The organism is Streptococcus infantis, assembly GCF_021497965.1.
GTDB classification, from domain to species: domain Bacteria; phylum Bacillota; class Bacilli; order Lactobacillales; family Streptococcaceae; genus Streptococcus; species Streptococcus infantis_B.
Window position 1 is genome coordinate 1 of sequence record NZ_CP046525.1, and the last position, 57,671, is coordinate 57,671.

Sequence of the window (57,671 nt, forward strand, 5' to 3'; positions counted from 1 at the left end):
TTGAAAGAAAAACAATTTTGGAATCAGATTTTAGAATTAGCTAAAGAGCGATTAACACGATCAATGTTTGATTTCTACGCAACACCTGCTGAATTAATAAAGGTCGAGGGAAATGTAGCTACCATATTTTTGCCAAGATCTGAAATGGAAATGGTTTGGAGTACAAAACTCAATGATATTATTGTAGCTGTCGGTTTCCAAATTTATGATACTGAGATAAAAGCGCAATATGTATTGACTAAGGAATATTCTGACTCCTCCAATACAACAACAACTGTTGAAAACAGTAGTCATCAAGAAGAACAAACTATAAAATCTATCCCTTATTCAGAAACAGGATTAAGAGATATCTATACATTTGATAATTTTATCCAAGGTGATGGAAATATTTGGGCTAAATCCGCTGCTTTAGCTGTATCAGAAGATCCTGGACTAACTTATAATCCACTGTTTATATATGGGGGACCTGGTTTAGGAAAAACGCACTTACTCAATGCTTTAGGGAATGAAATTCTCAAAAAAAATCCTAATGCGCGTGTAAAATACATCCCTGCTGAAACTTTTATTAATGAATTTTTAGATCATCTAAGACTTAATGATATGGATAATTTTAAAAAAACATATCGAAGTATAGATCTCCTTCTTATTGATGACATTCAATCTCTTAGTGGAAATAAAGTGCAAACTCAGGAAGAGTTTTTCAACACATTTAACAACCTTCATAGTAATAATAAACAGATCGTTTTAACAAGTGACCGTAGGCCAGAACAACTAGAAAATCTACCTGAACGACTTGTCACGCGCTTCTCATGGGGATTAACAACGGATATTACTCCACCTGATTTCGAAACTCGTATCGCTATCTTAAACAGTAAAACAGAGGATTTAGATTATCATTTTCAACCTGACACAATCGAATATTTGGCTGGCCAGTTTGATTCAAATGTACGTGAATTAGAAGGTGCCCTCAAAGACATTAGTCTCATGGCTAAAGTCAAACAAATCAACACTATAACTGTGGATATTGCATCTGAGGCTATACGTGCTAGAAAACAAAGCGTCAGCACCATGATTGTCATTCCGATTGAAAAAATCCAAGAGGAAGTCGGAAAATTTTATGATGTGAGCGTTAAGGAGATGAAGGGAACTAGACGTGTTCAGAATATTGTTCTAGCTCGCCAAGTTGCTATGTACCTAGCTAGAGAATTAACTGATAACAGTCTTCCAAAAATCGGAAAAGAATTTGGTGGTAAAGATCATACAACCGTCATTCATGCTCATGCAAAAATCAAATCTATGATTGAAACTGATGATAAATTACGTATAGAAATCGAAACCATCAAAAAGAAAATAAAATAACTTGTGGATAAGTGTTTAAAATTTTACTGATTTATTAACAAATTTTAAACAAGTATAACTTCTTGATTTTTCTAAACTAAACTTGGTTTTCCACAGATTTCACACAGCCTACTATTACTATTAACCTTCTAATAATAAAAATAAATAAAGGAGATTCCATGATTCATTTTTCTATTAATAAAAATTTATTCCTGCAATCATTAAATATTACTAAACGTGCTATTAGTTCAAAAAATGCTATTCCTGTTTTATCAACTATTAAAATTGATGTGACTAACGAAGGAATTACATTAATTGGATCGAATGGTCAAATTTCAATTGAAAACTTCATTTCTCAAAAAGATGAAAATGCAGGTCTTTTGATTAACTCTTTAGGTTCTATCCTTCTAGAAGCTTCATTCTTTATCAATGTTGTTTCTAGTCTTCCAGATGTGACTCTTGATTTTAAAGAAATTGAACAACATCAAATTGTATTAACAAGTGGGAAATCAGAGATTACCCTTAAAGGAAAAGACAGCGAGCAGTATCCACGTATCCAGGAAATTGCAGCAAGTAATCCTCTAGTTCTTGAAACAAAACTTCTTAAGAAAATTATCAATGAAACTGCCTTTGCTGCTAGTGTACAAGAAAGCCGTCCAATCTTGACTGGTGTACACTTTGTTTTAAGTAATCATCAAGAATTGAAAACAGTTGCGACAGATTCTCACCGTCTTAGTCAGAAGAAATTGACACTTGAAAAGAATAGTGATAATTTTGATGTTGTCATCCCAAGTCGCTCTCTACGCGAATTTTCAGCTGTTTTTACTGACGATATTGAAACAGTAGAGATTTTCTTTGCAAATAACCAAATTCTCTTTAGAAGCGAAAATATCAGCTTCTATACACGCCTCTTAGAAGGTAATTATCCTGATACAGATCGCTTAATTCCAACAGACTTTAATACGACAGTGACTTTTGATGTTGTGAATCTACGTCAATCTATGGAACGTGCACGTCTTTTATCAAGTGCTACTCAAAATGGAACTGTAAAATTAGAAATCAAACAAGGAGTAGTTACAGCTCATGTAAATTCTCCAGAAGTTGGTAAAGTAGATGAAGAAATCGATACAATTGCTGTATCTGGTGAAGATTTAACCATTAGCTTTAACCCAACCTACTTGATTGAAGCACTAAAAGCCTTGAATAGTGAAAAGGTAACAATCAGCTTCATTTCAGCAGTTCGTCCCTTTACCTTGGTACCAGCTGATACAGATGAAGATTTCATGCAGCTGATTACACCAGTTCGTACAAATTAATGGAAAGAGGTTGAGCTTAGCTCGCCTCTTTTATGATATAATCGAAAATAGAAAAGGAGACTAGCTATGTATCAAGTTGGAAATTTTGTTGAAATGAAAAAACCACACGCTTGTACAATCAAATCAACTGGTAAAAAAGCTAATCGTTGGGAGATTACACGTGTAGGGGCAGATATCAAAATCAAATGTAGCAATTGTGATCATGTGGTCATGATGAGTCGCTATGATTTTGAAAGAAAAATGAACAAAATCATTGATTAGAAACACTCACTTGGAGGGTTAGCAAGTTTTCCCTTTTTGTGTTATAATATTGAAGATTGAAATGTGAACGGAGAATGAGAAACTATGGCTTTAACAGCAGGTATCGTGGGTTTGCCAAACGTTGGTAAATCAACCCTATTTAACGCAATTACAAAAGCAGGAGCAGAGGCTGCAAACTATCCATTTGCGACGATTGATCCTAATGTCGGGATGGTAGAAGTTCCAGATGAACGACTTCAAAAATTAACTGAAATGATCACTCCTAAGAAGACAGTTCCAACAACCTTTGAATTTACAGATATTGCAGGGATTGTAAAAGGTGCGTCAAAAGGAGAAGGTCTCGGTAATAAATTCTTGGCCAATATCCGTGAAGTTGATGCCATTGTCCATGTGGTTCGTGCCTTTGATGATGAAAATGTCATGCGTGAGCAAGGTCGTGAAGATGCTTTTGTAGATCCACTTGCAGATATTGATACAATTAATCTAGAGTTGATATTAGCTGACTTAGAATCTGTGAATAAACGCTATGCGCGTGTAGAAAAGATGGCACGTACGCAAAAAGATAAGGAATCAGTTGCAGAATTTAACGTTCTCCAAAAGATAAAACCTGTCCTTGAAGACGGTAAATCAGCACGTACCATTGAATTTACAGATGAAGAGCAAAAGGTTGTCAAAGGTCTTTTCCTCTTAACCACTAAACCAGTTCTTTATGTAGCGAATGTGGATGAGGATGTTGTTGGAGACCCAGAATCTATCGATTATGTGAAGCAAATTCGTGAATTCGCAGCAACAGAAAATGCAGAAGTAGTAGTGATTTCTGCGCGTGCGGAGGAAGAAATTTCTGAGTTAGATGATGAAGATAAAAAAGAGTTTCTTGAAGCCATTGGTTTGACAGAATCAGGTGTGGATAAGTTGACGCGTGCAGCTTATCACTTGCTCGGACTTGGTACTTATTTTACAGCTGGGGAAAAAGAAGTTCGCGCTTGGACCTTTAAACGTGGTATGAAAGCTCCTCAAGCAGCTGGTATCATTCACTCTGATTTCGAAAAAGGATTTATTCGTGCTGTGACCATGTCTTATGATGATTTGATTAAATATGGATCTGAAAAGGCGGTAAAAGAAGCTGGACGCTTGCGTGAAGAAGGAAAAGAATATGTCGTTCAAGATGGCGATATCATGGAATTCCGCTTTAACGTATAATCAACATTTTTAATAGTGTCAATTAGGTTGGAAAAAAATTCCAACCCTTTTGGCTTTTGAAAGGAAATTTTAATGACAAAATTACTTGTAGGATTGGGAAATCCAGGAGATAAATATTTTGAGACAAAGCACAATGTTGGTTTTATGTTGATTGACCAACTAGCAAAAAAACAGAATGTATCCTTTACTCATGATAAAATATTCCAAGCTGAATTAGCTTCATTTTTCCTTAATGGTGAAAAAATTTATCTAGTGAAACCAACAACTTTTATGAATGAAAGTGGGAAGGCAGTTCATGCTTTATTAACCTACTATGGTTTAGATATCGAAGATTTACTGATTATTTACGATGATCTTGACATGGAAGTAGGAAAAATTCGACTTCGCGCTAAAGGATCAGCTGGCGGTCATAATGGTATCAAGTCAATTATCCAACATATTGGTACACAGGTTTTTAATCGTGTAAAGATTGGTATCGGTAGACCTAAAAAAGGAATGTCAGTAGTTCATCATGTTTTGAGTAAATTTGATCAAGAAGATTATATTGGTATTTTACAGTCAATTGACAAGGTTGACGATGCTGTAAAGTACTATTTACAAGAGAAAAACTTTGAAAAGACAATGCAGAAATATAATGGGTAAGAAAATGTCATTAATCGATTTCTTTTTAGAGAATAAGCAGATACAATCATGGAATGAGCATTTATCTCTCAAACAGAGGGAATTACTACTAGGTCTTTCTGGTTCAGCAAAGTCTTTAGCTATTGCAAGTAGTGTTAAAAATCAGAACAAGATTTTAGTAATGACCTCTACATATGGAGAAGCTGAACGTCTAGTGAATGATTTAATTTCTATTTTGGGATCTGATATGGTCTATCCATTCTTGGTAGATGATTCACCTATGGTAGAATTTTTAGTATCATCTCAAGAAAAGATTTTTTCCAGAGTAGAAGCTTTACGATTTCTAAGAGATAAAACTCAAAGAGGAATTTTAGTTTGTAACGTCGCAGCAAGTCGTTTATTTTTACCAGATCCTCAAGTTTTTGATGATAGTATGTTAAAACTTGAAATTGGTCAAGAATGTGAACAAAACGAACTAAAAAATCAGTTGATTTCCTTAGGTTATAAGAAAGTTACTCAAGTTCAAAGTCAAGGTGAATTTAGTCTTCGAGGGGATATTTTAGATATCTTTGAAACTTCACAACTATCTCCTTACCGAATAGAATTTTTTGGTGATGAGATTGATGGTATTAGAGAATTCGATGCAGATACACAGTTATCAAAGGAAAGTCTTTCTGAAATTTCTATATATCCAGCTAGTGATATTTTACTGAGTATTGAAGATTACCATCGTGGCCAACAGTTCTTAGAACATGAGATTGATAAAACTATCTCACCTACATTAAAGTCATATCTAGAAGAAGTTTTTAGTTGTGTAAAAGAGCAAGTTCTTCATACTGATATTCGTAATTTTTTGTCTGTTTTTATAGAAACAATGGACACTGTTAGATTATTTTACAACTAAGTACCTCTGATCTTTGATGATTTCAGGAAAAAATCATGAATCATGTATGATGTTCTTTGATACAAGAAACAGCTAGCTAACTTTACAGAGGATTTACATAATCGTAAAGCTGTATCAAGTTTTGACATATTTTGGCTGATTAGAAAGGTCAGTATTAAAAAAATATTTACCAGCTAGCTTCTTTTCTAATTTCAAAAGGACTTGGAAATCTAAATTTGATCATCTTTATTTTATCGATTTAATCAATAGTCGCGTGTGTTGCTGTAAGAAGTGTCTTTCAATCAGTTTTCTTTCTGAAAGGAAGAATTGAGCGTTATAAAAATTAAATATAACAATTGTTCTTCATCAAGTACGAGAATTGAACTAAAAAATTGTCACGTATTTTATAGAGAATATGACATAAAAGTTGATAATATTAGTGCAATAAAGCTCTGTAAAGAGCTGTCAACATTGTTGGGGAATTTCGTCACGGTTTCATTTTGTAGATGAAAAAACCTAGTATTCATCACTGAATATGAAAATTTTCAAAAAGAATATAAAAACGTAAATATAGTAAGACAAAATATTAGTAATGCTGAGCGAATTAAAGGACTATAATGAACTCCAAAAAGGAGAATATCTGTTCACCAATTCATGGTATTGGCCAATTATTTAGGAATCGAACGATTGAAATCAAAGGGATTCACCGAGATTATGGAGTGTCCAATATCAAAATGTGAGATCGGATTTCTATCCTGTGAGCAGATACAGACTCTTTCTAGTATGTTTCTAGTGATTGGTAAGGCTCCAAGTTAAATAAGTTAAAACGATGGACGGTTAAAAAAGCTAAGCAAAAAAGTAAAAAATCAATTTGACGACACTGCAGATGATTAATTAAAAACCTTTTGCTGAGAGGAGCCAACTGAAAGGATAGCATTTTTCAAAAATGACAAGACCAGGTTGCTTTGATGAGGCTTTCCTTAGTGAAACAGAAGATCAACTTCGAAAGCATAGATGAAATTAAAAGGGCTATTGCAAATTCTAAACAATGGACGACTTTTAGTTGGAATGTTGGATTTGGTAAAACAGAGGAAGTTGCTATGAGGGTGCTTTTAAGGCTGTCAATAATCAGAAACAGGTTGTTGTGTTAGTACCTAGCTACAGTTTGGCGCCAGCAACACTACAGTAATTTCATGAAAGATTTGAACATTTTGCTGTCAATGTTGATGTTTTGAGTCTTTTTTAGAAGTAAAAAAGAACAGACTGAAACACTTGAGTAATGACAAAAAGGCAAGTTGATATCCTGAAGGAACCCATTCGAGTTTTTGTCCTAAAGATGTTGAATTTTTTTTTTTTTTATTTTTTTTTTTTTTTTTTGTTTTTTTTTTTTTTTTTTTGCAGATTTAGGATTGATCATCATCGATGAGGAACACGTTTTGGTGTTAAACATAAGGAACGTTTGAAGGAATTAAAAAAGAGGTTGATGTTTTACTTTGCAGCTACACCAATTCCTCGAAACTCTAACATATGTCCTATGCTAGGTTTCGAGATTTATCATTTCATAGAAAACACCCCCAACCAATCGATTATCCTGTACAAACCTAGGTATCTTGACCGAATGATCGTGTCATTCGAGATGTCTGTATTGAGAGAATGGATCGTGGTGGTCAGGTTTTTATCTTTACATAAGTTGACCAATTGAAAAGAAGGTTTCAGAGTTACAAAGAATTGATTCCCTAAAGCTTCTATATGTTTTTGGTTCATGGTCAAAATGAGTGAAATTGCCTTGGAGAATACCTACTTGATTTTCATTGAAGGAGAATATGATATTTTAAGTAACTACGACAATCATAAGACAGGAGTAGACATCCAAATGCCAATCCTTGTTTAGCGAAACGCAGATCACATGGGTCTGTCAACTTGTAATCAATTAAGAGGTCGAGTTGGTCGTGTATCGGAATCACTTTGCTTATCCTCATGTAGCGACCAGACAAATCTTTGACAGAATTTCAGAAAAAGATTAGAAGCTATCAAAGGTTTTAAAACCCGATTAGGTTCTGGTTTCTAAATTGATATACGTGATTTATTTATCCATTCGTGTGCAGGCAATCTTTTAGGGAGTTCGCAGTCTGGTTTTATCGATCCGTTGGTTTTGAATTGTCATTCTCATTTTACTTGAGAGCACTTGCTAAGAAAAATGGAACTGACAAGAACGTTAAAAAGGAAATGACTGAGTTAATTCTACAAATTGATGCCTATCTTCTCCCAAATGAGTACTTATCAGATGACTCCATAAATTGAAATTTACAAGAGAATTCGTCAATTGACAACTCGTGTCAACTATGAGAATTACGATGAGTTGATGACACGATTTGGAGAATATCCAGATGTGGTTGCTTATCTTTTAGAATTGGTTAGCCAAAGCATATCTTTGACAAGTATTGGGTCAATCGTGTAGAAAGAAAGAATAATATAGCTTGTTCATTCATTTGAAAAAATATCGCAACAACTATTTTAACACAAGATTATTTCCAGGCTCTTCTCAGACAAATTTGAAGGCCAATATTTCAAGAAAATACAAGTTTAATAGACTTTGTTTTTGATATTCCGAAATAAAAAAGATTATGAGATTTTTAGATGGTATTTTAACTTTCGAGATCGGTGCAAAGATAAAAGAATCAAAAGATCACATTAGGAATTACCTTTTTCTCTATAAAAGGGATAAAAATGGTAAAAATAATATTTGAGGTATTAAGATGAGATTAGATAAATATTTAAAGTATCACGAATTATTACGCCGTACGGTAGCTAAGGAAGTTTTGCCAGATAAAGGGCGAATCAAGGTTGAAATGGCATCCTTGCCTAAAAGTTTCAACAGATTTAAAACTCAAATGATCAGGTTGAAATTCGCTTTGGGAATACTTGTTACTTGTAAAGTGCTGGAAATGAAGAGAGCACTAAAAAGAGATGCAGCTGGAATGTATGAATTATTAGTGAAACAAGGGGTAGAAGGCGAGTATAAAAAAATAGTCAAATGAATAACTACTTTTTATTTCAAATGAACACCACGACGTAAATACATGATGGAAGAACGTCAAAACGTAATCGTTTTATGGGTTGGGTTTTGATTTTGATTATGTTATTATTTATTCTTGCCAACTTATAATTTAAGCACAAAGTTACAACAATTACTAACACTTTCGTCAGCATTAACGGATTTGAAAAAAACAATACGCAGGATTTGAGCGATGAAAAGGATAAAGAAGCTAGTTTAGCAACTACTAAAAGACGAATCCTTATGCCGCTAAATATCCCGTGCAAAATATTAGTTATTCGAAATCCATGTGGAGGGAGTTTATACATTCGTACTTGCTTCCTAGGTAATGTGAAATGGAAATTTATTAAAGATTGTTGCAGCACTTTTTTAGTCATCAAGATGAAAAATTAGAGAATTATCTCAAAAATCCATCTGTTACGACTGCAAGAAGAAGAGGGAAAAAGAATGCGTAAATTTTTAGTGATATATGGCTACTGTCCAATTTTCTAAAAAGTGTTCAGTTAGTCCGACTGAGACTCCAGTTATCATTCCAAACAAGAAGTGTTATTTCCTTACCCACGCTTCGTATCATTTTTTATTATCAAGATGTTATAGAATCTCCAAATTTTATGTGAACGCCTGTTTTATTCTACATAAGCTTAATTAAGAGATCAGGAAAAGTCAAATGCAGATACAAATTTCTATTTAGGACAATGGCGATTAAATGAACAAGGACATCCTGTCTTAAAATTGTCTAATAATCCATTTGTGATTGTGATAAAACTACTTTTATACATAGTTCAATACGTCAAATTTCTCTAAAACGAGTGTGGTTAGAACCTGGATTTGTTTGTCTAGGTAATATTCCTTATGATAAACAAGAATTAAAATCTACTTTGCACCTTATAAAGAGGTTGAAGCATACATGGTCTATTTTTGCTGAAGGTCGTGAATTCTTACATCTCAACAAGCTGGTTTGGATTTTGACGGATATAGTTCTAATGAATGATAATAGAATCCAGACAGTACAGATTTACTATCTGCAAATTATCAAAATGAACAGTTTTTCTTGTTATGTTAAACAATTGAGTACAGGCAGGAGCTGGGATTAACGAAGAGCAAAAAATGTACGCTGCTAGTGTTATGAAATTACATTTATCTTTATTATGTTTTCAGGCAAGAACAATCAAGTGATTATCAACTTGACACGAAAAAATTAAAGTATGTGTTCTGAAGTTACTCGATTTCCCTGTTCTTAGAAACCGGAAGAAGTGGAAGTCTCTCTAAAACACTGATATAAAGAATACACTATTAAAATTTAATTACAAAACAGCGAAAGAATCTGACAATGTGGCTCATAATATTCCTTTGGTTATTATATTACGAATAAATCAGATGACAGTCTTCAAAAAAGAGATGACTAGGGTTGCTGGTAATGAATGGATGTAAATGATAAGTTTAGCTTCAGCTAAAATGGCTGGGCACGTTATTGAATCTATTTTATAATCAACTGGTTTTGTTTTAGAATCGCTAATCGCAGACTTCTTGTGATAATCAACGTATTGCTAACAATATTATCTTCTCTTCTGCTAAGGTAGCCCATAAAAATTGGGGATCGATGATTTAAACTGATGGTGGCGGTCGTCTATACGATTCTCCTTTCGTTTATTTCGTTTACTACTAAAAATTTCTGATTATGAACCTTTTTCAAATTTTCTCAAATTGCTAAGGATGTCTCGAAGGTCCTAAAATGAGAGACCGAGACTTTTAAATCATTTTTTTAGAAAATGTTATTTTAGCATCATTCAAGAGTCCTAACTAGCCTTTGGCTGGTGGGTATGGATTCGATGTTTCGTCCTTCTCTCCTTTCAACGCTATCAAGAAGAACTTGGGTTGATTATTGTTTAGCTCATGTGAATCATAAACAACGACGCCTAATCAGTATATTGAAGAAATGACTTAAGAAAACTGGCAGAACAAGTTGGAAGTTCCAATTTCTGTAGCTTGTTTCACTGAAATTTTTTCCGAAGCAATGCTCGTCATTTCGCTATGAATTTTTTTTGGAGATGTAATTGGCGAAACGTCTCTCGCTCTTGTGACACTCATCATGCAGGATGATCAGGCTGAGACGATTTTTTATGAGAATAATTAGGGGTGTTAATTACAACACTATCTGCCATCAAAGAAAATACAAGAGTTTGATAGGGAGAGTTGATTCGTCCTTTGGCTATCTTTTTATAAGGGATTTTCCCTGAATTGAGCATTTTGAAGATGCAACGAATAAGAAAATCATCTATCTTCGCATCGGTTCGCAACCTTCTATCTGCCACCGTTAGAAAAAGAAAATGTTCAGGTAAAAAAAGCAATTTTAGAGTTTGGAAAAGAGTTTCTGATTATCAAATTGCTCTGACTGTTATCTCAAGCGGTTGTGTAGAAGATTTAACTCAGTTTTTTTTCTTTTAGTGGAAGCAAACGCAAACGAGTTTTACTACACAATCCTTATTCGTTTTGGCTGATTTAAATGTAACAAGAGAACATTTCAAGAAATTCATCATATTTTAAAACTAAGAGGTCAATATCGCCATAGTATAAAAATGGTTATGAACTTATAAAAGATACCAGCACTTTCAAATTGGTAAAATCAGACCAAAAGTCCTGATGAAAAAAGTAGTGAGTGTGTGTTAACTATCAAAATCAAGTTATTATGAAGGTTGTTCTTTTCATTTGGAATTCCCTCTGAAAGGGGCGTAAATGTTCAACAAATAAATGTTTCCCGTAAACATCATTGATTTTAGCATCGACGTCAGGTGATTAATTTGATAATAAATGGTCCATCGAAAACAAGTACAGCGACTTTTTATTGATTTAAAAATTCCTGTCAGAAACACGAAAAATGCGATTATGTTTAGCATTCCGGAAAGATTTTTTCAATTTATTAGGAATTGAACTCAGTGATTTGAGTATAAAAATGAAAAATGATATAATGAACACTGTACTTTATATAGAAAAAATAGATAGGTAAATCCTGTTAGAACAAGATTATCAGAAGATTTTGATTTCACAGATGAAATTACAGAAGCGCTAGAAATTAGGTGCTCAATTAACAAAATATTATGAAGGGAAAAATCCAATTTTAGTTGGATTTTAATGGGATCTATTCCTTTCATGCAGAATTAGTTAAAATATATCGACACTCTCTTGAATGGATTTTAATGAATGGTTTCTAGGCTACCTGGTGGTACTGTAAGTACGGTGTTGATCAATAAATCAAACAAGAATGTAGAACTCAAGATATTAAAGGTAGACTTTGTTTTTGTGGAAGATATTATCGACACTGGCAAACCGTGAAAAGTTTGGAGAATAATGTTTACTGCTAGAGAAAGGGCATCTGTTAAGATTGTAACTATGTTAGATAACAGAAGGCCGTACTGTTGAAATCGAAGCAGATATACATGTTTTTTACAATTCCAAATGATTGTTGTAGGCTATGGTTTAGACTATAAGTGAAAATTATCGTAACCTTCCTTATGTAGGTGTATTGACAGAGGAGGGGGGTTTTTTACTCAAAAGAAGGGTAAGTATTGAATGCCAAAACAAAATAATGGTTTTAGAAAATCCTTTCTTTATTGTTGATGATTTTCTTGCTAGTGACGGGATTCCATACTTTCTTTGCCGGAAGGGCTCAGGGCTAGTCAACAATTAATTACTCAGATTGGTGCAAGGAAAATCACTACTGGACAATGTACAGAAATGACCTACCAACCAAGTGTAGTGTTATCGAAGTGTCCTGGTGTTTATCAAACTGCTAAACGAAAAACCGGAAACATGGGAGTATTGCAGTTTTTCACACCATCGGCAACAAAGTAGAAACTTTACAAGTATTATTCTTCCATCGGATACTACTGTAGCAGATTTTTGCAAAAATTAGCTGGGGAACACCAAACCAAATTTGAAGTGAAACACGAAAGCTCATTGGTATGTGGATTAATATCCTATTCTCAGTAATACCATTTGCATTTATTCTTCTTCCTATTTTTCTATGATGGGCAATATGGGAGGAAATGCGGACGTAATCCGATGAGCTTTGGACGTAATAAAAGCTAAGGCTGCTATAGGAAGATATCAGTACGCTTTTCAGATGTGCAGGAGCTGCAGAAGAAAAAACAATAACTTGTTGAAGTTGTTGAATTTTGAAAGATCAAACGATTTACCAAATTGGGTGCGGGTCAGTCGTATTCCCGCTGGTGTTCTTTAGAAGGACCTCCGGGGACTGGTAAGACATTACTTGCCAAGCGGTTGCGGGAGAAGCTGGTGTACCATTCTTTAGTATTTCAGTTCCGACTTCGTGAAGATGTTCGTCGGTGTCCGTGCCAGTCGTGTACGTTCTCTAGTTGAGGACGCTAAAAAATCAAGCACCCAGCTATTACTCATTGATGAATTGTGCCTTTGTTCGCCCACGTGGTGTTGGTCTTGTGGTGGTAACGATGCACGTGAATCAACTTTGAACCAACTTTTGATTGAGATGGATGGTTTTGAAGGAAAATGAGATTATCGTTATTGCGGCACAAACGTTCAGAATGTTCTTGATCCAGCCCTTCTCCGTCCGACGATTTGACAGAAAAGTGTTAGTAGGTCGTCCAGATGTTTAGGGACGCGAAGGCAATTCTGAAAGTACAATGCTAGACATAACCTTTAGTCAGAAGACGTGATTTGAAATTATTGGCACAACAACTCCAGGTTTGTTGGTGCTGATTGGAAATGTGTTAAACGAAGCAGCCTTAGTTGCAGCTCGTCGCAAATAAATCATTGTTGATTGTCTTCTGAATTGATGAAGCTGAGGATCGCGTTATTGCTGGACCATCTAAAAAAGATAAACATTTTCTCAAAAAGAACGTGAAATGGTTGCTTACCCACGAGCATGACACACTATTGTGTTTGGTCTTATCAACGCACGTGTAGTGCATAATAAGTGACAATTGTTCCTCGTGGTCGTGCGGGTGGTTACATGATTGCTCTTCCAAGAAGATCAATGTTATATCATAAAGAAGATATGAAAGAACACTTAGCTGTTTGATGTGTGGAGACGTGTCGCTGAAGAATCATCTTTACCGTCAAACAACTGGAGCTTCAACAACTTTGAACAAGCTACACAGATGGCGCGTGCTATGGTTTACTGAGTATGGTTGAGTGAAAACTTGGACCTGTTCAATATGGGGCAATCATGCAATGTTTGGTGCTCAAACTCCACAAAAAATCGTTTCGAGCGTACAGCTTATGAAATTGATGAGAAGTCCGAGCGTTACTGAAATGAAGCACGTAATAAGGCAGCTGAATTATTCCAATCAAATCGCGAAAGCATAAATGATGCGGAAGCCTTGTTGAATATGAAACTTGGATAGTACAACAAATCAAAATCTCTTTATGAAACCAGGAAAATGCTGAGAAGTCGGAAGAAGAATCACGTGCGCTAATCTATGAATGAAGTCAAAATCAAAATGGCTGAAGAAAACTAAATATTAGTGGCGGCTCAGATACAGAGTGGATAACATCATATCTCTCTTCTTGTTTAAAAATACATATGAAAAAAATAGAAAAAAATTTCAGAAAAATAAACCCAAATATCTTGAAAAGCGTCCAAAAGTAGTATACTACGAAAAGAGTTAGAAAAAGCTCAGGGGCCGTTTGGTCAGGGGTTTAAGACACCGCCTTTTCCCACGGCGGTAACACGGGTTAGACTCCCGTACGGACTATGGTGTAGCGCGGTTAATGTTGATAGGATTTTAAAAAAGTTAAAAACACCTGTTTGACAAGAGAAAAACGACTGTGTATACTAATATAGTTTGTCCGCAAGCGCGACAAGACCTTTGAAACTTAACACGCGAAACAATGTGCATGCACTATAACTAAGGTATAGTATCTGAACAATGAAAACAATAATCTGTCATGACCAGAAATGATTGATAACTCAACTTTTAATGAGAGTTTGATCCTGCTCGGATGAACGCTGGCGGCCGGGGGGGGGTGCCTAATCATGCAAGTAGAACGCGAGCTTGGTGCTTGCCACCGAGCGGATGAGTTGCGAAACGGGTGGTAACGCGTAGGGTAACCTGCCTGGTAGCGGGGGATAACTATTTGAAACGATAGCTAATCACCGCATGACAACAGTTATTGCATGATATCTGTTTAAAGGGGCAATTGCTTCCACTCCAGATGGACCTGCGTTATGTATTAGCTAGTTGGTGAGGTAACGGCTCACCAAGGCTACGATACATGCGCCTACCTGAGAGGTGATCGGCCACACTGGGACTGAGACACGGCCGTCAGACTCCTACAGGGAGGCAGCAGTAGGGAATCTTCGGCATGACGGAAAGTCTGACCGGCAACGCCGCGTGAGTGAGAAAGGTTTTCGGGATCGTACAAGCTCTGGTGTAATAGAAAGAACCGAGTGTGAGAGTGGAAAGTTTCACACTGTGACTGTATCTTACAAGAAGGGACGCTAACTACGTGCAGCAGCCAGCGTAATGACGTAGGTCCTCGAGCGTTTTAATCCCGGATTTTATTGGGCGTAAAGCGAGCCGCAGGCGGTTAGATAAGTCTGAGTTAAAGGCCTGTGGCCTTAACCATAGTACGCTTGGAAACTGTTTACTTGAGTGCAGAGGGAGAGTGGAATTCATGTGTCAGTCGGTGAAATGCTAGATATTATGGAGGAACACCTGGCGAAGCGGCTCTCTGGCTTGTAACTGACGCTGGGCTCGAAAAGCGTGGGGAGCAAAAGGTTCGATACCCTGGTAGTCCACGCCGTAACGATGAGTGCTATGTGTTAGACCCTTTCCGGGGTTTAGTGTCGTAGCTAACGCATTAAGCAACGCCGCCTGGGAGTACACCGCAAGGTTGAAACTCAAAGGAATTGACGGGCCCGCACAAGCGGTGAGCAGTGTGGTTTAATTCGAGCAACGCGAAGAACCTTACCAGTCTTGACATCCCTCTGACGCTCTAGAGATAGGTTTTCCTTTCGGACAGAGTGACAGGGGTGCATGGTTGTCGTCAGCTCGTGTCGTGAGATGTTGGTTTAAGTCCCGCAACGAGCGCAAACCCTATTGTTAGTTGCCATCATTTCAGTTGGGCACTCTAGCGAGACTGCCGTCATAAACCGGAGGAAGGTGGGATGACGTCAAATCATCATGCCCCTTCTGACCTGGCCTACACACGTGCTACAATGGCTGGTACAGTACGAGTCGCAAGTCGGTGACGGGCAAGGCTAATCTCTTAAAGCCAGTTCTCATTCGGATTGTAGGCTGCAACTCGCCTACATGGAAGTCGGAATCGCTAGTAATCGCGGATCAGCACGCCGAGGTGAATACTTCCGGGCCTTGTACACACCGCCCGTCCAACCACGAGAGTTTGTACACCCGAAGTCGGTGAGGTAGCCATTTGGAGCCAGCCGCCTAAGGTGGGATAGATGATTGTGGGAGAGTCGTACAAGGTAGCCTATCGGAAGGTGCGAGCTGGATCACCTCCTTCTAGGATAAGGAACACATTGGTCTTGTTAGTCTTGAGAGGTCTGTGGGGCCTTGAGCTCAGGCTGTGGAGCGTCTGCTTTGCAGCAGGGTCGCGGTTCGATCGCCCCCGCCCCAAAAAAAAAAAACAGCCCCGCTAGGCTCCATTGGTGAGAGATTCACCAAGTAATGCACATTGAAAATTGAATACTATATCAAATAGTACAAGAACATAAACCAAAAGCTGTAGGTATTAATAAGAGTTTATGCTGAAAGGTCAAAAAGTAAGGTTAAGTTAATAAAGGGCGCACGGTGATGCCTTGGCACTAGGAGCCGAAGAAGGACGTGACCACGCGCTATGACCCTGTGTAGCTGAAGTAAGCATGATCCGGGAGTTTCCGAATGTGGAACCCAACAGGTACTACCTGTACCCATAATACGTTAAGATATGAGGAGGAAAGACACCGCCCCCCCCAGTGAAACTGAAACATCTAGTAAAGCTGCAGAAGAGAAAGCAAAGCGGATGCTTAGTAGCTGCGAGCGAAACGGCAGGAGGGCAACCGAAAGTTTACTCTTCGGGTGTACGGGACTGCAATGTGGATCAAAGATTATATGAAGAAATGATATGGAAGGATCACCAAGGAGTGAGGCCTCGTATTTTTAAATAGTCTTTGTACCTAGCATTATCCTGAGTACGGCCGGGAACAGCGTGAGATCCGTCGGAATCTGGAGGACCTCATCTCCTCCCACCCTATAATCTCCCTAGTGACCGATAGTGAACCAGTACCGTGGAGGGAAAGGTGAAAAGCACCCCGGGAGGGAGTGAAATATAACCTAAACCGTGTGCCTACAACAGTTCGAGCCCGTTAATGGGTGAGAGCGTGCCTTTGTAGAATGAACCGGCGAGTTACGATATTATGCGAGGTTAGTTGAAGAGACGGAGCCGTAGGGAAACCGGAGTCTGAATAGGGCGCATTAGTATCATGTCGTAGACCCAAACATGTGACCTACCCATGATCAGGTTTGAATGTGCGTAAGACGCACTGGAGACCGAACCAGGGCACGTTGAAAAGTGCTTGGATGACTTTGTGGGTAGCGAGAAATTCCAACGAACTTGGAGATAGCGGGTTCTCTCCGACATAGCTTTAGGGCTACGTCGGGATGAAGATTTTGGGTAGAGCACTGTTTGGTGGGGGGTCCATCCGGCATTACAATCTCAGCTAAACTCCGAATGCCAATGATTATGGTTCGGCAGTCAGACTGCGAGTGCGAGAATCCGTAGTCGAAAGGGAACAGGCCCTCCCACGCAGCTAAGTTCCCAAATAATTGTTAAGTGGAAAAGGATGTGTGGTTGCACAGACAACTAGGATGTTAGCTTAGAAGCAGCTATTATTTCAGGAGTGCGTAAGAGCTCACTAGTCCGAGTGACCCTGCGCCGAAAATGTCCGGGGCTAAAACACAATTTACCAGAAGCTGTTGATACCTTTATAGGTATGGTTAGGAGAGCGTTTCTATGTGTGGCGAAGTGTACCGTGAGGAGCGCTGAACGCATAGAGTGAGAATGGCAGGTATGAGTAGCGAAAGACAGGTGAGCTACCGGTCCACCGTAAGACTAAGGTTTCCTCGGGGAAGGCTCGTCCGCCCTGGGTTAGTCGGGACCTAAGGAGAGCCGAAAGGTGTATCCGATGGACAACAGGTTGATATTCCTGTACTAGGAGTATGTAGTGATGGAGGGACGCAGTAGGCTGAACTAAATGCAGACGATTGGAAGTGTCTGTCCTACGCAGTGAGAGTGGGAACTGCGTCCAAATGCTTAGTTCTATAACATTGAGCCACTGTGATGGGGAGCGAAGTTTGTAGGCGAAGTTAGTGACGTCACGCTGCCAAGAAAAGCTTCTAGCGTTAAAAACATACTCTACCCGTACCGCAAACCCGACACAGGTATTCGGCGAGTAGCCTCAGGCTGAGCGAGAGACTCTCGTTACAGGGGAACTCGGCAAAATGACCCCGTACTTCGGGAGAAGGGGTGCTGACTTAGGTCAGCCGCAGTGAATAGGCCCAAGCAACTGTTTATCAAAACCCACAGCTCCTCTGCTAAATCGTAAGAATGAATGTATAGGGGTGACGCCTGCCCGGTCTGGAAGGGTAAGAGGAGTGGCTTGAGGTAACTCGAAGGTATGAATTGAAGCCCCAGTAAACGCTGGCCGTAACTTAACGGTCCTAAGGTACGAAATTCCTTGTCGTTAAGGTTCCGACCCACACGAAAGGCGTAACTGATTTGGGCACTGTCTCAACGAGAGACTCGTGAAATTTTAGTACATGTGAAATTCAGGTTACCCGCGACAGGACGAAAGACCCATGAGAGCTTTACTGCAGTTTGATATTGAGTTGGGGGGGGGTGGGGTCTTACACATGTACAGGAGAGTGTATTGGAGTCGTTGAGATCGGGACGCCAGTTTCGAAGGGAGACCGTTGTTGGGATAACTACCCTTAGTGTTTATGGCCACTCTAACCCGGATAGTGATCCCTATCGAGACAGTGTCGACGGGCAGTTTGACTTGGGCGGTCGCCTCCTAAAAGGTAACGGATGCGCCCAAAGGTTCTCAGAATGGTTGGAAATCATTCGCAGAGTGTCAAGGTATAAGGGGCTGACTGCGAGAGCTACAACTCGAGCGGGACGAACAGTCGTTGCTAGTGATCCGTGGTTCCGTATGAAGGGCCATCGCTCAACGGATAAAAGCTACCCTGGGGATTAACATGCTTATCTCCCCCAAGAGTTCACATCGACGGGGAGGTTTGGCACCTCGATGGTCGGCTCGTCGCATCCTGGGGCTGTATCGTCCCAAGGGTTGGCTGTTCGCCCATTAAAGCGGCGACGCGAGCTGGGTTCGAACGTCGTGAGACGTTCGGATCCTATCCGTCGCGTTCGTATGAAATTTTGAGAGGATCTGCTCCTAGTACGAGAGGACCAGAGTGGACTTACCGCTGGTGTACGCATTTGTCTTGCCAAAGGCATCGCTGGGTAGCTATGTAGGGAAGGGAATAACGCTGAAGCATCTAAGTGTGAAACCCACCTCAAGATGAGCTCTCATTCCCCTGATTTTTATATCAGGTAAGAGCCCTGATAAATGATCAGGTAGTAGGTTAGAAGTGGAAATTTGTAGGCGAACATGTACGGACTAATACTAATAGCTCGAGGCTTATCCAAAGTAACTGATAATGCGAAAGCGAAGTTTTTTCCTAAGTAGTTGATAGATTTCAATTTTGAGTAGGTCTTACTCAGAGTTCGTGACGATAGCCTAGGAGATAACACCTGTCCCCTGCCGAACACAGAGTTAAGCCCATAGAACCGCGGAAGTAGTTGGGGTTTGCCCCCTGTGAGATATGGAAGTCGCTTAGCTGTTATCCGCCATAGCTCAGTTGGTAGTAGCGCAAATGACTGTTAATCATGATGTCGTAGGTTTGCGAGTCCTACTGGCTGGATAGTAAACGTTCTAACGAACGTTTTTTTATTTATTTTGTTTATATAAATTTAATATTTTTGTATCATTTTTCTGATCTGTTTTTACTTATTTTTTGTTTTAAGTTCGTTTAGCTTAAAATTTTAACTTTACAGAGATATTTTTCTTTTTAGTTAACCTTTCTGATAAACTTATTTTATCAATAAGAAAGGTTTTTAATATGCTCCAAAAGTATTATGATTATTGTTTTCTTTTTCTAAAACAAGTTGAAAAAGAATATTCATTTTTAGTTCAATCTAGTGATGATTGGGAGTCGCTTCATTTAAGATTTTTACTTTATTACTTAGTTCGTTTTAGGATAAAAGATGAGAAGGATTTTCTTCTCTGTCATTTTAGGGCTGCTTATCGTATCTATCTTAATCATTTACTTGGACAAACATTCAATTATTGTTCGTAGATATAGTCATTTTCATTTATTACGAACGTTATTTTGTTGTTAATAAAGAATATATAGAATAATCTTAAATTTTTCTTTTTTTATTTTAAAATCTAGCGAAAACCCTAATCTTTTCTAGTGTTTATCCTTGATTAAATAGTTTTTTTTTCTTATAATGAATTGTAAGATATAATTGTGGGTGAGATTCCCACCATGTATATGAGAAAGGACGAGCCCTTAGGCTCAGACGAAAATTTATTATGACTTCAGTTGTTGTTGTAGGTACCCAATGGGGTGATGAAGGTAAAGGAAAAATTACAGATTTTCTTTCAGCTAATGCAGAGGTGATTGCTCGTTACCAAGGTGGTGACAATGCAGGTCACACGATTGTGATTGATGGAAAAAAATTTAAGTTACACTTGATTCCTTCTGGAATTTTCTTCCCAGAAAAAATCTCTGTAATTGGAAACGGAATGGTTGTAAATCCAAAATCTCTTGTAAAAGAATTGTCTTATCTCCACGAAGAAGGAGTTACAACAGACAATTTACGTATTTCTGATCGTGCGCACGTTATTTTGCCTTATCACATTGAGTTAGACCGTCTTCAAGAAGTAGCTAAGGGTGATAACAAGATTGGGACGACAATTAAAGGGATTGGTCCAGCCTATATGGACAAGGCAGCTCGTGTGGGTATCCGTATCGCAGATCTTTTGGATAAAGAAATTTTCCGTGAACGTTTAGAACGCAATCTTGCTGAGAAAAATCGTCAATTTGTAAAATTATATGATAGTGAACCTATTTCATTTGATGATATTTTTGAAGAATATTATGAATACGGGCAACAAATCAAACAATATGTGACAGATACTTCTGTTATTTTGAACGAAGCGCTTGATAATGGTAAACGTGTTCTCTTTGAAGGGGCTCAAGGAGTTATGCTTGATATTGACCAAGGAACTTATCCATTTGTTACTTCCTCAAATCCTGTTGCTGGTGGTGTGACAATTGGTTCTGGAGTAGGTCCAAGCAAGATTGACAAGGTTGTAGGTGTATGTAAAGCTTACACAAGTCGTGTTGGTGATGGTCCTTTCCCAACTGAGCTATTTGATGAAGTTGGAAATCGTATCCGTGAAGTGGGGCATGAGTATGGAACAACTACTGGTCGTCCACGTCGTGTAGGTTGGTTTGACTCAGTTGTGATGCGTCATAGCCGTCGTGTTTCTGGTATCACAAATCTCTCTTTGAACTCTATCGATGTTTTGAGTGGTTTGGATACAGTTAAAATCTGTGTGGCTTATGATCTTGATGGTCAACGCATTGATTACTATCCTGCTAGTCTTGAACAATTAAAACGTTGCAAGCCAATCTATGAAGAATTGCCAGGTTGGTCTGAAGATATTACTGGAGTACGTACTTTGGAAGATCTTCCTGAGAATGCACGCAACTATGTTCGCCGTGTTAGTGAATTGGTGGGTGTTCGTATTTCTACATTCTCTGTAGGTCCTGGTCGTGAACAAACAAATATTTTAGAAAGTGTTTGGTCATAGGAGATTTTTTAAGATTTGTTTAAGACAGGTCGGATATACTATAGACAGTTACAAGAAGACCTCCTAACTTGTTGTAACAAATTTCCTAAACTTTTCTTTTTCATAATAATCTCCCTATAAAGTCACCGCATTCGGTGGCTTTTTTTGTCTTCAAAAACGTGATATAATGATAGAATTGATAGCTAGGAAGAGAGAAGAGATGGATTATACACTTGAAGAAAAAGAAGCTTTTATGAGAGAGGCCTTAAAGGAGGCAGAACTCGCCTTAGAGCATGATGAAATCCCGATTGGTTGTGTGATTGTCAAGGACGGGAAAATCGTAGGGAGAGGCCATAATGCGCGCGAGGAATTGCAACGTGCAGTCATGCATGCAGAAATTATGGCTATAGAGAATGCTAATCTGAGCGAAGAGAGTTGGCGTTTGCTCGATTGTACGCTTTTTGTGACCATTGAGCCTTGTGTTATGTGTAGTGGGGCAATTGGTCTCGCACGGATTCCAAACGTGGTCTACGGGGCTAAAAACCAGAAATTTGGCGCCGCTGGGAGCTTGTACGATATTTTAACAGATGAGAGGCTCAATCACCGTGTGAACGTTGAAACAGGTGTTTTAGAGAATGAGTGCGCAGAGATTATGCAAGACTTTTTCCGAAATCGACGTAAAAAATAATTTCTCTTTAAAAATAGAGGAGAATGTGGTATAATAACTAACGGAGCAACAGTTCTGCGTGAAGCGGGTCAGGGGAGGAATCCAGCAGCCCTAAGCGAGTGTGAATTGTGTGCTCTTTTTTCGTGCTTTTTTCGAATAAATAAGATAAAATAGCCTAGAATATAAGATTTAAAAAGAGGGAAAATATGAAAATTCGTGGTTTTGAATTAGTTTCTAGTTTTACAGATGAAAATTTGCTACCCAAGCGTGAGACAGCACATGCAGCTGGTTACGATCTAAAAGTTGCAGAACGTACGGTTATCGCTCCAGGAGAAATTGTTCTCGTCCCAACGGGTGTTAAGGCCTATATGCAGCCGACTGAAGTGCTCTATCTTTATGACCGTTCATCAAATCCTCGTAAAAAAGGTTTGGTCTTGATTAACTCTGTTGGTGTTATTGATGGAGACTATTATGGTAATCCGGGAAATGAAGGCCATATCTTCGCTCAGATGAAAAATATTACGGACCAAGAAGTCGTTCTTGAAGTGGGAGAACGTGTGGTTCAGGCTGTCTTTGCTCCATTTTTAATCGCAGACGGAGATGAGGCAGACGGCGTGCGGACTGGTGGGTTTGGAAGTACAGGGAAATAGAGGAATAAAATGGCAGACTATTTATTAGTTGTAGACATGCAGTCAGATTACGTTGCTGTAGGAAAAGCATATCATGAAGAACTGACTGCAGCTGTAAATGACAAAATTGCTACCTATCCTAGCGACCGAGTTATCTATATTCTCAATCGTTTTTTCTGGGAGAGAAAAGATAGAAAGAAGAAATTTGCGAACGGCTTGTTGGTTGTATCTTCTCGTATTTTTGAGAAGCGCCGGGCTTCTTGCTTTACTAATCCAGATTTAAAAGATTTTTTAGAGGGAAACGATGCTAAAAGCATAGAGTTTATAGGGGTAGATGGGAATGGCTGTGTCAAGGCTTCCGTTTTGGCAGCTGTCAAGGAGAATTATCAGGTTTCTGTCGATTTGTCTGCTGTCGGAGTTGCCAACCAGAAGAAATTCTCTAAAACACTGAAGCAGTGGCAAGATTGCGGAATCAAGATTGGATAGTTTTATGGGGATCTTAATATGAAGATTATCTTTGTCCGTCATGGGGAGCCAGATTATAGTATGCTTGATAAACTTGAAAATCCGCAACTCTATAGTGGTTTTGGTCGTGATTTAGCACCATTGACAGGAAAAGGTCGCAGTCTGGCAAAAGAAGTTGCTAAAACTGCATGTTTTGGAAAGGCAGAGATTATTATTTCATCGTCTGTGACGAGGGCTTTAGAAACAGCACATTATATAGCAGTTGAAACAGGATTGGACTTATTTGTAGAGCCGTTTTTTCATGAGTGGCGTCCAGACTTAGATGGCACTAACTCTGATTTAACTAGTGTATTGGTAGCTCATGAATATTATCTAGAACATCAAGGATCTTTATCTGAAGATTCTCCTTATCGCTATGAAACTGATCTAGAGATGCGTCATCGTTTTTTAAGAGCTTTGGAAAAATATAAAAATTATAAAACTATTATCATTGTAACTCACGGAATGCTCATGCGCCAGTTTTTACCAAATGAGAAGATTGATTTTTGCCAAGTGATTGAATGTGAGATAGAGATATAGAAAGAGGTACAATGAAATGAGCTATAAGGATTTTCAAGCTTTTACCGCCGAGAATTGTCAAGGATATAAGAAAATTTATGAGATCAGTATTGGAGGTTTTCTTTACCTAGCATTTATCCCTGAGGCCTATCATCAAATTCTTTGCATTTCTTCAGATTACATGTCCATCATTGATAGTGAAAATGGGCAAGTCATTCCAATAGATGGCGATTACGATGAAATGGAATTAGTGGCCATGTGTGAGGGTTATGATTCACCTATTCCTATCGCTGGTCAATACGGTGGAAATCTCCCTCTGGATAATGGCAAAGACATCAGAGTGACAATGGATAAAGACCAATCTGAAGATTATCCGATTTTAACTATTTATTGGGAAAAGGATAAGGAAAATAGAAGTCAAATCTATAAAAGTTATTTACCCTATATTTTTGGATTTAGCCCTGATGGTCAGTATTATGTCCATGCGGATGATGGCGGGCTCACTGTTTTGAAAAGAAATAGTCATTAATATAAAAATTAATAAGAGATTTTAAAATGAGAGGATTAGAATCATAGCAAAGAAAAAAGCGACATTTGTATGTCAAAATTGTGAATATAATTCACCCAAGTATTTAGGACGCTGTCCAAACTGTGGAGCCTGGTCTTCTTTTGTGGAGGAAGTTGAGGTTGCAGAAGTCAAAAATGCGCGTGTGTCCTTGACAGGTGAGAAAACCAAGCCCATGAAATTGGCTGAGGTGACTTCTATCAATGTCAATCGAACTAAGACTGAGATGGAGGAATTTAACCGAGTGCTTGGTGGCGGTGTGGTGCCAGGAAGTCTTGTCCTCATTGGTGGGGATCCAGGGATTGGGAAATCAACCCTTCTCTTACAAGTATCAACCCAGTTGTCTCAAGTAGGAACAGTTCTCTATGTTAGTGGGGAGGAGTCTGCTCAACAGATCAAACTCCGTGCAGAGCGCTTGGGTGATATCGACAGTGAGTTTTATCTCTATGCTGAGACCAATATGCAGAGCGTTCGTGCAGAAGTCGAACGTATCCAGCCGGATTTCCTTATCATCGATTCGATTCAGACCATTATGTCTCCTGAGATTTCAGGGGTGCAGGGGTCAGTTTCCCAGGTACGTGAAGTAACCGCTGAACTCATGCAGCTGGCTAAGACCAATAACATTGCTATCTTTATCGTAGGGCATGTTACAAAGGAAGGAACCTTGGCTGGACCTCGTATGTTGGAACATATGGTGGATACAGTGCTTTACTTTGAAGGGGAACGACACCATACCTTCCGTATCTTGAGAGCAGTCAAAAATCGTTTTGGCTCGACAAATGAGATTGGAATCTTTGAGATGCAGTCAGGTGGATTGGTTGAGGTTCTCAATCCAAGTGAGGTCTTTCTAGAAGAACGTTTGGACGATGCTACTGGTTCATCAATTGTTGTGACTATGGAAGGGACACGTCCGATTTTGGCGGAGGTTCAGGCTCTGGTGACACCGACCATGTTTGGAAATGCTAAGCGTACGACGACAGGGCTTGATTTCAATCGCGCTAGTCTGATTATGGCTGTTTTGGAAAAACGTGCAGGGCTTCTCTTGCAAAATCAGGATGCCTATCTTAAATCAGCTGGTGGTGTCAAATTAGATGAGCCTGCTATTGACCTGGCTGTTGCAGTTGCTATTGCTTCGAGTTACAAGGACAAACCAACCAATCCTCAGGAATGTTTTGTAGGAGAGTTGGGCTTGACGGGAGAGATTCGGCGCGTAAATCGTATCGAACAACGAATCAACGAAGCTGCTAAGCTTGGATTCACAAAAATCTATGTACCAAAAAATTCCCTAACAGGTATTAAGCCACCTAAGGAAATTCAGGTGATTGGGGTGACGACTATTCAGGAAGTCTTGAAAAAAGTATTCTCCTAATCGTTTTACTCAGGTTTAGATTACTAATTATTTTATTGCTAACAATTATTAAAACAAGGAGGAATTTCTGATGAAATTTTCTATGGACAGTCAAATGCAATTTCCTTTGGTAGAGTTGTCACTCAATCAAGGAGAAACCGTCTATATCCAGCGAGGTAGCATGGTCTACCATACACCCAATGTAAGTCTCAATACCCAGCTCAATGCTAGCGGATCTGGTTTAGGCCGTTTTGTCAAAGCTGTAGGGCGTTCAATGGTTTCTGGTGAAAGTACCTTTATCACTCAAGCTGTTGCAGAGTCTGACAACGGGAACCTTGCTTTAGCACCAGATACTCCTGGTCAAGTGATTGCTCTTGAGCTAGGTGAAAAGCAATATCGATTGAATGATGGAGCCTTTCTAGCTCTTGATGGTACAGCTTTCTATACAATGGAGCGCCAGTCTATTGGTAAAGCTCTGTTTGGAGGGCAAGGCGGTCTCTTTGTGATGACTACTCAAGGTCAAGGAACTCTTTTGGCCAATGCTTTTGGTTCGATTAAAAAAATTGAACTGCAAAACCAAGAAGTAACGATTGATAATGCTCATGTGGTGGCTTGGAGCCAGTCTTTGGACTATGATATTCACCTAGAAAATGGCTTCTGGCAATCTATCGGTACAGGTGAAGGAGTGGTGAACACCTTCCGAGGGACTGGTGAGGTCTATGTACAAAGTCTCAATCTTCAAAGCTTTGCAGGTTCTCTTAACAAGTATATCCAAAAAGGTTCATAATAATAAAAAAACTAGGACAGAAACCCAAGCTAGTTGCTGGATATCTCTGTCCCAGTTTTTTTATATGAAAGTTGACAGCTGACAAGACAAAGAAAAGATGGTAAGATAGGAGATAAATAATTTGGTGTTCAAATTATCTGGCAGACTAGAAAGTGAGTTGTCATGTCCTATTTTGAAAATTTTTTAAAAGCCAATCAAGCTTATGTAGAACTACATGGAGATTTGCATTTATCCATTAAACCTAAGACCAAGGTTGCAATCGTAACTTGTATGGATTCGCGTCTACACGTTGCGCCAGCTCTGGGCTTGGCTCTGGGAGATGCTCATATCTTGCGGAATGCGGGAGGTCGAGTGACGGAGGATATGATTCGCTCATTGGTCATTTCCCAGCAGCAGATGGGGACAAGAGAGATTGTAGTTCTTCACCATACTGACTGCGGGGCCCAAACCTTTAATAACGAGGACTTCCAAGAACACTTGAAATGTGAATTGGGAGTTGATGTATCTGGGCAGGATTTCTTACCGTTTCAAGACGTCGATGAGAGTGTCCGAGAGGATATGAAGTTGTTGCGAGAATGTCCCTTAATTCCAGATGATGTCATAATTTCAGGAGCTGTTTATGATGTAGATACAGGTAGTATGAGAGAGATATACTAACTTTCTATTGAAAAGCTTCTAGAGTAGCATGAAATAGGATGCTAAAATAGATAAATTTTTGCTTTACTATCACTAATATAAAATAGTATAAGACAAGAGGATAAATGTCTACTCTTGTCTTATTTTTTATTGAAAAATCAAGAAAAAAGCGCTACAATGGTAGATGGAAAATATTGTAAAAAAACACAAGTGATACATAAATACTGGAGGAAATCATGTCTTTTTCTGATTTAAAGCTGTTTGCCCTTTCTTCAAATAAAGAATTGGCAGAACGTGTGGCACAAGAGATTGGGATAGAATTGGGAAAATCGACTGTTCGTCAATTTTCAGATGGAGAAATTCAAGTTAACATCGAAGAATCTATCCGTGGGAAACATGTCTTTATCTTACAATCAACTAGCTCACCTGTAAATGACAATCTACTAGAGATTTTGATTATGGTTGATGCTTTGAAACGTGCCAGTGCAGAATCTGTCAACGTTGTAATGCCTTACTATGGTTATGCGCGTCAGGATAGAAAAGCGAGAGCACGTGAACCAATCACTGCAAAACTCGTGGCAAATATGCTTGAAGTAGCTGGAGTGGATCGTTTGTTGACGATTGATTTGCACGCTGCGCAGATTCAAGGATTCTTTGATATTCCTGTTGATCACTTGATGGGTGCTCCTTTGATTGCGGATTACTTTGAGCGTCGTGGTATGGTTGGTTCTGACTATGTCGTTGTCAGTCCAGACCACGGTGGTGTCACTCGTGCTCGTAAATTAGCAGAGTTCTTGAAAACTCCAATTGCCATTATCGATAAACGCCGTAGCGTAGACAAAATGAACACTAGCGAAGTGATGAATATCATTGGTAAGGTTGAAGGTAAAACTTGTATCTTGATTGACGATATGATTGATACAGCTGGAACTATTTGTCACGCAGCAGATGCCCTTGCTGAGGCAGGAGCTGTTGAAGTTTACGCAAGCTGTACGCACCCAGTTCTTTCAGGGCCAGCTATGGACAACATCCAGAAATCAGCTATTAAAAAATTGGTTGTTTTGGATACTATCTACCTACCAGAGGAACGTTTAATTGATAAGATTGAGCAAATCTCTATCGCTCATCTGTTAGGCGATGCAATCATCCGTATCCACGAAAAACGTCCTCTTTCTCCATTGTTTAGTATTGAAAAGACTATTTAAATTTACAGTTGAGGAAATAAAAAACGCTTATAAATTCAGAACCCTATCGAACACAGAAGTCTGTATTGTTCGGAGTTTAAATATTTTTGTATCAATTGTTTCAAGAATATTATTTGATTTTTTAAACTAGAGTGAATTTTACTTATTTTTTACCAGAAAAAATAAATTTATTTTAAAAAAAGCTTGACAACTTAGATTTATATGATATAATTTGATGTAATAAGGGTTGTCCTTATAAATTAAATTTTAAAATTAAAGAGGAGATAAAACAATGAAGAAAGTTTTATTATCATCAGTAGTAGCTCTTGCAGTATTTTCTGCAGCAGCTCCAGTTTTTGCACAAGGAGAAAATCCAGCTTCTTCTAACCAATTGATCCAAAAGAAATATGTTTCATGGCGTGATGCAGCTGACGAAGCTGAAAACCTATTAAATGCTCATGATGCTGAAATCAAAGCAGAAGCTGCACAACAACCTGCAGTAGTTGCTGCACAACAAGCTCTTGATGCATATGGTTCAGGTCACCTTTACGGTGAATATGTAGCTAAACGTGATGCTGCTTTCAACGAAGCTTACAACGTGGTACGTAACATGTACCGTCAAAAATATGAAGAACAATACATCAAAGATGCTATGGCTCAAGGTAACTACTACAACGAAAATGGTGTAGAAGCTAACCGTACAAATGAACAACGTATCGCTGACGACCAAGCAGCACAAACTGGTAAAGCTCCTGTAGCATCAGCTAATCAAGCATCAGCTGACCAAGCATCAGCTGACCAAGCAGCAACTCAACCAGAAGGTGGCAAACCAGGTGCTGTAGACCAAGCTAAAAAAGCTGATGCAGCAGCTAAAAAAGCTGGTGCTTCTGCAAAAGCAGGTCAAAAAGCCCTTCCAAAAACACACGCTGTTAAATAATTTATTTATTTGGTGAAGTATACTATCACTGAAACTTTGTTTCAGTGATTTTTTTAGTAAATAACGAGGTAGAAAAATGAGTGGACACTCTAGAACAAAGAAAACACCAATTACTAAAATAATTGCTTCTATCGCAGCAGTAGCTATCGTTGCTTTGGGAGGCTTGTTTATATATAATAACAGCTTCTCAGCATCAAGTGAGAATAAGACGACTGAAACTACCGTTACCCAGGAAGCGTCAAAGCAAACTTATACTGCTAGTAAGGAAGAAAAGGAATATCTCTCTAATAAATTTAAAGGTTTACTTGCAACAAACTCTGAAACTGTGGGGTATGTATATATTCCGGGTACACAGTTAGATGAACCAGTCGTTCAAACAACGGATAATGCGACTTATTTAGATAAGCGCTTTGATGGGGTTAACGAGCCTTTAATGGGGACAGTCTTTATGGACGCTGATAACAAAAAGGACTTTAGCGATCGATTAACTTGGTTATTTGGTCATGCCCGTGGTAGTAAAGTGGCTGACCACCGTATGTTTAAAGATGTGAACTATTTCAGTCGCCAAGATTATTTTGATGAGCATCCTTATGTAGTTATTGAAACTCCAGAGAGAAAGTACTATTATGAAGCTGTTGCCATGATTATTGTTCCAGAAGAAACAGCATTTTACCGTACTTCTTTTGATGATGATGCAGATTTTGAGAAACAGCTAACTACTATTTATGATACTGCAGAAGTTAAGAAACCAAATGTTAAGATATCAGCTAAGGATAAATATCTTGTGCTTTCTACTTGTCGTGAAGAAGATGATACGATTCGTGCCAATCTCTACCTTCGACAAATTCCTGATTCAGAGATGAGTGACTTTGTCAAACAACACGGAGAAAGCCTTCAGTATAAACCAACAAGAGAATAATCTTTAAATAAAATCTTTATAAATCCTCTTAAAATTAAATGAATAGTTTAATTTTGGGAGGATTTTTTGATTTTTGTTTTTATAGTAAATTTCTGCAAACCCTTTCAAAATATGCTATAATGATGAAAAAGGAGGATTTTTATGACTCAAGAATTTATCAATCCAAGTGATGGCGTAGTACGTCAGTATTTAACAACTAGCAAAACGGTAGCTGTAGTAGGTCTGTCGGATCGCGAGGAAACAACTAGTAATCGTGTATCTAAGGAGATGCAGTCTCGAGGATATAGAATCATTCCAGTCAATCCGAAATTAGCAGGCCAGGAAATTCTTGGAGAAAAGGCTTATGCAAGTCTTGCTGAGATTCCTTTTCATGTAGATATTGTGGATGTTTTCCGTCGCAGTGAGTTTTTACCAGATGTCGCACGTGACTTTCTACAAGCAGATGCACAGATTTTCTGGGCTCAACTTGGTCTTGAAAATCAAGAGGCAGAAGAAATTCTCCGAGCTGGCGGATGTGAAGATATTGTGATGAATCGTTGTATTAAGAAAGAACATACACGATTGATTCTTGAACAATAAAAAGGTAGCCTTTAGGCTACCTTTTGTCTTAGATAATACCGATGAGTATTTGCATGCCAAGACTAGTCAGGATAATGGCAATCCAGCAGAGGGCTCCAAGGAGAATAGATTTACCGCTGGATTTGATCATGGTGATGAGATTGGTTTTGAGACCGATAGCGCTCATGGCCATGATAATGAGGAATTTAGAGAGTTGTTTGAGAGGTGCAAAAAAGCTGTTGCTGACACCGAATGAAGTGAGAATAGTAGTTAGCAGAGAAGCTAGGATAAAGTAGAGAATGAAAACGGGGAAGATTTTTTTAAGCTTCACTCCTTGTTTGTTACCTTGTTGACGGCTCTGCCAGTAGGAGAGGAAGAGAGTAATAGGGATAATAGCCAGGGTACGGGTCAGTTTGACAATGGTTGCTGACTCAAGAGTGTTGGTGTGATAAAGACTATCCCAGGCGCTAGCTGTAGCTGTTACAGAGGAAGTATCGTTGACTGCTGTCCCTGCAAAAAGAGAAAAACCTTCGTTTGATAGGTGAAGCCAGCCTCCTAGGGTTGGGAAGATAAGCGCAGCTATGACATTGAAGAAAAAGATAACAGATATGGCTTGAGCGACTTCTTTTTCCTTAGCATGGATGACAGGAGCAGTTGCCGCAATGGCAGAGCCTCCACAGATAGAAGAACCTACTCCAATTAAGGTAGCCAGCTTTGTATCGAGGTCAAAAAAGCGTTGGAAGAGATAGGCTACAATTAAAGCTATAGAAATAGTAGAAAGAATGACAGGGAGGGAAGATTTTCCAACTGCGAAAACTTGAGAGATATTGAGTCCAAATCCAAGCAAGATGACAGCGTACTGGAGTAATTTTTTAGAGCTATAAGTCAAACCAGCATCCAGTTGTTTATAGGAAGTGAGAAAGGGGTGGAGAATCATTCCGATAAAGATAGCAAAAACTGGCGCTCCTACAACAGGTAAGAAGCCTCCTAAAACCCAAGAGATGATAGAAATGATAAGACAGACTAGAAGTCCGGTCCCATTTTTTGATAGAAATGACATAAAAACCTCCGAAAATAAGCACTTCTTATTATAAGCTTGTCTATCAAAAAAGTAAAATAGAAAGTGGGAAATAGGCTGTGACTAAATGGATTTTTGCGGTCAAGGAGCTTTTGTAGTATAATAGATATATGTTCTTTAATCAAGGAGGATATCTATGGACCTAACCAAACGATTTAATAAACAATTAGATAAGATTCAAGTTTCCTTGATTCGTCAGTTTGACCAGGCTATTTCAGAGATTCCTGGAGTGTTACGTCTGACATTGGGAGAACCGGATTTTACAACACCAGATCATGTCAAGGAGGCTGCAAAGCGAGCCATTGACCAGAACCAATCCTATTATACAGGGATGAGCGGTTTACTGACCTTGCGTCAGGCGGCTAGTGATTTTGTAAAAGAAAAATACCAGCTAGACTATAATCCTGAAAATGAAATCTTGGTCACAATTGGTGCGACAGAGGCTTTGTCAGCTACCCTAACAGCTATCCTAGAAGAGGGAGACAAGGTTCTCTTGCCAGCTCCTGCCTATCCTGGCTATGAGCCGATTGTCAATCTAGTTGGGGCAGAGATTGTCGAGATTGATACAACTGAAAATGGCTTTGTCTTGACTCCTGAAATGCTGGAGAAGACCATTCTAGAGCAAGGTGACAAGCTTAAGGCTGTCATTCTCAACTATCCAGCTAATCCAACTGGTATCACTTATAGTCGCGAGCAATTAGAAGCCTTGGCAGATGTTTTACGCAAGTATGATATTTTCGTCGTCTGTGATGAGGTCTACTCAGAATTGACCTATACAGGGGGAAATCATGTCTCTTTGGGAACGATGCTGAGAGATCAAGCTATTATCATTAACGGCCTTTCTAAATCCCATGCCATGACAGGATGGCGTTTAGGTTTTATCTTTGCACCAGCAAACTTCACAGCTCAACTCATCAAGAGTCACCAATACTTGGTTACTGCTGCAAATACCATGGCGCAACATGCTGCAGTGGAAGCTTTGACAGCTGGTAAAGATGATGCAGAACCGATGAAGAAGGAGTATATCAAGCGTCGAGACTACATTATCGAGAAGATGACGGACCTTGGCTTTGAGATTATCAAACCAGATGGTGCTTTTTACATTTTTGCTAAGATTCCTGCAGGTTACAATCAAGATTCTTTTGCTTTTCTAAAAGATTTCGCTCATAAGAAGGCTGTTGCCTTTATCCCAGGTGCTGCCTTTGGTCAGTTCGGAGAAGGGTATGTTCGCCTATCTTATGCAGCCAGCATGGAAACGATTAAAGAAGCCATGAAACGACTTGAGGAGTATATGAAGGAAGCATGATTCAGTCTATTACGAGTCAAGGCCTGGTACTCTACAATCGTAACTTTCGTGAGGATGATAAGCTGGTCAAAATCTTTACAGAGCAGGCTGGGAAACGGATGTTTTTTGTGAAACATGCTAGCAAATCTAAACTTGCTCCAGTCATTCAACCCTTGGTGCTGGCTCGTTTTCTCTTAAAGGTTAACGATGATGGACTCAGCTATATCGAGGATTACCATGAGGTAAAGACTTTTCCGAAAATCAATAGCGACCTTTTTGTTATGGCATATGCAACCTATGTTGCAGCCTTGGCAGATGCGAGTTTGCAGGATAATCAGCAGGACGCACCCTTATTTGCTTTTTTGCAAAAAACTTTGGAGTTGATGGAAGAGGGCTTAGACTATCAGGTTTTGACCAATATTTTTGAAATTCAAATTTTGACACGTTTTGGGATTAGTCTGAATTTTAATGAGTGTACATTTTGCCACCGTGTGGGACAAGCCTTTGATTTTTCTTTCAAGTACGGTGCCTGCCTTTGCCCAGATCATTATCATGAAGATGAAAAACGATGCCATTTGAATCCCAATATTCCTTATCTACTTAATCAATTTCAAGCCATTGATTTTGAGATTTTGGAGACTATCTCGCTCAAGTCTGAAATCAAGCAGGACTTGCGTAAGTTTATAGATCAAATCTACGAGGAATATGTCGGTATTCACCTAAAATCAAAGAAATTTATTGATTCCCTAGCCGACTGGGGACAATTACTAAAAGAGGAAGACAAATGAAAAAAATCGCAGTAGACGCAATGGGTGGCGATTATGCACCACAAGCTATTGTAGAGGGTGTCAATCAAGCCCTTGCTGACTTTTCAGATATTGAGATTCAACTTTACGGAGACGAAAGTAAAATCAAGCAATATCTAACAGCTACAGACCGCGTCAGCATTATCCATACAGATGAGAAAATTGACTCTGACGATGAGCCTACAAAAGCTATCCGCAAAAAGAAAAATGCTAGTATGGTCTTGGCGGCTAAGGCAGTTAAGGACGGAGAAGCAGATGCTGTTCTCTCGGCAGGAAATACAGGAGCTTTGTTAGCAGCAGGATTTTTCATCGTTGGTCGTATCAAAAATATCGACCGACCTGGGCTTATGTCAACATTGCCAACGATTGATGGTAAGGGGTTTGATATGCTGGATCTCGGAGCTAATGCCGAAAATACAGCTCATCATCTGCATCAATACGCTATCCTAGGTTCCTTCTATGCCAAGAATGTTCGTGGTATTGCAAATCCCCGTATTGGCCTTCTTAACAACGGTACAGAAAGCAGTAAGGGAGATCCACTACGCAAGGAAGCCTATGACTTATTAGCAGCTGACGAGAGTTTGAATTTTGTCGGGAATGTGGAAGCACGTGACTTGATGGATGGTGTTGCAGATGTAGTCGTAACCGATGGTTTCACGGGAAACGCTGTTCTCAAAGCTATTGAAGGTACTGCTATGGGGATCATGGGATTACTTAAGAATGCCATTGTAGGTGGTGGACTTAGAGCCAAGCTCGGCGCATTCCTCCTAAAGGATAATCTCAGAGGTTTGAAAAAACAGCTCAACTATTCAGATGTTGGTGGTGCCGTCTTGTTTGGCGTTAAGGCGCCTGTTGTTAAGACTCATGGATCAAGTGACGCTAAGGCTGTATACAGTACACTTCGTCAGATTCGTACCATGCTTGAGACAGATGTAGTTGCACAGACTGCGCGTGAATTTTCAGGAGAATAATATGACAGATAAAGAAATTTTTGACCGTGTTGTTACGATTATCCAAGAACGTCAAGGGGAAGACTTTGTCGTAACCGAAAACTTGAGTTTGAAGGATGATTTGGATGCTGACTCTGTGGATTTGATGGAATTCATCTTAACAATCGAAGACGAATTTGGAATCGAAATCGGTGATGAAGAAATCGACAACCTCAATAGCGTCGCAGATGTATTAGCAATTATTAAAAATAGAACATAAGAAAAAGCAACATGCTAGGCATGTTGCTTTTTCTAATTGGTGTATTTAGGAGACTACACTTCAAATTCATAAAGTGCTGTGGATAGGTAACGTTCTCCGTTATCTGGTGCAAGTGCAAGGACTTTTTTACCTGCTCCAAGTTTTTTAGCGACTTCAATTGCTGCATAGATAGCTGCAGCAGAAGAAATACCTACTAAGAACCCTTCTTTTCCACCGATTTCACGACCAAGTGCAAGAGCATTGTCTGATGTTACGCGAACGATACCATCGTAAGCTTTTGTGTCAAGTGTTTCTGGGATGAATCCAGCAGAGATACCTTGAATTTTATGAGGCCCAGGTTTTTCACCTGATAAGATAGCTGATTCGTCTGCCTCAACTGCAAAAACTTGAATGTTTGAATTCGCAGCTTTAAGAGCATGAGAAACACCTGAAATAGTTCCTCCAGTACCAACACCGGCAACAAAGGCATCTAAACCGTCAGCTCCGAAATCAGCTAGAATTTCAGCTCCTGTTGTTCTTTCGTGAACTTCTGGGTTAGCTTGGTTGATAAATTGCAAAGGTAGGAAACCATCACGTTCAGCAGCGATTTCTTCAGCTTTAGCAATAGCGCCTTTCATACCTTCACTTCCTGGAGTTAGAACGAGTTCAGCACCATATGCTTGGATGATTTTACGACGTTCCACACTCATTGTCTCAGGCATAACGATGACAACTTTGTAGCCTCTAGCAGCACCAACCCATGAAAGACCGATACCAGTGTTTCCGCTTGTTGCCTCTACAATAGTAGAACCAGGTTTAAGTTTGCCTTCTTGTTCAGCTTTTTCAATCATGCTTAGAGCAATGCGGTCTTTAACGGATGACCCTGGGTTAAATGCTTCTAGTTTTACGTAAACATCTGCTGCACCCTCAGGTACGATGTTGTTCAATTTAACAATCGGTGTTCTACCGACAAGTTCAGTGATATTGTTATAAATCGCCATATTAGCACCTCTATATATAAGATGCTACTAGTATAACGCTATCTTTTCCTTTTGTAAAATATAGAAATCCTATCGAAGTGATAGGATTTTTTTATACCGGATATAAAAGAGTAAGGTTAGATAAATAAGGCAGTATTTCCGTTATTTTATCCTAAGTTTATAGGAACCTCGACTTCTCGTAAACCTTGATCTGTTAAGGTGACTTTCCCATTGAAAAATTCTATAAGCGAAGATTTAATATCTTCTTTATCTTCCTTATCAACAAAGATGATTGTCTCAACTTGATCTGTAAAATTGGTTTCAAGTTCCATAAGATTATGTTCTTTAAGAAAGTTTCCATATTCTTGATATTGGGCATAACTCATTTGAATTTGAATCCCTGCTTGTTCTTTAATTTCTACAATTCCAATTTCTTTAACAGCTAAAGCGACACTACCAGCATAAGCGCGAATGAGCCCCCCAGCACCTAGCTTAATACCACCGAAATAACGGGTAACAACTACACAGACATTGGTTAAATTATGATTTTCTAACACTCCAAGCATTGGTACTCCAGCAGTTCCGCTTGGTTCTCCATCGTCACTAGTTCGTTTAATTTCACTGCGCTCACCAATAATAAAAGCAGAGCAGTTGTGGGTCGCTTTATAGTGTTCTTTCTTAATAGCAGTGATGAAGGCACGGGCTTCCTCCTCGCTATAGACACGCTTTGCATGGCAAATAAAGCGGGATTTTTTGATTTCTTCTTGGACTTGTCCGTCCTCTTTAATTGTTCTACATTCCATAATGTTATTGTACTAAAAATTAGGATAAAGTTCTAGATTTTACGAATAAAGAAGTATGAAAATAAACCCAAATTATCTAGGTCGACTTTTTACTGAAGATGAATTAAGTATGGAAGAACATCAGTTAGCAGTGAAACTCCCAAGTATGCGAAAAGAGAAGGGAAAACTAGTTTGTCAACGATGTGATAGTGTGATTCAAGAAGAATGGTTATTGCCCATTGATGCATACTACTGTCGAGAATGTCTGTTGATGAAGCGAGTTAGGAGTGATCAAGGTTTATATTATTTCCCTCAGGAAGAATTTCCAAAACAAGAGGTTCTTAAATGGCAGGGACAATTGACTCCATTTCAAGAGAAAGTATCAAAAGGATTACTTAAAGCTGTAGAAAGTCAGCAGCCAACTTTAGTTCATGCCGTGACTGGCGCTGGGAAAACAGAGATGATTTATGAAGTTGTGGCAAAAGTCATTAATGATGGTGGGGCAGTTTGTTTAGCGAGCCCCCGGATAGATGTTTGTTTGGAGTTATATAAACGACTACAAAATGATTTTGCCTGTAAAATCGCGTTGTTACATGGGGAATCTGAACCATATTTTCGGACACCTCTAGTTGTTGCAACGACTCACCAGTTATTAAAATTCTATCAAGCTTTTGATTTACTAATAGTTGATGAAGTTGATGCTTTTCCCTATGTTGACAACAAGATGCTTTACAAAGCTGTAAAGAATTGTGTAAAGGAAAACGGACTCAGCATTTTCCTTACAGCTACCTCTACAGATGAATTGGATAAAAAGGTTCGCTTAGGAGAGTTGAAAAGGTTAAGTTTACCAAGGCGGTTTCATGGTAACCCCTTAATAATTCCCAAACCAGTCTGGCTATCTGAATTGGACAATTACTTAGACAAACATCGTCTACCACCCAAATTAAAAAGCTATATAGAAAAACAACGAAAATCAGGCTATCCATTACTCATTTTCGCTTCAGAGATTAAAAAAGGAGAGAAGTTAAAGGAAATCTTGCAGCTGCAGTTTCCAAATGAGAAAATAGGCTTCGTATCGTCTGTTACAGAAGATCGATTAGAACAAGTTCAAGCATTTAGAGATAGAGAATTAACCATCTTGATAAGTACAACAATATTGGAACGTGGAGTTACCTTTCCATGTGTAGACGTAATGGTTGTCGAAGCAAATCATCGCCTCTTTACAAAATCGAGTTTAATTCAAATTGGAGGACGAGTTGGACGCAGCATGGATAGACCAACTGGAGATTTAATTTTCTTTCATAATGGATTAAATCGTTCGATTAAAAATGCCATAAAAGAAATTAAGTTGATGAATAAGGAGGCAGGTTTATGACTTGCTTACTATGTGGACAACACTTGGGAAGTAATTTAACCTTTAGAAATCTTCTTTTTTTAAAAAAGGAGGCAGGTTCGCTCTGTTTTACGTGCTCCTCAAGTTTCGAAAAAATAGGAGAAGAACATTGTCCAACCTGCTATAAAGCAGGAGTGTCAACCTCGTGTCAAGATTGTCAACTTTGGTGTAAAGAAGGGATTGATGTCAGTCATGAAGCGATTTTTACTTATAATCAAGCAATGAAGGATTACTTTAGCCGCTACAAGTTTGATGGAGATTATATTCTTAGAAAGATTTTTGCTTCAATTTTAAAAGATAAACTGCGAAAGTATAAAGAGTTTCAAATCCTTCTCATTCCCTTGAGTCCAGAGAGATTCTCTAAAAGGGGATTTAATCAGGTTGAGGGCTTAATAGAAACTACAGGTTTATCCTATCTGGATTTATTAGGAAAAAGTGAAGTGAAAGCAAGCTCTTCAAAAAATCGTTCAGAACGTTTAGCCACAGAACTCCCATTTTTTATTAAAAACGGCGTTACGATCCCAAAGAAAATTTTATTAATTGATGATATTTATACGACAGGTGCGACTGTTAATCGTGTCAAGAGTATGCTAGAGAATGCAGGAGCAGAAGAGGTTAGAACATTTTCCCTCGTAAGATGAGGAAAAAGATTGCAATAATTTTTTGAAAGCGTTATAATAAATATAGAAAAACAAATATGTTTAGAAAGAAGGTACTTATATGATTAAATATAGTATCCGTGGTGAAAACCTAGAAGTAACAGAAGCAATTCGTGATTATGTAGTTTCTAAACTCGAAAAGATCGAAAAATACTTCCAAGCAGATCAAGAACTAGATGCACGTGTAAATTTGAAAGTGTATCGTGAAAAGACTGCTAAGGTAGAAGTAACAATTCCACTTGGATCTATTACTCTTCGTGCAGAAGATGTTTCTCAAGATATGTATGGATCCATTGATTTGGTAACAGATAAGATTGAACGTCAAATTCGTAAAAATAAAACAAAAATTGAACGTAAGAACAGAAACAAAGTTTCTACTAGCCAATTATTTACAGATGCTTTAGTTGAAGATTCAGATGTTGCTCAAGCTAAAGTTGTTCGTTCAAAACATATTGATTTAAAACCAATGGACCTTGAAGAAGCACTTCTTCAAATGGATTTATTGGGTCATGACTTCTTCATTTACATCGATGTTGAGGACGAAACAACTAATGTAATTTACCGTCGTGAAGATGGAGACATTGGCCTTCTTGAAGCAAAAGAATCATAAGATATTGTCGTTTAATATATAAGTGGGCTGTTGAAAACAGCTCACTTATTTGATTTTACAAAGATATAAGTTGGAGTATTAACTCAACTTATAGGGCTATTTACTTTAATTAAGTAGACAAAAGAAAGCGCTTTAAGTTAAAATAGTCATGTCAACAAATATTGAGCGTAAAAATGTAAGCGCTCTAAAATTAATTTATTACAAAGGAGTCCACAGATGGCAACTAAAGAAGAAATCTTGCGCGAATTATATCCAGAGGATCTATTCCACTATGCAGATGGTTTAACATTGGGAGAAGCAGAAGTTTTACAAGAAACTCGTCGTTTGATTGAAAAACACCTTCGTCCTGTAATTAATGAATATTGGGAAGCACCTGATTTCCCATTCGAACAATTTTACGCTGTAGCAAAAGGCGCACAAATCATGAACAACCCTAAATTGTTCGAAGGACGAGAAGGAAACTACAAACCATCAGAACTTTACATCGCATTCTTGTACCTTGAATTAGGTCGTTTCGATGCTTCTATGGCAACATTCTTCACAGTACATGGTGGACTTTGCTACAACACAATCTTGCTTGGTGGTGATGAGCGTCAACAAAAAGAATTCCTTCCTAAATTGGCTGCATTTGACTGGCAAGGATGTTTCGCTTTGACTGAGCCATTGTCAGGTTCTGACATCGCTGGTGGTCTTGCTACAACAGCTGAGCGCGTTGGAGACAAATGGATCTTGAACGGTGAAAAACGTTGGATCGGTGGATCAGACACAGCTGACGTTGTTCCAGTATTCGCTCGCGACGTTGAAGATGGACGCGTGAAATGTTTCATCGTTCGTAAAGGTGCTCCAGGATACCACGCTGAGCCAATCCCTCACAAAGTTTCTCTTCGTTGCGTACGTAATGGTCACATTACTATGAAGAATGTTGAAGTTCCAGATTCAGACCGTTTGGTAAACATCAACGGATTTGGCGACGTAGCTCGTATCTTGACATTTACTCGTGCTGACGTTGCTCACATTGCAACTGCAATCACTTGTGGTTCATTTGTTGCAGCTCTTAAATACGCTAAAGACCGTCAACAATTCAAACGTCCAATTGCTTCATTCCAGATCGTTCAAGAAAAATTGGCTAGAATGCAAGCTAACGCAGTAGCAGCACTTTCTTACTCAGCTCGTATCGCAGAAATGCAAGAAGCTGGTAACGAATTGATGCTTAACTCTGCACTTGCTAAATTGCATAACTCATTGGTAATGCGTGAAACAGTTGCCCTTGCACGTGAAACATGTGGTGGTAACGGAATCACTCTTGAAACTGACGTAGCTCGCTTCTTTGCAGATGCTGAAGCAATCTACACTTACGAAGGTTCTCACGAAGTGAACGCATTGATCGTTGGTCGTGAACTCACTGGTGTCGGTGCATTCGTATAATTCGTATAATAATGAATTTGGAACGGTTGCTTAGCATTTGCTGAAAGACCGTTCCGATTCTTTCTTTATAAACTTTATATATTAAAATGAATAGGAGAAAAAAATGAGTATTTCTAAAGTAATGATCATTGGTTCTGGTCAAATGGGTAGCGGAATCGCGCAAGTATTCGCTCAATCTGGTTTTACAGTATACCTTAATGACATTAAAGAAGAATTTGTACAAAGAGGGATTGATAATATCACTAAACAATTGGCTCGTTCAGTAGAAAAAGGACGTATGTCAGAAGAAGAAAAAGGAAAAATCTTGGGTAACTTGATTCCTTCAACTTCTTACGAAGATGCTAAAAACGTTCAATTGGTTATTGAAGCAGCTACAGAAAACAGAGATATCAAACTCAGCATCTTTAAACAATTGGATGAAATTACTGCTCCTGAAACAATTTTGGCTTCTAACACATCATCTCTTTCTATTACGGATATTGCTGCGGCTACAGTTCATCAAGAACGTGTAATTGGTATGCACTTCTTCAACCCAGCACCAGTTATGAAGTTAGTTGAAGTGATTCGTGCTCTTCAAACTTCAGATGAAGTTGTAAAAGCAGTTCGCGAATTGACTGAAAAAATTGGAAAAACTGCAGTTGACGTTAAAGACTCTTATGGATTTGTTGTTAACCGTGTGTTGATCCCAATGATTAACGAAGCTATCTTTATCCTGGGTGAAGGTGTTGCTTCTGCAGAAGAAATTGATGAAGCTATGAAATTGGGTGCAAACCATCCAATTGGCCCATTGGCACTTGCTGACTTGATCGGATTGGATGTATGTTTGGCAATCATGGGAGTATTGAATAACGGCTTCGGTGATCCTAAATACCGTCCAGCACCACTATTGAAGAAAATGGTTGAAGCTGGTAAACTAGGTCGTAAGACTAAAGAAGGATTCTTTAAATACTAAGATTATAAGGAGCAAATAATGAAAGAAGCAGTTATTGTTGCAGCGGTTCGTACACCTCTAGGTGCCTTCGGTGGAAGCTTGAAAGATGTTCCTGCTGTTGATTTGGGAAGTTTAGTTATCAAGAGCGCTATCGAAAGAGCAAACTTGAAACCAGAACAAGTTGATGAAGTTATCATGGGTAACGTCCTTGGTGCAGGCCTTGGACAAAACGTTGCACGTCAAATGAGTGTTAACGCGGGTATCCCAGTTGCTTCTCCAGCATTCACTATTAACAAAGTTTGTGGATCTGGTTTGAAAGCAGTTCAATTGGCAGCTCAAGCAGTATTGTGTGGAGATGCTGATATCGTTGTAGCCGGTGGGGCTGAAAACATGAGCCAAGCTCCTTATGTCCTTCCAAACCAACGTTGGGGCGCCCGTATGGGAGACTCCCAAGTAGTAGACACTATGCTTCGTGATGGCTTGACAGATGCCTTTGGATCCTTCCATATGGGAATTACAGCTGAAAACGTTGCTGAACAATATGGCATTACACGTGAAGACCAAGATAACTTTGCTGTGCAATCTCAAAAACGTGCAGTTGCAGCTATTGAAGCTGGTCGTTTTAAAGAAGAAATCGTTCCTGTTGAAATTCCGCAACGTAAAGGCGATCCTATCGTATTTGATACAGATGAATTCCCAAGAAAAGATGCTTCATTTGAAGGACTTTCTAAACTTCGTCCAGTATTCAAAAAAGATGGTACTGTAACAGCTGGTAATGCTTCAGGTATCAACGATGGTGCTGCAGCAGTTGTAGTTATGAGTGCTGAAAAAGCTAAAGAATTGGGAGTTCCAGTTTTGGCAACTATCAAATCTTACGCAAGCGCTGGTCTTGATCCAAAAGTGATGGGTTGCGGTCCAATCTACGCATCTCGTAAAGCACTTGAAAAAGGTGGATTTACAGTTGCAGATCTTGACTTGGTAGAATCAAACGAAGCATTTGCGGCTCAAGCGTGTGCAGTTGGTAAAGAACTAGGTCTTGACCCAGAAAAAGTTAACGTTAACGGTGGAGCTATTGCCCTTGGACACCCAATTGGTGCTTCAGGATGCCGTATCTTGGTTACTCTTCTTCATGAAATGGAAAAACGTGATGCAAAACGTGGTCTTGCTACACTTTGTATCGGTGGAGGAATGGGTACTGCAGTTATCGTAGAACGTTAATTCATACTTTATTCTATTGACTAAAATTTATTATATCTTACCTGAAATCTCTTCGGAGAATTTTGGGTAAGATATTTTTTATTATAAATAATTAGAAGACTAAAGTATCAAAATAAAAGCGCTTTCCTATAAGTTAAACTTATAGGCATAAGCATAAATATTAAGTGGACGGTGGTTAATAAATAAGGTATTATTATAATGTAAGCACTTACATTACTATCGGTACTTGTTGACGCAGTACTCTATACTCAAAATAACTTAAAGTAGGAGGAGAATAATGAGTAATACAGTTTTATTAGAGGTTAAAGATGGTATCGGTTATATCACCATTAACCGCCCAGCAGCTTTGAACGCGTTGAGTTCAGAGGTTTTGACGGATTTAAATCTTGTTTTAGATGAAGTAGAAAAACATGAAGATATCCGTGTTGTTATTGTTAGTGGTCAAGGTGATAAGGCTTTTGTTGCAGGGGCTGATATTAAGGAAATGGACCAAATGTCTCCAATTCAAGCCTTCGAATACATGACATATGCCAATGATACATTTACCCGTCTGTCTGATCTTACTCAACCGACTATTGCAGTTCTTAATGGATATGCTTTGGGAGGCGGTTTGGAGCTTGCACTCTCAACGGATATTAGAATTGGCTTTGAAAAGACGATGGTAGGATTCCCTGAAGTTGGCTTGGGTATCATTCCTGGTTTCGCAGGTACACAAAGAATGTCTCGTTTGATCGGTACTAGCAAGACAAAAGAATTGATCTACACTGCTAGAATCGTCAAAGGAAATGAAGCCTATGACCTAGGAATTTTGAACAAACTTGTTCCAGCTGAGGAATTATTGTCATCTGCTGAAGAACTAGCTAAAAGCATCATGAAAAATGCTCCGTTGGCTGTTGAAAAAGCTAAGCATGTCATTCAAGTTGGTTCAGAACTTCCTCTTAAGAATGCAATTCGTTTAGAGACAGAAGCTGAAGCTCTTCTCTTCTCTACTGAAGACAAAGTTGAAGGAATGCGTGCTTTTGTTGAAAAACGTAAAGCCGTGTTCAACCGTAAATAATAATTGAGGTGTTAGTATGAAAGCTGTTTTATCATTACAAGAAGCTATTTCTAAAGTAAAACCTGGTAATGTCGTAGGGATTTCAGGATTCCTTGCTGTTGGTGAACCTTTGGAGTTGATCGAAGAGTTGGTTAGACAAAATCAACAAGATTTGACTTTGGTTTCAGTTGTTACTTCACATCCAGGTAAAGAAGTGGGTGTTGGCCGCCTTTGTGAAAACCACCAAGTTAAAAAATATGTTGCTGCCCACATTGGTACATCTCCTGCTGCTCAAAAAGCATACTTTAGTGGAGAAATGGAAGTAGAATTCACTCCAATGGGTACTGTTGTTGAACGTCTTCACGCTGCTGGAGCAGGTCTTGGAGGAGTTTTGACACCGACAGGAGTTGGTACTATTTTAGAAAATGAACATGAAAAAGTAGTTCGCAATGGTCGCGAGTACCTCATTTATGACCCGCTAAAACTTGACGTAGCATTGATTAAAGCTACAAAAGCTGATAAGTACGGAAACTTGTACATTGATGGTACAACTAAGAACATTTCATTGCAACTAGCTCTTGCAGCAGATACAGTTATCGTTGAAACAAATGAAATTGTTGAAGTTGGTGAAATTAAACCGGATGACATCTATATTCCAGGTATCCTTGTTGACTATGTAGTCCAAGGCTTAACTCCAGAAGAACACCACAAGATGATGGGTGACCTCTGGACAGAGACTAATAAATTAGCGGGGGTAAAATAATATGAAACCAAAAGAAATTATTGCAAGACGTGTTGCTCTTGAATTTAAAGATGGTGATGTTGTAAACCTTGGATTTGGTATTCCAAATGCTTCTGCAGACTTCATCCCAGAAGGTGTTAACGTAATCCTTCAAGCAGAAAATGGTGCCCTTCGCTTTGGTGAAACACCAACTAAAGATAATTACAATCCAAACCTAGCAAACTCAGGTGGTGCACCAATTACTCTCCTTCCAGGAGCAGCTTTGTTTGATTTGCAAACATCATTTGCAATTATTCGTGGTGGTCACGTTGATGCGACTGTTCTTGGAGCTCTTGAAGTAAGCCAAGACGGAAGCATTGCAAACTGGATTATCCCAGGAAAATTTGCACCAGGTATGGGTGGAGCGATGGACCTTTTGGTAGGTGCTAAACGCGTTATTGGAGCAATCCAACATACTACAGGTGGCGAATCTAAACTTTTGAAAGAGTGCACATTGCCTCTATCTGCTAAAGGAGTTTTAGATCTTGTCATTACAGAACTAGCTGTTTTTGGATTCAAAGATGGTAAATTCTTGTTGAAAGAAGTTGCACCAGGTGTAACTGTAGAAGAAGTTCTCGAAAAAACAGCCGGTGACGTTATTGTTGCAGAAGATGTGAAGACAATGCCTATCTAGGCTAATATTGGCTATTTTCTTCTGAACATGATATTATATATGTAAACGATACTATCGCCTTTTTAGGCGGTAGTATCAATTGGTATCTAAATGAAAAAATAAATGGAAGTAAGGTGATAGCTAAGTGGATATTATACAAATGAACTATTTCATTAATATAGTCGAATGTGGTTGCAATCTTTCGATTGCAGCAAAGAAAATCCATATTAGTCAGTCAGCCTTAAGTCAATTTGTAACAAATTTTGAAGCAGCTGAGGGAATCCAATTATTCAATCGAAAGAATGGTAGATTGGAAAGTTTGACTGAGGCAGGACGAAAGATTTATCGTTTTGCCACAGAAATTGTTAATCGTCACGAAGAGATGCTTTCAATGATTCATATTGAATCACAAAAGCAGAGAGGGACTATTAATCTTGGTATTCCTTCTTTGATATTAAGAACGTTCTTCTCAAACACTCTACCGCATTTTTTGAGAAATAACCCTCACATCTATATTCAAGTTATAGAGGGTGGAGGGAAAGAAATTCACCAAAAAATGAGTGACGGTGATTTAAACCTAGCATTTTTAATTGAGCCAACGAACTTAGATGCACAAAAATTTGAACAACATATTATTCATTTAGACGAGTATGTTGCTTATATGGATAAACATCATCCATTAGCACAGAAAGAAGCGCTAGATTGGTCTGATCTTGCTGATTATGATTTAGCAATCTTTAATAAAACATTTACGACTTATGATTTGGTGGTTGAGAAACTTCGTTCACAACGCATAAATACTAAATTTGCTTATTTATCATCTACTTGGGACTTTTTAATTGAGTCTACTTATCAAACAGATTTGATTACAATTTTACCAAAATCTGTTGAAACTCTTGTAGATAGTAGTCGCTTCCAAACTGTTCGATTTAATGACCCGATTCCTTTTAATGTTTGGTTCTGTAGACCGTACAAGGATTCCTACAACGAGGTCGAATCCTATGTGTATGAAGAATTGTTAAAAGGGTATTATCAACCCTTGTCTGAGAATTAGCTTGGGGTGAAGAGTAATGGTCTACAATGATAACCTTGCTAAAAGGTATAATGCAGAGATAAGCAGTCTAATTGCAAGCTATTTTGAGTATAGAACAGATAAAAATCAATTTCCAAGAGAATTGTTCGATAAGTTTATTGAATCTTTTGATATATTTTCATCCATCGTAAGGGATGAAAATTCGATTTTAAGCGAAGAATTCATGACTTTTATTCGTTTAATCTCAAAAGAATTTGCTGCTTTTTCGACAGTTTTATTAACCCAGGCTTGCTATGGGATTTATCCTATTATTCGATACGGTAGTCCCAAACAAAAAAGTCTATATCTTGAAAAATTAATTAAAGGAGAGATATTGGCTGGTCTAGGTTTTTCTGAGGGGTATCTTGGCGAAAATCTAGAATTAGTGAATACAACTGCGACTAAAACAAGTAATGGATGGCGTCTTTCAGGTAAGAAATCGATTGTTTCAAATTGCCGTTTTACGGATATACTTTTTATATTTGCCAAAGTAGAAAATGATGAAAAGAAACAGTCGTTTGGATTTTTTATCGTAGACACTAAGGACCCAGGTGTTTACTTTGGAGAAGATATCCCTAAACAAGGACTAAAAGGTTTACCAATCAGTTCAGTTACTTTTGATAATATTGAATTATCAGAGGATAGTTTATTAGGGATGACTTTAGCTGGTCAAGAACAGTTAAATGACTTTGTTCGAAAGCTTCAATTAGGTTTAAGCGCAGTTTCTATTGGAATTTCCGAAGGAGCTTTTGAAAAAGGTTTATCTTTTCTAAAGGTGAAACGTGGTTTTGGTAAGAGGTTGATTGATGCGACGATTTATCAACATCAATTTGCTGATTTATATACAAAACTATGTGCAGCAGAAGCGTATTTCAATTCATATAAAAATCAAATGTTAGATGATTCTTTGTATGTTTCACAGATTAAATTATTTACTACAAAAGTAGCTATTGAAATTTCTGAAGAGATTATCAGATTAATAGGTCCGCTACAAGCACAGGATAAAAGCCCGATTGATCGTTATTTAAAAGATGCTAAAACTATTGAAAGTTACGGGAAATCTGGAGACTCAATTCGAAAAAGAATAGCACACCAGTGGCTAAAGGAGTAATAAAATGACAGAACTCAAGTTGCAAGAGTATCAATTTCACGATATGAAATTGACATGGCTACGAGGAGCTGATAAATTAACTGATGCAGGGACATTATTTGGTCCTGTTCCAAAAGTTGTGTGGTCTCGATACTATCCAACAAATGAAGACAATATGATGTCTGAGTTGACAGATCCGATCTTGATTCAATACAAAGGGAAGAATTACCTGATGGATGCGAGTTTCGATACGGCAAAATTGTCTGAGAAACAAAGACGCAATCTAGGAATTTTATCTGAAAGTAAAATCGAAGAGAGTTTAGAGCTTTTAGGCTTGTCTCCAGAGAAGATTGATTATGTATTGATGACACATATGCACCATGACCATTCAGGTGGTTTAACACGCGTTAATTCTGAGGGCAATCTTGTTTCTAAGTTTCCAAATGCAAAGATTATTGTCAATGATATAGAATGGTACGAGATGAGAAATCCTAATAATCGTACTCGCGGAACTTACCTCAAAGAGAATTGGGAACCGATTCAAGATCAAGTTACAACCTTCTCAGATTCGATTGATATCATTCCAGAAATTCAAATGATTCATACAAGCGGACATAGTAATGGTCACTGTATTATTTTACTTAAACAAGGTGAAGATACAATGATTCACATGGGTGATTTGATGTTAACACACGCTCATCGAAATCCACTGTGGGTTCCGGCTGTAGATGATTATCCAATGAAGTCTATTTCAGCAAAAGAAAAATGGCTTAAGCAAGCCTTTGAAAATGGTTATAAATTCTTCTTCTATCATGATCAATTTTTTGCAGTTGCAGAATTTGATAAAGAAGGTAAAGAATTTGTGAACTATGTTTTGCGCTCACGTCCACCAGTGATTCCATTTACAGAACAGCAAGATCGTAGACCAGATTTTTTATAATTATTGCGTATAAGGAGACAAATGACTAAATTCTCTTGTTTGATAGATACAGGAAAATAGCCTGTTGAATTTCAAACAAAACTGAACCGAAAATAAAGGAGTAAACATATGTCTATTACTAAACTTTTGCAAATTAAATACCCTATTTTCCAAGGAGCTATGGCTCAAATTTCTCACTATCAACTTGCTGCTGCTGTTTCAGAAGCTGGAGGACTAGGAATTATTGCCTCTGGTGGTATGACAGGAGAACAACTTCGCGAAGAAATTCGTGAATTGAGAAAATTAACTGACAAACCTTTTGGTGTTAACATCATGTTAATGATGAAAAATATCAAGGATATTGTAACAGTTATTATCGAAGAAAAAGTTCCAGTTGTTACTACTGGTGCAGGAACTCCAAAACATATTATGCCATATTTGAAAGAAGCTGGTGTTAAAGTGATTCCTGTAGTTGCTAGTGTAAAACATGCTCAAAAAATGCAAGAACTCGGGGTTGATGCAGTTGTTGCTGAAGGTTCAGAAGCAGGAGGACACATTGGTGACACTAACACTATGGCTTTGATTCCTCAAATTGTAGATGCTGTTGATATTCCTGTCATCGCTGCGGGTGGTATTGCTGACGGTCGTGGATTGGCTGCTGCCTTTACACTTGGAGCTCAAGGTGTACAAATGGGTACTATCTTCTTGGCTTCAAACGAATGTCCAATTGCTGACGCTTATAAAGAAGCTGTCCTTGCAGCAAATGATACAGCAACTGCTGTTACTGGACGTATCGCAGGAGCTCCTGTTCGTTGTATTCGCAATGAAATGACAGACCACTACATCGAATTAGAACAAAAAGGTACAAACCGTGAAGAGCTTGAGGAAATTACTATCGGTTCACTTTCTAAAGCTGTTTACGAAGGTGATACTGTACACGGTTCAATGATGAGTGGACAAATTGCAGGTATGGTAAAAGAAATTAAACCATGTAAAGAAATCATCGAAACAATCGTGGCAGAAGCACAAGAACGTCTTAAACACGTTGAAATTTCAGTAGGCGAATAATCTATCCAACAGAGTAGATTCTTAAGGCAAATATAAAAGTATATCTATAGGAGGGCGATTTAATCGCCCTCTTTTGTTCTTTAAAAACCTTTACAAAACACTTGTCTAATACCCTTGTAAACTTCCTTAAGTTCGCTTTTTGCCTATATTTATGGTATAATAATGCGCAAGAGGTTTGTAATGAAAAAAAATGAAATGAATCCCTTATTTGTTTACTTATTTGTTGGGATTTCCTTTATAATCATGACCGTATTGGTTGTTTTTCTTCAAAATAATCTAGTCACAATAGTATGTTTACTTTTCTTAATGGTAGCATTTCTTTTGCTATTTTATTTTCAGAAGAAATCTTATCAGAAAACTGAAATTGAACAAATCCAGTACGTAAATCATCAAGCGGAAGATAGTTTAAGTTCGCTCTTAGAACAAATGCCGGTGGGAGTTGTCAAACTAAACATGGAAAATAGCGAGATTGAGTGGTTCAATCCCTATGCAGAGTTAATGCTGACAACGGAAGATGGAGAAATTGACCATTCTCAAGTTCAAGAAATTATAAAAACAGCCATATCTTCGCCTGGAATTTATGCCAATGTGGGAGAAAAGCGTTATGCAGTGCATCTAGATAGAAATTCTGGTGTACTCTACTTTTTTGATGTTTCTGGAGAGTACGAAGCCACAGTGGAATTGGTGACGAGTCGTCCTGTTATTGGTGTTATTTCGGTAGATAATTATGATGATTTAGAGAATGAAACATCTGAATCTGATATCAGCCATATTAATAGTTTTGTTGCGAATTTTGTTGCAGAATTTACTGGAAAACATCAAATGTTCTCTCGTAGAGTGGCCATGGATCGTTTCTACTTGTTTACTGATTATACGGTTTTAGAACAATTGATGCAGGATAAATTTTCTGTAATTGATACTTTTCGTGAAGAAGCCAAACAGAGAGATTTACCATTGACTATGAGTATGGGCTTATCATACGGTGATGGAGATCATGAGGGCATTGGTAAAGTTGCTTTATCAAATCTCAATCTTGCAGAAGTTCGTGGTGGAGACCAAGTTGTTGTCAAAGAAAATGATGAAACGAAGAATCCAATTTATTTTGGTGGTGGCTCTGCAGCTTCCATCAAGCGGACAAGAACACGTACTAGAGCGATGATGACGGCAATCTCTGAGAAATTGAAGAGTGTCGATTGTGTATTCGTTGTTGGTCATAAAAACTTAGACATGGATGCTTTGGGTTCTGCGGTTGGGATGCAATTGTTCTCTAGCAACGTCTTGGATGATAGTTATGTAGTCTACGACTCTGAGCAAATGTCTCCTGACATTCATCGAGCCATTCAATTTTTAGAGAATGAGGGAGTAACAAAACTCATCCCTCTAACTCAAGCTATGGAAATGGTCACTAATCGTTCCTTGCTAGTGATGGTGGACCACTCTAAGACCGCTTTAACCTTGTCAAAAGAGTTTTATGATTTATTCACGCAAACGATTGTTATCGACCACCATAGACGAGATCAGGATTTCCCGGAAAATGCTGTTATCACCTATATCGAGAGTGGAGCAAGTAGCGCAAGCGAACTTGTAACAGAGTTGATTCAATTCCAAAACTCTAAGAAAGCACGCCTAAGTCGTATTCAAGCTAGTGTTCTCATGGGTGGTATAATGCTAGATACCAAGAATTTCACCTCTCGTGTGACCAGTCGAACATTTGACGTAGCTAGCTATCTAAGAACACGTGGAAGTGATAGTGTTGTAATTCAGGAACTTGCGGCGACTGACTTTGAAGAGTATCGATTGGTGAATGAACTCATCTTACAAGGACAGGCTGTACAACCTTCTATTCTTGTCGCTCAGGCCAAGGATACTAAGGAATATGATACTGTAGTGATTAGTAAAGCAGCCGATACGATGCTGGCCATGTCAGGTATTGAAGCTAGTTTTGTCATTGCAAAAAACCGCCAAGGGGATATTTCCATTTCTGCACGAAGTCGTAGTAAGATTAATGTGCAACGGATTATGGAAGAATTGGGTGGCGGAGGCCACTTCAACCTGGCAGCTGCTCGACTTACAGATATGAGTCTGCAAGAAGCAGGTGATAAATTGAAAACCATTATTTCTAATGAACTTAGTGAAAAGGAGACAGAGGAATGAAAGTAATCTTTTTAGCAGATGTAAAAGGAAAAGGAAAAAAAGGCGAAATCAAGGAAGTGCCAACAGGTTATGCGCAAAACTTTTTGATTAAGAAAAACCTTGCTAAAGAAGCGACTTCTCAAGCAATTGGCGAGTTGCGTGGTAAGCAAAAATCTGAAGAAAAAGCACATGCTCAACTTCTTGCAGAAGCACAAGAAATTAAGGCAAAACTTGAAGCTGAAGAAACAATTGTTGAGTTTGTTGAAAAAGTTGGTCCAGATGGAAGAACTTTTGGTTCAATTACTAGCAAGAAAATTGCGGAAGAGCTTCAAAAACAATTTGGAATTAAAATTGATAAACGCCATATTCAAGTCCAATCTCCAATTCGTGCGGTTGGCTTGATTGATGTTCCTGTAAAAATTTATCAGGATGTAACTGGCGTCATCAATCTTCGTGTAAAAGAAGGCTAATCTAGATTTGAGTAATTATGTTGTAAAAGGAAGGGAAATCTGATGGCAGAAGTAGAGGAACTACGAGTTCAGCCCCAGGATATCTTGGCAGAACAATCTGTATTGGGAGCTATATTTATCGATGAGAGTAAACTCGTGTTTGTTCGAGAATATATAGACTCTCGAGACTTCTTTAAGTATGCTCACCGTTTGATTTTTCAGGCCATGGTTGACTTGTCAGATCGTGGCGAAGCCATTGATGCAACGACTGTTCGCACGATCTTAGATGATCAAGGTGATTTGCAAAATATTGGTGGGTTGTCCTACCTTGTTGAGATTATCAACTCTGTACCAACCTCTGCAAACGCTGAATACTATGCAAAGATTGTAGCAGAGAAGGCTATGCTTCGTCGCCTGATTGCTAAGTTGACAGAATCTGTCAATCAAGCTTATGAAGCGTCTAGTCCTGTGGATGAAATTATTGCTCAGGCAGAAAAGGGCTTGATTGATGTTAGCGAAAATGCCAATCGTAGTGGGTTTAGAAATATTCGTGATATCCTAAACCTAAACTTTGGAAATTTGGAAACTCGCTCACAACAAACATCTGATATTACAGGAATTGCTACTGGTTATCAAGATTTGGATCATATGACTACAGGTTTACACGAGGAAGAGTTGATTATTATAGCAGCTCGTCCTGCTGTTGGTAAGACGGCTTTTGCTTTAAATATTGCTCAAAACATTGGAACTAAGCTAGACAAGACTGTTGCAATTTTCTCTCTCGAGATGGGTGCAGAGAGTCTGGTCGACCGTATGTTGGCTGCCGAAGGGCTAGTAGAGTCTCACTCTATTCGTACTGGACAACTTACTGAAGAAGAATGGCGCAAATATACGATTGCTCAGGGGAATCTTGCTAAAGCAAGCATCTATATTGACGATACACCTGGAATCCGAATTACAGAGATTCGATCACGCGCCAGAAAATTGGCTCAGGAAACAGGCAATCTTGGATTGATCTTGATTGACTACCTGCAGCTAATTACAGGGACTGGTCGTGAAAATCGTCAACAAGAGGTTTCAGAGATATCACGTCAGTTGAAAATTCTGGCCAAGGAATTGAAGGTTCCCGTTATCGCGCTAAGTCAGTTGTCACGTAGTGTTGAACAACGTCAAGATAAAAGACCGGTGCTATCAGATATTCGTGAGTCGGGATCTATCGAGCAGGATGCGGATATCGTAGCCTTTCTTTATCGTGATGACTATTACGAGCGTGGTGGGGAAGAAGAGGAAGGTCTTCCTAATAACAAGGTAGAAGTGATTATCGAGAAAAACCGTAGCGGTGCACGTGGAACGGTAGAATTGATTTTCCAAAAAGAGTATAACAAGTTTTCAAGCATTTCGAAGAGAGAGGAACAAAGATGACAGATGCATTTACAGATGTAGCCAAGATGAAAAAAATCAAAGAGGAAATCAAGGCACATGAAGGACAAGTCGTGGAAATGACCTTAGAAAATGGTCGTAAACGCCAAAAGAATCGCTTAGGAAGACTCATTGAAGTTTATCCATCGCTCTTTATCGTTGAATTTGGAAATGTTGAAGGGGACAAACAGGCCAATGTCTATGTTGAATCCTTCACCTATTCAGATATTTTAACGGAAAAGAATTTGATTCACTATTTGGATTAAGGTTGAAAGTGAGAGTATTCTCACTTTTTTCTTTTTCTTTCGAATGATATAAATGAGGTTAACCTCAAAAATTTATCTATTCGAAGGAGAATGAATGACATATAGTAAAAAGGGAACTTTTCTAAAGAGAACGACGGTGGGTACAGCATCATTATTGCTAGCAGGTGCTTTTTTGTTTGGTGGAGGAACTGTTCATGCCAATCAGGTAAACAATGGCTCAAAGGCACGTGGAGATGATTATCCCTATTATTATAAAAATGGGAATCAAAATATTGATAAATGGCGCCTATACTCAAGACAGTGCACATCTTTTGCAGCTTTTCGATTAAGTAGTGTTAATGGATTTGAACTACCAGCTGCTTATGGGCATGCGAAAGAATGGGGCTATCGAGCTCAAAAGAAGGATATCGTGTAGATCAGAGACCAGCGATTGGGGCTATTGCTTGGAGCACGAGGGGAACGCATGGTCATGTAGCTTGGGTTTCTAACGTGATTGGAGACATGATTGAAATCGAGGAGTACAATTACGACTATACAGAAACGTATCATCGTAGGACAGTAAAAGCAAGTTCTATGACTGGATTCATTCATTTTAAAGATGTAGGGAATGCTAGTGTAGGAAATTATCAATCTGTACTAGCCTCTAGTGGAACACATTATTTTACAGAAAAAGCAGCTATTATGAATCAGCCATCATTGACATCTACTATCATCGACTACTACGAACCTGGAATGAGTGTTCATTATGATCAAACTCTTGAAAAGGATGGTTATAGATGGATTAGTTATATGTCACGAAGTGGGAATAGACGTTATATCCCGTTAATTAAAACGGCAACCTCTAAGAATGGATGGGAAAAACAGGGGACAATCTGGTACTACTATGAAAATGACAAAGTGGCTCTTGGTTGGAAAAAAATAGACGGAAGTTGGTACTATTTCCAAACAAGTGGTGCCATGAGAACAGGATGGCTAAAAGACGGATCTAAGTGGTACTACTTGAAATCATCTGGAGAAATGCAGACGGGATGGTTAAAGGATAAGGGCATTTGGTATTACCTCGAAAGCTCAGGTGCTATGAAGTCTAGTCAGTGGTTCCAGGTTTCAGGGAAATATTATTACGTAAACGTATCTGGAGAATTGGCAGTAGATACGACAATAGATGGTTTCCAAGTCGACAGTAACGGTGCGCGAGTAGAAAAATCAACTCAATAAGCCTTCTCCTATAATCTAACTCTTAGCAATGGTATTTTTCCCTGCTTTCCTTTATAATGGGTGTATGGACAAGAAAAAATTATTACTAATTGACGGTTCTTCAGTTGCTTTCAGAGCATTCTTTGCGCTTTATCAGCAACTGGATCGTTTTAAAAATGACAATGGACTTCATACCAATGCAATCTACGGTTTTCACCTGATGCTAAATCATCTGTTGGAGCGTATTCAACCGAGTCATATCTTGGTTGCTTTTGATGCGGGGAAGACGACTTTCCGTACAGAGATGTATGCAGATTATAAGGGTGGTCGTGCCAAGACTCCGGATGAGTTTCGGGAGCAATTTCCTTTTATCCGTGAGTTGCTAGACCATCTGGGGATTCGCCATTATGAGTTGGCCCAGTATGAAGCAGATGATATCATTGGTACCCTGGGTCGCTTGGCTGAAAAGGAATCTTTTGATGTAACTATCGTCAGTGGAGACAAGGATTTAATTCAGTTGACGGATGAGCATACGGTGGTTGAGATTTCCAAGAAAGGTGTAGCTGAGTTTGAGGCATTTACACCGGATTATCTCATGGAAAAGATGGGCATCACACCAACTCAATTTATCGATCTTAAGGCTCTCATGGGAGATAAGTCGGATAATATCCCTGGCGTAACTAAGATTGGTGAAAAGACAGGTATTAAGCTTTTGCTTGAACATGGCTCACTTGAAGGGATTTATGAAAATATCGATAGTATGAAGGCTTCTAAGATGAAGGAAAATCTTGTCAATGACAAGGAACAAGCCTTCCTATCTAAAACACTAGCAACTATCGATACGAAAGCACCGATTGAGATTGGACTGGATGATTTGGTTTATAGCGGTCCAGATGTGGAAAACCTTGGTAAATTCTACGATGAGATGGGCTTCAAACAACTGAAACAGGCCTTGAATGCTTCTCAGACCAATCAAACTGAAGCATTGAACTTTACTATGGTTGATAAAGTGAGCGAAGATATGCTTAGCGCCGACTCCATTTTTCACTTTGAGCTCTTTGGGGAAAACTACCATACAGATGAATTGATTGGTTTTGCATGGTCATGTGGGGATCAGCTCTACGCTACAGATAAGTTGGAACTGCTGCAGAATCCGATTTTTAAAGATTTTCTAGAAAAAACACCTCTAAAAGTGTATGATTTTAAGAAAGCAAAAGTTCTCTTAAATCGTTTTAGTTTGACTTTGCAGGCCCCTGCTTTTGACAGTCGTTTAGCCAAATATCTTCTATCGACAGTAGAGAACAATGAAATTTCAACCATTGCTAGTCTTTATGGCCAAACTTACCTAGTCGATGATGAAACCTTCTACGGTAAAGGTGTCAAAAAAGCTATCCCAGAGCGAGAGAAATTCTTGGAACACTTGGCTCGTAAGGTTGCTGTATTGGTTGAGACGGAGCCTGTCTTACTTGAGAAATTAAGTGAAAACGGGCAACTAGACCTCCTCTATGACATGGAGCAACCTCTGGCCTTTGTCCTTGCTAAGATGGAAATCGCTGGGATTAAGGTTAAAAAAGAAACCTTAATGGAGATGCAAGCTGAAAATGAGCGGGTCATTGAAAAACTGACGCAAGAAATTTATGAGCTGGCTGGTGAAGAGTTTAATATCAATTCACCCAAGCAATTAGGAGAACTACTCTTTGAAAAGTTAGGTCTTCCTCTAGAATATACTAAGAAAACCAAGACAGGTTACTCAACAGCAGTAGACGTCTTGGAGCGTTTAGCCCCAATTGCACCAATTGTCAAGAAAATTCTTGATTACCGTCAGATTGCTAAGATTCAATCCACTTATGTGATTGGTTTACAGGACTGGATTTTAGCTGATGGCAAGATTCACACGCGCTATGTACAAGATTTGACTCAGACAGGGCGTCTGTCTAGTGTGGATCCAAACTTGCAAAATATTCCTGTTCGTTTGGAGCAAGGGCGACTTATCCGTAAGGCTTTCGTGCCAGAATGGGAGGATAGTGTCCTTCTCAGCTCGGACTACTCACAGATTGAGTTGCGAGTTTTAGCCCATATCTCTAAAGATGAGCACTTAATCAAGGCCTTTCAAGAGGGGGCTGACATCCATACCTCAACAGCTATGCGGGTCTTTGGAATTGAACGTCCTGAGGATGTAACTCCAAATGACCGTCGCAATGCCAAGGCTGTTAACTTTGGAGTGGTCTACGGAATTTCAGATTTTGGTTTATCGAATAATCTGGGCATCAGCCGTAAAGAGGCTAAGGCTTACATTGATACCTACTTTGAACGCTTCCCAGGAATCAAAAACTACATGGATGAAGTAGTACGTGAGGCACGTGATAAGGGTTATGTAGAGACCCTCTTCAAACGTCGCCGTGAGTTGCCAGATATCAATTCACGTAACTTTAACATTCGTGGTTTTGC

General features: G+C 38.8%; 46 protein-coding genes, 2 rRNA genes, 1 other RNA gene and 4 pseudogenes (1 of these 53 running past the window's edge). 50 read left to right on the forward strand and 3 right to left on the reverse strand.

The features are described from left to right. The first annotated feature begins 63 nt into the window (after positions 1 to 63). The 27 genes and pseudogenes from dnaA to GOM46_RS00130 all read left to right on the forward strand — a co-directional run bounded on the left by dnaA (position 64) and on the right by GOM46_RS00130 (position 30,849). On the forward strand, positions 64 to 1,359 hold the full coding sequence (gene dnaA, locus GOM46_RS00005; protein WP_414930187.1) for a chromosomal replication initiator protein DnaA: 1,296 nt from the start codon (positions 64 to 66) through the stop codon (positions 1,357 to 1,359). A 158-nt stretch (positions 1,360 to 1,517) separates the two neighbouring features. Then, positions 1,518 to 2,654, forward strand: a complete 1,137-nt coding sequence (gene dnaN / locus GOM46_RS00010; RefSeq protein WP_235083590.1) for a DNA polymerase III subunit beta — start codon at positions 1,518 to 1,520, stop codon at positions 2,652 to 2,654. 66 nt (positions 2,655 to 2,720) lie between these two features. After that, positions 2,721 to 2,915 (forward strand): DUF951 domain-containing protein, encoded by a 195-nt coding sequence (locus GOM46_RS00015; RefSeq protein WP_000285188.1) that lies wholly within the window; start codon positions 2,721 to 2,723, stop codon positions 2,913 to 2,915. A gap of 84 nt (positions 2,916 to 2,999) precedes the next feature. After that, positions 3,000 to 4,115: a redox-regulated ATPase YchF gene (gene ychF / locus GOM46_RS00020; RefSeq protein WP_235083591.1), complete on the forward strand. Its 1,116-nt coding sequence runs from the start codon at positions 3,000 to 3,002 to the stop codon at positions 4,113 to 4,115. Between the two features lie 72 nt (positions 4,116 to 4,187). Then, positions 4,188 to 4,757, forward strand: coding sequence for an aminoacyl-tRNA hydrolase (gene pth, locus GOM46_RS00025; RefSeq protein ID WP_235083592.1), 570 nt, complete (start codon positions 4,188 to 4,190; stop codon positions 4,755 to 4,757). A gap of 4 nt (positions 4,758 to 4,761) precedes the next feature. Next, positions 4,762 to 8,366 (forward strand): annotated as a pseudogene (locus GOM46_RS00030) (TRCF domain-containing protein). A 9-nt stretch (positions 8,367 to 8,375) separates the two neighbouring features. Next, positions 8,376 to 8,657: pseudogene (locus GOM46_RS00035) on the forward strand (S4 domain-containing protein). Positions 8,658 to 11,482: 2,825 nt separating this feature from the next. After that, positions 11,483 to 11,602: a tRNA lysidine(34) synthetase TilS gene (tilS, locus tag GOM46_RS00040; RefSeq protein WP_235083593.1), complete on the forward strand. Its 120-nt coding sequence runs from the start codon at positions 11,483 to 11,485 to the stop codon at positions 11,600 to 11,602. Positions 11,603 to 11,681: 79 nt separating this feature from the next. After that, positions 11,682 to 12,206, forward strand: a pseudogene (locus GOM46_RS08350) (phosphoribosyltransferase); the annotation flags it as partial. 801 nt (positions 12,207 to 13,007) lie between these two features. Further along, positions 13,008 to 13,202, forward strand: coding sequence for an AAA family ATPase (locus GOM46_RS08405; protein ID WP_414930182.1), 195 nt, complete (start codon positions 13,008 to 13,010; stop codon positions 13,200 to 13,202). A 1,425-nt stretch (positions 13,203 to 14,627) separates the two neighbouring features. Next, positions 14,628 to 16,177: ribosomal RNA gene (locus GOM46_RS00050) — 16S ribosomal RNA — on the forward strand. A 263-nt stretch (positions 16,178 to 16,440) separates the two neighbouring features. Then, positions 16,441 to 19,360: ribosomal RNA gene (locus tag GOM46_RS00055) — 23S ribosomal RNA — on the forward strand. Together the 16S and 23S rRNA genes form the textbook arrangement of a ribosomal RNA operon. Before the next feature lie 473 nt (positions 19,361 to 19,833). Beyond that, positions 19,834 to 20,070, forward strand: coding sequence for a sigma(X)-activator ComW (comW, locus tag GOM46_RS00060; protein ID WP_235083594.1), 237 nt, complete (start codon positions 19,834 to 19,836; stop codon positions 20,068 to 20,070). Positions 20,071 to 20,309: 239 nt separating this feature from the next. After that, positions 20,310 to 21,596, forward strand: a complete 1,287-nt coding sequence (locus tag GOM46_RS00065; RefSeq protein WP_235083595.1) for an adenylosuccinate synthase — start codon at positions 20,310 to 20,312, stop codon at positions 21,594 to 21,596. Positions 21,597 to 21,795: 199 nt separating this feature from the next. Then, a complete protein-coding gene (gene tadA / locus GOM46_RS00070; protein WP_006150521.1) occupies positions 21,796 to 22,263 on the forward strand; it encodes a tRNA adenosine(34) deaminase TadA in 468 nt (155 codons plus the stop codon). Positions 22,264 to 22,295: 32 nt separating this feature from the next. Then, positions 22,296 to 22,394: signal recognition particle sRNA small type (ffs, locus tag GOM46_RS00075), an RNA gene on the forward strand. Between the two features lie 54 nt (positions 22,395 to 22,448). After that, the gene (locus GOM46_RS00080) at positions 22,449 to 22,892 is read left to right on the forward strand and encodes a dUTP diphosphatase (protein ID WP_084938696.1); all 444 of its coding nucleotides are present in this window, start codon (positions 22,449 to 22,451) and stop codon (positions 22,890 to 22,892) included. A 9-nt stretch (positions 22,893 to 22,901) separates the two neighbouring features. Next, positions 22,902 to 23,357 carry an isochorismatase family protein gene (locus GOM46_RS00085; protein WP_235083596.1) on the forward strand — a complete coding sequence of 152 codons (456 nt, stop codon included), beginning with the start codon at positions 22,902 to 22,904 and terminating at the stop codon, positions 23,355 to 23,357. Between the two features lie 18 nt (positions 23,358 to 23,375). Continuing rightward, a complete protein-coding gene (locus GOM46_RS00090; protein WP_235083597.1) occupies positions 23,376 to 23,915 on the forward strand; it encodes a histidine phosphatase family protein in 540 nt (179 codons plus the stop codon). A gap of 16 nt (positions 23,916 to 23,931) precedes the next feature. After that, the gene (locus GOM46_RS00095) at positions 23,932 to 24,423 is read left to right on the forward strand and encodes a hypothetical protein (RefSeq protein WP_235083598.1); all 492 of its coding nucleotides are present in this window, start codon (positions 23,932 to 23,934) and stop codon (positions 24,421 to 24,423) included. Positions 24,424 to 24,463: 40 nt separating this feature from the next. Continuing rightward, positions 24,464 to 25,828, forward strand: a complete 1,365-nt coding sequence (gene radA / locus GOM46_RS00100) for a DNA repair protein RadA (protein WP_235084128.1) — start codon at positions 24,464 to 24,466, stop codon at positions 25,826 to 25,828. 70 nt (positions 25,829 to 25,898) lie between these two features. Beyond that, positions 25,899 to 26,594, forward strand: a complete 696-nt coding sequence (locus GOM46_RS00105) for a TIGR00266 family protein (RefSeq protein WP_235083599.1) — start codon at positions 25,899 to 25,901, stop codon at positions 26,592 to 26,594. Positions 26,595 to 26,756: 162 nt separating this feature from the next. Beyond that, positions 26,757 to 27,251: a beta-class carbonic anhydrase gene (locus GOM46_RS00110; protein WP_006150527.1), complete on the forward strand. Its 495-nt coding sequence runs from the start codon at positions 26,757 to 26,759 to the stop codon at positions 27,249 to 27,251. 215 nt (positions 27,252 to 27,466) lie between these two features. Beyond that, positions 27,467 to 28,435, forward strand: a complete 969-nt coding sequence (locus GOM46_RS00115; RefSeq protein WP_006150516.1) for a ribose-phosphate diphosphokinase — start codon at positions 27,467 to 27,469, stop codon at positions 28,433 to 28,435. 271 nt (positions 28,436 to 28,706) lie between these two features. Beyond that, positions 28,707 to 29,351, forward strand: coding sequence for an amylase-binding adhesin AbpA (gene abpA, locus GOM46_RS00120; RefSeq protein ID WP_235083600.1), 645 nt, complete (start codon positions 28,707 to 28,709; stop codon positions 29,349 to 29,351). A 76-nt stretch (positions 29,352 to 29,427) separates the two neighbouring features. Continuing rightward, on the forward strand, positions 29,428 to 30,270 hold the full coding sequence (gene srtB / locus GOM46_RS00125; protein ID WP_235083601.1) for a class B sortase, LPKTxAVK-specific: 843 nt from the start codon (positions 29,428 to 29,430) through the stop codon (positions 30,268 to 30,270). Between the two features lie 141 nt (positions 30,271 to 30,411). Then, positions 30,412 to 30,849, forward strand: a complete 438-nt coding sequence (locus GOM46_RS00130; RefSeq protein ID WP_006150501.1) for a CoA-binding protein — start codon at positions 30,412 to 30,414, stop codon at positions 30,847 to 30,849. A gap of 28 nt (positions 30,850 to 30,877) precedes the next feature. Here GOM46_RS00130 and GOM46_RS00135 read toward each other — a convergent pair whose 3' ends face one another. After that, complete coding sequence (locus tag GOM46_RS00135; protein ID WP_235083602.1) at positions 30,878 to 31,888, reverse strand: YeiH family protein; 1,011 nt, start codon at positions 31,886 to 31,888, stop codon at positions 30,878 to 30,880. A 154-nt stretch (positions 31,889 to 32,042) separates the two neighbouring features. Here GOM46_RS00135 and GOM46_RS00140 point away from each other — a divergent pair, with 154 nt between their 5' ends. The 4 genes from GOM46_RS00140 to GOM46_RS00155 are packed head-to-tail and all read left to right on the forward strand — an operon-like array spanning position 32,043 to position 35,206. After that, on the forward strand, positions 32,043 to 33,212 hold the full coding sequence (locus GOM46_RS00140) for a pyridoxal phosphate-dependent aminotransferase (RefSeq protein ID WP_235083603.1): 1,170 nt from the start codon (positions 32,043 to 32,045) through the stop codon (positions 33,210 to 33,212). Next, positions 33,209 to 33,979 (forward strand): DNA repair protein RecO, encoded by a 771-nt coding sequence (recO, locus tag GOM46_RS00145; RefSeq protein WP_235083604.1) that lies wholly within the window; start codon positions 33,209 to 33,211, stop codon positions 33,977 to 33,979. The genes GOM46_RS00140 and recO overlap by 4 nt, the downstream gene beginning before the upstream one ends. Continuing rightward, on the forward strand, positions 33,976 to 34,968 hold the full coding sequence (gene plsX / locus GOM46_RS00150; protein ID WP_006150504.1) for a phosphate acyltransferase PlsX: 993 nt from the start codon (positions 33,976 to 33,978) through the stop codon (positions 34,966 to 34,968). The genes recO and plsX overlap by 4 nt, the downstream gene beginning before the upstream one ends. A gap of 1 nt (position 34,969) precedes the next feature. Next, positions 34,970 to 35,206: an acyl carrier protein gene (locus tag GOM46_RS00155; protein WP_235083605.1), complete on the forward strand. Its 237-nt coding sequence runs from the start codon at positions 34,970 to 34,972 to the stop codon at positions 35,204 to 35,206. A gap of 53 nt (positions 35,207 to 35,259) precedes the next feature. On the opposite strand, the gene cysK is transcribed toward GOM46_RS00155, so the two are convergent. Together cysK and GOM46_RS00165 are read right to left on the reverse strand one after the other, a co-directional pair. Next, positions 35,260 to 36,186 (reverse strand): cysteine synthase A, encoded by a 927-nt coding sequence (cysK, locus tag GOM46_RS00160; RefSeq protein WP_006150537.1) that lies wholly within the window; start codon positions 36,184 to 36,186, stop codon positions 35,260 to 35,262. 146 nt (positions 36,187 to 36,332) lie between these two features. Further along, positions 36,333 to 36,968, reverse strand: coding sequence for a YigZ family protein (locus GOM46_RS00165; RefSeq protein ID WP_235083606.1), 636 nt, complete (start codon positions 36,966 to 36,968; stop codon positions 36,333 to 36,335). Between the two features lie 55 nt (positions 36,969 to 37,023). Here GOM46_RS00165 and GOM46_RS00170 point away from each other — a divergent pair, with 55 nt between their 5' ends. From GOM46_RS00170 to polA, 19 genes and pseudogenes are all read left to right on the forward strand, one after another. After that, positions 37,024 to 38,322, forward strand: a complete 1,299-nt coding sequence (locus tag GOM46_RS00170) for a DEAD/DEAH box helicase (protein ID WP_235083607.1) — start codon at positions 37,024 to 37,026, stop codon at positions 38,320 to 38,322. Further along, a complete protein-coding gene (locus GOM46_RS00175; RefSeq protein ID WP_006150533.1) occupies positions 38,319 to 38,981 on the forward strand; it encodes a ComF family protein in 663 nt (220 codons plus the stop codon). Before GOM46_RS00170 ends, GOM46_RS00175 begins: the two co-directional genes overlap by 4 nt. A 79-nt stretch (positions 38,982 to 39,060) precedes the next feature. Next, on the forward strand, positions 39,061 to 39,609 hold the full coding sequence (hpf, locus tag GOM46_RS00180; protein ID WP_006150510.1) for a ribosome hibernation-promoting factor, HPF/YfiA family: 549 nt from the start codon (positions 39,061 to 39,063) through the stop codon (positions 39,607 to 39,609). Between the two features lie 216 nt (positions 39,610 to 39,825). Then, on the forward strand, positions 39,826 to 41,034 hold the full coding sequence (locus GOM46_RS00185) for an acyl-CoA dehydrogenase family protein (RefSeq protein ID WP_235083608.1): 1,209 nt from the start codon (positions 39,826 to 39,828) through the stop codon (positions 41,032 to 41,034). A 103-nt stretch (positions 41,035 to 41,137) separates the two neighbouring features. Beyond that, complete coding sequence (locus GOM46_RS00190; RefSeq protein WP_006150532.1) at positions 41,138 to 41,986, forward strand: 3-hydroxybutyryl-CoA dehydrogenase; 849 nt, start codon at positions 41,138 to 41,140, stop codon at positions 41,984 to 41,986. Positions 41,987 to 42,004: 18 nt separating this feature from the next. Continuing rightward, positions 42,005 to 43,183 (forward strand): acetyl-CoA C-acetyltransferase, encoded by a 1,179-nt coding sequence (locus tag GOM46_RS00195; RefSeq protein WP_235083609.1) that lies wholly within the window; start codon positions 42,005 to 42,007, stop codon positions 43,181 to 43,183. A 277-nt stretch (positions 43,184 to 43,460) separates the two neighbouring features. Further along, positions 43,461 to 44,240, forward strand: coding sequence for an enoyl-CoA hydratase/isomerase family protein (locus GOM46_RS00200; protein WP_006150502.1), 780 nt, complete (start codon positions 43,461 to 43,463; stop codon positions 44,238 to 44,240). Between the two features lie 16 nt (positions 44,241 to 44,256). Continuing rightward, positions 44,257 to 44,982 (forward strand): CoA transferase subunit A, encoded by a 726-nt coding sequence (locus GOM46_RS00205; RefSeq protein ID WP_235083610.1) that lies wholly within the window; start codon positions 44,257 to 44,259, stop codon positions 44,980 to 44,982. A 1-nt stretch (position 44,983) separates the two neighbouring features. After that, positions 44,984 to 45,634, forward strand: a complete 651-nt coding sequence (locus tag GOM46_RS00210) for a 3-oxoacid CoA-transferase subunit B (RefSeq protein WP_075565155.1) — start codon at positions 44,984 to 44,986, stop codon at positions 45,632 to 45,634. 124 nt (positions 45,635 to 45,758) lie between these two features. Next, positions 45,759 to 46,667, forward strand: coding sequence for a LysR family transcriptional regulator (locus tag GOM46_RS00215; RefSeq protein ID WP_235083611.1), 909 nt, complete (start codon positions 45,759 to 45,761; stop codon positions 46,665 to 46,667). 16 nt (positions 46,668 to 46,683) lie between these two features. Then, complete coding sequence (locus tag GOM46_RS00220) at positions 46,684 to 47,796, forward strand: acyl-CoA dehydrogenase (RefSeq protein ID WP_235083612.1); 1,113 nt, start codon at positions 46,684 to 46,686, stop codon at positions 47,794 to 47,796. Positions 47,797 to 47,800: 4 nt separating this feature from the next. After that, positions 47,801 to 48,715: an MBL fold metallo-hydrolase gene (locus GOM46_RS00225; RefSeq protein WP_235083613.1), complete on the forward strand. Its 915-nt coding sequence runs from the start codon at positions 47,801 to 47,803 to the stop codon at positions 48,713 to 48,715. Between the two features lie 108 nt (positions 48,716 to 48,823). Continuing rightward, entirely contained in the window at positions 48,824 to 49,762 is a 939-nt protein-coding gene (locus GOM46_RS00230; protein ID WP_006150534.1) for a DUF561 domain-containing protein, read from the forward strand. A 180-nt stretch (positions 49,763 to 49,942) separates the two neighbouring features. Next, complete coding sequence (locus GOM46_RS00235; RefSeq protein WP_235083614.1) at positions 49,943 to 51,916, forward strand: DHH family phosphoesterase; 1,974 nt, start codon at positions 49,943 to 49,945, stop codon at positions 51,914 to 51,916. Continuing rightward, positions 51,913 to 52,365: a 50S ribosomal protein L9 gene (rplI, locus tag GOM46_RS00240; RefSeq protein ID WP_016466507.1), complete on the forward strand. Its 453-nt coding sequence runs from the start codon at positions 51,913 to 51,915 to the stop codon at positions 52,363 to 52,365. Before GOM46_RS00235 ends, rplI begins: the two co-directional genes overlap by 4 nt. A gap of 42 nt (positions 52,366 to 52,407) precedes the next feature. Next, complete coding sequence (gene dnaB, locus GOM46_RS00245) at positions 52,408 to 53,766, forward strand: replicative DNA helicase (protein ID WP_235083615.1); 1,359 nt, start codon at positions 52,408 to 52,410, stop codon at positions 53,764 to 53,766. Continuing rightward, complete coding sequence (locus GOM46_RS00250) at positions 53,763 to 54,029, forward strand: Veg family protein (RefSeq protein WP_006154753.1); 267 nt, start codon at positions 53,763 to 53,765, stop codon at positions 54,027 to 54,029. Before dnaB ends, GOM46_RS00250 begins: the two co-directional genes overlap by 4 nt. A gap of 94 nt (positions 54,030 to 54,123) precedes the next feature. Beyond that, positions 54,124 to 55,244: pseudogene (locus GOM46_RS00255) on the forward strand (SH3 domain-containing protein). Between the two features lie 64 nt (positions 55,245 to 55,308). Next, positions 55,309 to 57,671, forward strand: the 5' portion of a protein-coding gene (gene polA, locus GOM46_RS00260; protein ID WP_235083616.1) for a DNA polymerase I. It continues 271 nt past the right edge of the window; the window shows 2,363 of its 2,634 coding nt (coding positions 1–2,363); the start codon lies at positions 55,309 to 55,311; the stop codon falls past the right edge of the window.

Bases quoted from the DNA above. Each gene is read 5' to 3' on its own strand.
- dnaA (WP_414930187.1), top strand. From the start codon at position 64: ATGTTTGATTTCTACGCAACACCTGCTGAATTAATAAAGGTCGAGGGA.
- dnaN (WP_235083590.1), top strand. From the start codon at position 1,518: ATGATTCATTTTTCTATTAATAAAAATTTATTCCTGCAATCATTAAAT.
- GOM46_RS00015 (WP_000285188.1), top strand. From the start codon at position 2,721: ATGTATCAAGTTGGAAATTTTGTTGAAATGAAAAAACCACACGCTTGT.
- ychF (WP_235083591.1), top strand. From the start codon at position 3,000: ATGGCTTTAACAGCAGGTATCGTGGGTTTGCCAAACGTTGGTAAATCA.
- pth (WP_235083592.1), top strand. From the start codon at position 4,188: ATGACAAAATTACTTGTAGGATTGGGAAATCCAGGAGATAAATATTTT.
- tilS (WP_235083593.1), top strand. From the start codon at position 11,483: ATGGTCCATCGAAAACAAGTACAGCGACTTTTTATTGATTTAAAAATT.
- GOM46_RS08405 (WP_414930182.1), top strand. From the start codon at position 13,008: ATGTTCGTCGGTGTCCGTGCCAGTCGTGTACGTTCTCTAGTTGAGGAC.
- comW (WP_235083594.1), top strand. From the start codon at position 19,834: ATGCTCCAAAAGTATTATGATTATTGTTTTCTTTTTCTAAAACAAGTT.
- GOM46_RS00065 (WP_235083595.1), top strand. From the start codon at position 20,310: ATGACTTCAGTTGTTGTTGTAGGTACCCAATGGGGTGATGAAGGTAAA.
- tadA (WP_006150521.1), top strand. From the start codon at position 21,796: ATGGATTATACACTTGAAGAAAAAGAAGCTTTTATGAGAGAGGCCTTA.
- GOM46_RS00080 (WP_084938696.1), top strand. From the start codon at position 22,449: ATGAAAATTCGTGGTTTTGAATTAGTTTCTAGTTTTACAGATGAAAAT.
- GOM46_RS00085 (WP_235083596.1), top strand. From the start codon at position 22,902: ATGGCAGACTATTTATTAGTTGTAGACATGCAGTCAGATTACGTTGCT.
- GOM46_RS00090 (WP_235083597.1), top strand. From the start codon at position 23,376: ATGAAGATTATCTTTGTCCGTCATGGGGAGCCAGATTATAGTATGCTT.
- GOM46_RS00095 (WP_235083598.1), top strand. From the start codon at position 23,932: ATGAGCTATAAGGATTTTCAAGCTTTTACCGCCGAGAATTGTCAAGGA.
- GOM46_RS00105 (WP_235083599.1), top strand. From the start codon at position 25,899: ATGAAATTTTCTATGGACAGTCAAATGCAATTTCCTTTGGTAGAGTTG.
- GOM46_RS00110 (WP_006150527.1), top strand. From the start codon at position 26,757: ATGTCCTATTTTGAAAATTTTTTAAAAGCCAATCAAGCTTATGTAGAA.
- GOM46_RS00115 (WP_006150516.1), top strand. From the start codon at position 27,467: ATGTCTTTTTCTGATTTAAAGCTGTTTGCCCTTTCTTCAAATAAAGAA.
- abpA (WP_235083600.1), top strand. From the start codon at position 28,707: ATGAAGAAAGTTTTATTATCATCAGTAGTAGCTCTTGCAGTATTTTCT.
- srtB (WP_235083601.1), top strand. From the start codon at position 29,428: ATGAGTGGACACTCTAGAACAAAGAAAACACCAATTACTAAAATAATT.
- GOM46_RS00130 (WP_006150501.1), top strand. From the start codon at position 30,412: ATGACTCAAGAATTTATCAATCCAAGTGATGGCGTAGTACGTCAGTAT.
- GOM46_RS00135 (WP_235083602.1), bottom strand. From the start codon at position 31,888: ATGTCATTTCTATCAAAAAATGGGACCGGACTTCTAGTCTGTCTTATC.
- GOM46_RS00140 (WP_235083603.1), top strand. From the start codon at position 32,043: ATGGACCTAACCAAACGATTTAATAAACAATTAGATAAGATTCAAGTT.
- recO (WP_235083604.1), top strand. From the start codon at position 33,209: ATGATTCAGTCTATTACGAGTCAAGGCCTGGTACTCTACAATCGTAAC.
- plsX (WP_006150504.1), top strand. From the start codon at position 33,976: ATGAAAAAAATCGCAGTAGACGCAATGGGTGGCGATTATGCACCACAA.
- GOM46_RS00155 (WP_235083605.1), top strand. From the start codon at position 34,970: ATGACAGATAAAGAAATTTTTGACCGTGTTGTTACGATTATCCAAGAA.
- cysK (WP_006150537.1), bottom strand. From the start codon at position 36,186: ATGGCGATTTATAACAATATCACTGAACTTGTCGGTAGAACACCGATT.
- GOM46_RS00165 (WP_235083606.1), bottom strand. From the start codon at position 36,968: ATGGAATGTAGAACAATTAAAGAGGACGGACAAGTCCAAGAAGAAATC.
- GOM46_RS00170 (WP_235083607.1), top strand. From the start codon at position 37,024: ATGAAAATAAACCCAAATTATCTAGGTCGACTTTTTACTGAAGATGAA.
- GOM46_RS00175 (WP_006150533.1), top strand. From the start codon at position 38,319: ATGACTTGCTTACTATGTGGACAACACTTGGGAAGTAATTTAACCTTT.
- hpf (WP_006150510.1), top strand. From the start codon at position 39,061: ATGATTAAATATAGTATCCGTGGTGAAAACCTAGAAGTAACAGAAGCA.
- GOM46_RS00185 (WP_235083608.1), top strand. From the start codon at position 39,826: ATGGCAACTAAAGAAGAAATCTTGCGCGAATTATATCCAGAGGATCTA.
- GOM46_RS00190 (WP_006150532.1), top strand. From the start codon at position 41,138: ATGAGTATTTCTAAAGTAATGATCATTGGTTCTGGTCAAATGGGTAGC.
- GOM46_RS00195 (WP_235083609.1), top strand. From the start codon at position 42,005: ATGAAAGAAGCAGTTATTGTTGCAGCGGTTCGTACACCTCTAGGTGCC.
- GOM46_RS00200 (WP_006150502.1), top strand. From the start codon at position 43,461: ATGAGTAATACAGTTTTATTAGAGGTTAAAGATGGTATCGGTTATATC.
- GOM46_RS00205 (WP_235083610.1), top strand. From the start codon at position 44,257: ATGAAAGCTGTTTTATCATTACAAGAAGCTATTTCTAAAGTAAAACCT.
- GOM46_RS00210 (WP_075565155.1), top strand. From the start codon at position 44,984: ATGAAACCAAAAGAAATTATTGCAAGACGTGTTGCTCTTGAATTTAAA.
- GOM46_RS00220 (WP_235083612.1), top strand. From the start codon at position 46,684: ATGGTCTACAATGATAACCTTGCTAAAAGGTATAATGCAGAGATAAGC.
- GOM46_RS00225 (WP_235083613.1), top strand. From the start codon at position 47,801: ATGACAGAACTCAAGTTGCAAGAGTATCAATTTCACGATATGAAATTG.
- GOM46_RS00230 (WP_006150534.1), top strand. From the start codon at position 48,824: ATGTCTATTACTAAACTTTTGCAAATTAAATACCCTATTTTCCAAGGA.
- GOM46_RS00235 (WP_235083614.1), top strand. From the start codon at position 49,943: ATGAAAAAAAATGAAATGAATCCCTTATTTGTTTACTTATTTGTTGGG.
- rplI (WP_016466507.1), top strand. From the start codon at position 51,913: ATGAAAGTAATCTTTTTAGCAGATGTAAAAGGAAAAGGAAAAAAAGGC.
- dnaB (WP_235083615.1), top strand. From the start codon at position 52,408: ATGGCAGAAGTAGAGGAACTACGAGTTCAGCCCCAGGATATCTTGGCA.
- GOM46_RS00250 (WP_006154753.1), top strand. From the start codon at position 53,763: ATGACAGATGCATTTACAGATGTAGCCAAGATGAAAAAAATCAAAGAG.